At 67.9% G+C, this 55,430-nt stretch carries 55 protein-coding genes and 5 tRNA genes (1 of these 60 cut by a window edge); 39 read left to right on the forward strand and 21 right to left on the reverse strand.

Annotated elements, in window-relative coordinates; translation table 11 throughout:
* Positions 1-584: 584 nt before the first annotated feature.
* On the reverse strand, positions 585-1,124 hold the full coding sequence (locus AC06FD_RS09575; protein ID WP_259204560.1) for a Smr/MutS family protein: 540 nt from the start codon (positions 1,122-1,124) through the stop codon (positions 585-587).
* 187 nt (positions 1,125-1,311) lie between these two features.
* Between AC06FD_RS09575 and surE the strand changes: the two genes are divergently transcribed.
* Genes surE through AC06FD_RS09595 form a run of 4 tightly spaced genes read left to right on the forward strand, consistent with a single transcriptional unit; the run spans position 1,312 to position 4,172 of the window.
* On the forward strand, positions 1,312-2,091 hold the full coding sequence (gene surE, locus AC06FD_RS09580) for a 5'/3'-nucleotidase SurE (RefSeq protein ID WP_478047746.1): 780 nt from the start codon (positions 1,312-1,314) through the stop codon (positions 2,089-2,091).
* Positions 2,088-2,765 (forward strand): protein-L-isoaspartate(D-aspartate) O-methyltransferase, encoded by a 678-nt coding sequence (locus tag AC06FD_RS09585; RefSeq protein ID WP_478077640.1) that lies wholly within the window; start codon positions 2,088-2,090, stop codon positions 2,763-2,765. The genes surE and AC06FD_RS09585 overlap by 4 nt, the downstream gene beginning before the upstream one ends.
* Positions 2,766-2,784: 19 nt before the next feature.
* Complete coding sequence (locus AC06FD_RS09590) at positions 2,785-3,399, forward strand: YqaA family protein (protein WP_394164457.1); 615 nt, start codon at positions 2,785-2,787, stop codon at positions 3,397-3,399.
* Positions 3,396-4,172, forward strand: a complete 777-nt coding sequence (locus AC06FD_RS09595; RefSeq protein WP_478077641.1) for a peptidoglycan DD-metalloendopeptidase family protein — start codon at positions 3,396-3,398, stop codon at positions 4,170-4,172. The genes AC06FD_RS09590 and AC06FD_RS09595 overlap by 4 nt, the downstream gene beginning before the upstream one ends.
* 97 nt (positions 4,173-4,269) lie before the next feature.
* Here the strand turns inward: AC06FD_RS09595 and AC06FD_RS09600 are convergent, their stop codons facing one another.
* Both AC06FD_RS09600 and yhbY read right to left on the reverse strand, forming a co-directional pair.
* Positions 4,270-4,644: an Mth938-like domain-containing protein gene (locus tag AC06FD_RS09600; protein WP_259204580.1), complete on the reverse strand. Its 375-nt coding sequence runs from the start codon at positions 4,642-4,644 to the stop codon at positions 4,270-4,272.
* Between the two features lie 14 nt (positions 4,645-4,658).
* A complete protein-coding gene (gene yhbY, locus AC06FD_RS09605) occupies positions 4,659-4,964 on the reverse strand; it encodes a ribosome assembly RNA-binding protein YhbY (protein ID WP_259204588.1) in 306 nt (101 codons plus the stop codon).
* A gap of 65 nt (positions 4,965-5,029) precedes the next feature.
* Between yhbY and rlmE the strand changes: the two genes are divergently transcribed.
* The 20 genes from rlmE to AC06FD_RS09705 all read left to right on the forward strand — a co-directional run bounded on the left by rlmE (position 5,030) and on the right by AC06FD_RS09705 (position 27,410).
* Positions 5,030-5,662: a 23S rRNA (uridine(2552)-2'-O)-methyltransferase RlmE gene (gene rlmE, locus AC06FD_RS09610; protein WP_259204595.1), complete on the forward strand. Its 633-nt coding sequence runs from the start codon at positions 5,030-5,032 to the stop codon at positions 5,660-5,662.
* A gap of 53 nt (positions 5,663-5,715) precedes the next feature.
* Positions 5,716-7,662, forward strand: coding sequence for an ATP-dependent zinc metalloprotease FtsH (ftsH, locus tag AC06FD_RS09615; RefSeq protein ID WP_394164456.1), 1,947 nt, complete (start codon positions 5,716-5,718; stop codon positions 7,660-7,662).
* A 100-nt stretch (positions 7,663-7,762) separates the two neighbouring features.
* On the forward strand, positions 7,763-7,951 hold the full coding sequence (locus AC06FD_RS09620; RefSeq protein WP_259204604.1) for a hypothetical protein: 189 nt from the start codon (positions 7,763-7,765) through the stop codon (positions 7,949-7,951).
* A gap of 92 nt (positions 7,952-8,043) precedes the next feature.
* Positions 8,044-8,547 carry a hypothetical protein gene (locus AC06FD_RS09625; RefSeq protein WP_394164455.1) on the forward strand — a complete coding sequence of 168 codons (504 nt, stop codon included), beginning with the start codon at positions 8,044-8,046 and terminating at the stop codon, positions 8,545-8,547.
* Positions 8,548-8,604: 57 nt separating this feature from the next.
* A complete protein-coding gene (gene folP, locus AC06FD_RS09630; RefSeq protein ID WP_259204606.1) occupies positions 8,605-9,504 on the forward strand; it encodes a dihydropteroate synthase in 900 nt (299 codons plus the stop codon).
* A complete protein-coding gene (miaA, locus tag AC06FD_RS09635; protein WP_478077642.1) occupies positions 9,504-10,457 on the forward strand; it encodes a tRNA (adenosine(37)-N6)-dimethylallyltransferase MiaA in 954 nt (317 codons plus the stop codon). Before folP ends, miaA begins: the two co-directional genes overlap by 1 nt.
* A 106-nt stretch (positions 10,458-10,563) precedes the next feature.
* Complete coding sequence (gene hfq, locus AC06FD_RS09640; RefSeq protein WP_038689130.1) at positions 10,564-10,848, forward strand: RNA chaperone Hfq; 285 nt, start codon at positions 10,564-10,566, stop codon at positions 10,846-10,848.
* A gap of 26 nt (positions 10,849-10,874) precedes the next feature.
* Complete coding sequence (gene hflX, locus AC06FD_RS09645) at positions 10,875-12,185, forward strand: ribosome rescue GTPase HflX (protein ID WP_478077643.1); 1,311 nt, start codon at positions 10,875-10,877, stop codon at positions 12,183-12,185.
* Between the two features lie 151 nt (positions 12,186-12,336).
* Positions 12,337-12,831 (forward strand): CinA family protein, encoded by a 495-nt coding sequence (locus AC06FD_RS09650; RefSeq protein ID WP_394164451.1) that lies wholly within the window; start codon positions 12,337-12,339, stop codon positions 12,829-12,831.
* Positions 12,832-12,866: 35 nt separating this feature from the next.
* Positions 12,867-14,543 carry a 2-polyprenylphenol 6-hydroxylase gene (gene ubiB / locus AC06FD_RS09655; RefSeq protein WP_259204610.1) on the forward strand — a complete coding sequence of 559 codons (1,677 nt, stop codon included), beginning with the start codon at positions 12,867-12,869 and terminating at the stop codon, positions 14,541-14,543.
* A gap of 1,294 nt (positions 14,544-15,837) precedes the next feature.
* Positions 15,838-16,488 (forward strand): transcriptional repressor LexA, encoded by a 651-nt coding sequence (lexA, locus tag AC06FD_RS09660; RefSeq protein ID WP_259204611.1) that lies wholly within the window; start codon positions 15,838-15,840, stop codon positions 16,486-16,488.
* Between the two features lie 204 nt (positions 16,489-16,692).
* Positions 16,693-17,733, forward strand: coding sequence for a recombinase RecA (gene recA, locus AC06FD_RS09665; protein ID WP_259204618.1), 1,041 nt, complete (start codon positions 16,693-16,695; stop codon positions 17,731-17,733).
* 112 nt (positions 17,734-17,845) lie between these two features.
* Positions 17,846-18,337 carry a recombination regulator RecX gene (gene recX, locus AC06FD_RS09670; RefSeq protein ID WP_478077644.1) on the forward strand — a complete coding sequence of 164 codons (492 nt, stop codon included), beginning with the start codon at positions 17,846-17,848 and terminating at the stop codon, positions 18,335-18,337.
* A gap of 105 nt (positions 18,338-18,442) precedes the next feature.
* On the forward strand, positions 18,443-21,091 hold the full coding sequence (gene alaS, locus AC06FD_RS09675; protein WP_478077645.1) for an alanine--tRNA ligase: 2,649 nt from the start codon (positions 18,443-18,445) through the stop codon (positions 21,089-21,091).
* 142 nt (positions 21,092-21,233) lie between these two features.
* Complete coding sequence (gene csrA, locus AC06FD_RS09680; RefSeq protein ID WP_019183311.1) at positions 21,234-21,437, forward strand: carbon storage regulator CsrA; 204 nt, start codon at positions 21,234-21,236, stop codon at positions 21,435-21,437.
* A gap of 81 nt (positions 21,438-21,518) precedes the next feature.
* Positions 21,519-21,611: transfer RNA gene (locus AC06FD_RS09685), tRNA-Ser, on the forward strand.
* Positions 21,612-22,067: 456 nt separating this feature from the next.
* Positions 22,068-22,748 carry an ankyrin repeat domain-containing protein gene (locus tag AC06FD_RS09690; protein ID WP_478077646.1) on the forward strand — a complete coding sequence of 227 codons (681 nt, stop codon included), beginning with the start codon at positions 22,068-22,070 and terminating at the stop codon, positions 22,746-22,748.
* A 113-nt stretch (positions 22,749-22,861) separates the two neighbouring features.
* Positions 22,862-24,010 (forward strand): aldo/keto reductase, encoded by a 1,149-nt coding sequence (locus AC06FD_RS09695; RefSeq protein ID WP_478047754.1) that lies wholly within the window; start codon positions 22,862-22,864, stop codon positions 24,008-24,010.
* 139 nt (positions 24,011-24,149) lie between these two features.
* Positions 24,150-25,052, forward strand: coding sequence for a hypothetical protein (locus AC06FD_RS09700; RefSeq protein ID WP_394164445.1), 903 nt, complete (start codon positions 24,150-24,152; stop codon positions 25,050-25,052).
* 261 nt (positions 25,053-25,313) lie between these two features.
* Entirely contained in the window at positions 25,314-27,410 is a 2,097-nt protein-coding gene (locus AC06FD_RS09705) for a TonB-dependent siderophore receptor (protein ID WP_478077778.1), read from the forward strand.
* A gap of 57 nt (positions 27,411-27,467) precedes the next feature.
* Here AC06FD_RS09705 and AC06FD_RS09710 read toward each other — a convergent pair whose 3' ends face one another.
* A complete protein-coding gene (locus tag AC06FD_RS09710) occupies positions 27,468-28,169 on the reverse strand; it encodes a pirin family protein (protein ID WP_259204626.1) in 702 nt (233 codons plus the stop codon).
* Between the two features lie 140 nt (positions 28,170-28,309).
* On the opposite strand from AC06FD_RS09710, the gene AC06FD_RS09715 reads away from it, so the two are divergent.
* Entirely contained in the window at positions 28,310-29,236 is a 927-nt protein-coding gene (locus AC06FD_RS09715) for a LysR substrate-binding domain-containing protein (protein ID WP_478077647.1), read from the forward strand.
* A gap of 126 nt (positions 29,237-29,362) precedes the next feature.
* Positions 29,363-30,505 carry an alpha/beta hydrolase gene (locus AC06FD_RS09720; RefSeq protein WP_478077648.1) on the forward strand — a complete coding sequence of 381 codons (1,143 nt, stop codon included), beginning with the start codon at positions 29,363-29,365 and terminating at the stop codon, positions 30,503-30,505.
* 326 nt (positions 30,506-30,831) lie between these two features.
* Here AC06FD_RS09720 and AC06FD_RS09725 read toward each other — a convergent pair.
* From AC06FD_RS09725 to AC06FD_RS09770, 10 genes are all read right to left on the reverse strand, one after another.
* Positions 30,832-30,908: transfer RNA gene (locus AC06FD_RS09725), tRNA-Arg, on the reverse strand.
* Between the two features lie 82 nt (positions 30,909-30,990).
* A tRNA-Arg gene (locus AC06FD_RS09730) sits at positions 30,991-31,067 on the reverse strand.
* A gap of 53 nt (positions 31,068-31,120) precedes the next feature.
* Positions 31,121-31,197 (reverse strand) — tRNA-Arg (locus tag AC06FD_RS09735).
* Positions 31,198-31,258: 61 nt separating this feature from the next.
* Complete coding sequence (locus tag AC06FD_RS09740; RefSeq protein ID WP_478077649.1) at positions 31,259-32,098, reverse strand: alpha/beta hydrolase family protein; 840 nt, start codon at positions 32,096-32,098, stop codon at positions 31,259-31,261.
* Complete coding sequence (gene thiD / locus AC06FD_RS09745) at positions 32,095-32,904, reverse strand: bifunctional hydroxymethylpyrimidine kinase/phosphomethylpyrimidine kinase (RefSeq protein WP_478077650.1); 810 nt, start codon at positions 32,902-32,904, stop codon at positions 32,095-32,097. Before thiD ends, AC06FD_RS09740 begins: the two co-directional genes overlap by 4 nt.
* Before the next feature lie 34 nt (positions 32,905-32,938).
* A complete protein-coding gene (locus AC06FD_RS09750; RefSeq protein WP_259204633.1) occupies positions 32,939-33,610 on the reverse strand; it encodes a YoaK family protein in 672 nt (223 codons plus the stop codon).
* Positions 33,611-33,640: 30 nt separating this feature from the next.
* Complete coding sequence (locus tag AC06FD_RS09755; protein WP_478077651.1) at positions 33,641-34,147, reverse strand: hypothetical protein; 507 nt, start codon at positions 34,145-34,147, stop codon at positions 33,641-33,643.
* Entirely contained in the window at positions 34,144-35,541 is a 1,398-nt protein-coding gene (locus AC06FD_RS09760) for a PhoH family protein (RefSeq protein WP_394164437.1), read from the reverse strand. Before AC06FD_RS09760 ends, AC06FD_RS09755 begins: the two co-directional genes overlap by 4 nt.
* Positions 35,542-35,623: 82 nt before the next feature.
* Entirely contained in the window at positions 35,624-36,103 is a 480-nt protein-coding gene (locus tag AC06FD_RS09765; RefSeq protein ID WP_259204638.1) for a peroxiredoxin, read from the reverse strand.
* Positions 36,104-36,199: 96 nt separating this feature from the next.
* Positions 36,200-36,760: a glycine cleavage system transcriptional repressor gene (locus tag AC06FD_RS09770; protein ID WP_019183297.1), complete on the reverse strand. Its 561-nt coding sequence runs from the start codon at positions 36,758-36,760 to the stop codon at positions 36,200-36,202.
* A 163-nt stretch (positions 36,761-36,923) separates the two neighbouring features.
* Between AC06FD_RS09770 and dapA the strand changes: the two genes are divergently transcribed.
* Together dapA and AC06FD_RS09780 are read left to right on the forward strand one after the other, a co-directional pair.
* Positions 36,924-37,817, forward strand: coding sequence for a 4-hydroxy-tetrahydrodipicolinate synthase (gene dapA / locus AC06FD_RS09775; RefSeq protein ID WP_478077652.1), 894 nt, complete (start codon positions 36,924-36,926; stop codon positions 37,815-37,817).
* A gap of 27 nt (positions 37,818-37,844) precedes the next feature.
* On the forward strand, positions 37,845-38,360 hold the full coding sequence (locus tag AC06FD_RS09780; RefSeq protein ID WP_259204646.1) for a hypothetical protein: 516 nt from the start codon (positions 37,845-37,847) through the stop codon (positions 38,358-38,360).
* A gap of 358 nt (positions 38,361-38,718) precedes the next feature.
* Here the strand turns inward: AC06FD_RS09780 and fdxA are convergent, their stop codons facing one another.
* Together fdxA and AC06FD_RS09790 are read right to left on the reverse strand one after the other, a co-directional pair.
* A complete protein-coding gene (gene fdxA, locus AC06FD_RS09785) occupies positions 38,719-39,042 on the reverse strand; it encodes a ferredoxin FdxA (RefSeq protein WP_259204648.1) in 324 nt (107 codons plus the stop codon).
* A 108-nt stretch (positions 39,043-39,150) separates the two neighbouring features.
* Complete coding sequence (locus AC06FD_RS09790) at positions 39,151-40,056, reverse strand: SMP-30/gluconolactonase/LRE family protein (protein WP_478077653.1); 906 nt, start codon at positions 40,054-40,056, stop codon at positions 39,151-39,153.
* Positions 40,057-40,264: 208 nt separating this feature from the next.
* Here AC06FD_RS09790 and AC06FD_RS09795 point away from each other — a divergent pair, with 208 nt between their 5' ends.
* Positions 40,265-41,686, forward strand: a complete 1,422-nt coding sequence (locus AC06FD_RS09795; RefSeq protein WP_478077654.1) for a sugar porter family MFS transporter — start codon at positions 40,265-40,267, stop codon at positions 41,684-41,686.
* A 65-nt stretch (positions 41,687-41,751) separates the two neighbouring features.
* Here the strand turns inward: AC06FD_RS09795 and AC06FD_RS09800 are convergent.
* A tRNA-Glu gene (locus AC06FD_RS09800) sits at positions 41,752-41,826 on the reverse strand.
* 50 nt (positions 41,827-41,876) lie between these two features.
* On the opposite strand from AC06FD_RS09800, the gene pcnB reads away from it, so the two are divergent.
* The 7 genes from pcnB (at position 41,877) to pgi (ending at position 47,814) form a co-directional block, all read left to right on the forward strand.
* Positions 41,877-43,247: a polynucleotide adenylyltransferase PcnB gene (gene pcnB, locus AC06FD_RS09805; protein ID WP_394164463.1), complete on the forward strand. Its 1,371-nt coding sequence runs from the start codon at positions 41,877-41,879 to the stop codon at positions 43,245-43,247.
* A gap of 3 nt (positions 43,248-43,250) precedes the next feature.
* Positions 43,251-43,739 carry a 2-amino-4-hydroxy-6-hydroxymethyldihydropteridine diphosphokinase gene (gene folK, locus AC06FD_RS09810; RefSeq protein ID WP_478077655.1) on the forward strand — a complete coding sequence of 163 codons (489 nt, stop codon included), beginning with the start codon at positions 43,251-43,253 and terminating at the stop codon, positions 43,737-43,739.
* 31 nt (positions 43,740-43,770) lie between these two features.
* Positions 43,771-44,586, forward strand: coding sequence for a 3-methyl-2-oxobutanoate hydroxymethyltransferase (gene panB, locus AC06FD_RS09815; protein WP_259204664.1), 816 nt, complete (start codon positions 43,771-43,773; stop codon positions 44,584-44,586).
* Positions 44,583-45,425: a pantoate--beta-alanine ligase gene (panC, locus tag AC06FD_RS09820; protein ID WP_478077656.1), complete on the forward strand. Its 843-nt coding sequence runs from the start codon at positions 44,583-44,585 to the stop codon at positions 45,423-45,425. Before panB ends, panC begins: the two co-directional genes overlap by 4 nt.
* 20 nt (positions 45,426-45,445) lie before the next feature.
* Entirely contained in the window at positions 45,446-45,763 is a 318-nt protein-coding gene (locus AC06FD_RS09825; protein WP_478077657.1) for a DUF5076 domain-containing protein, read from the forward strand.
* Between the two features lie 159 nt (positions 45,764-45,922).
* Positions 45,923-46,303: an aspartate 1-decarboxylase gene (gene panD, locus AC06FD_RS09830; protein ID WP_394164432.1), complete on the forward strand. Its 381-nt coding sequence runs from the start codon at positions 45,923-45,925 to the stop codon at positions 46,301-46,303.
* The gene (pgi, locus tag AC06FD_RS09835; RefSeq protein ID WP_394164431.1) at positions 46,300-47,814 is read left to right on the forward strand and encodes a glucose-6-phosphate isomerase; all 1,515 of its coding nucleotides are present in this window, start codon (positions 46,300-46,302) and stop codon (positions 47,812-47,814) included. Before panD ends, pgi begins: the two co-directional genes overlap by 4 nt.
* 516 nt (positions 47,815-48,330) lie before the next feature.
* Here pgi and AC06FD_RS09840 read toward each other — a convergent pair.
* Entirely contained in the window at positions 48,331-48,909 is a 579-nt protein-coding gene (locus AC06FD_RS09840; protein ID WP_259204679.1) for a response regulator transcription factor, read from the reverse strand.
* Entirely contained in the window at positions 48,906-50,132 is a 1,227-nt protein-coding gene (locus tag AC06FD_RS09845) for an ATP-binding protein (RefSeq protein ID WP_259204686.1), read from the reverse strand. Before AC06FD_RS09845 ends, AC06FD_RS09840 begins: the two co-directional genes overlap by 4 nt.
* A gap of 592 nt (positions 50,133-50,724) precedes the next feature.
* Here AC06FD_RS09845 and ispG point away from each other — a divergent pair.
* From ispG to AC06FD_RS09860, 3 genes are all read left to right on the forward strand, one after another.
* Entirely contained in the window at positions 50,725-51,990 is a 1,266-nt protein-coding gene (gene ispG / locus AC06FD_RS09850) for a flavodoxin-dependent (E)-4-hydroxy-3-methylbut-2-enyl-diphosphate synthase (RefSeq protein ID WP_259204687.1), read from the forward strand.
* Positions 51,971-52,678 carry a phosphatase PAP2 family protein gene (locus AC06FD_RS09855; protein WP_259204688.1) on the forward strand — a complete coding sequence of 236 codons (708 nt, stop codon included), beginning with the start codon at positions 51,971-51,973 and terminating at the stop codon, positions 52,676-52,678. The genes ispG and AC06FD_RS09855 overlap by 20 nt, the downstream gene beginning before the upstream one ends.
* A 222-nt stretch (positions 52,679-52,900) precedes the next feature.
* Positions 52,901-53,548 carry a response regulator gene (locus tag AC06FD_RS09860; RefSeq protein ID WP_259204704.1) on the forward strand — a complete coding sequence of 216 codons (648 nt, stop codon included), beginning with the start codon at positions 52,901-52,903 and terminating at the stop codon, positions 53,546-53,548.
* Between the two features lie 103 nt (positions 53,549-53,651).
* Here the strand turns inward: AC06FD_RS09860 and AC06FD_RS09865 are convergent, their stop codons facing one another.
* Complete coding sequence (locus AC06FD_RS09865; RefSeq protein WP_478047764.1) at positions 53,652-54,311, reverse strand: bifunctional 4-hydroxy-2-oxoglutarate aldolase/2-dehydro-3-deoxy-phosphogluconate aldolase; 660 nt, start codon at positions 54,309-54,311, stop codon at positions 53,652-53,654.
* A 272-nt stretch (positions 54,312-54,583) separates the two neighbouring features.
* Positions 54,584-55,430, reverse strand: partial view of a phosphogluconate dehydratase gene (gene edd / locus AC06FD_RS09870; protein ID WP_259204716.1) — the end only. Its footprint extends 1,070 nt past the window's final position; the window shows 847 of its 1,917 coding nt (coding positions 1,071-1,917); its start codon lies off the right edge, out of view — the gene reads right to left on this strand; its stop codon occupies positions 54,584-54,586.

The following is a 55,430-nucleotide window of genomic DNA, read 5'->3' on the forward strand; positions in this document are numbered from 1 at the left end:
ATCCGATCCCGATCCCGATCCGACCCCGATCCGCGATCCGCGATCGGAACCCGGGTAGAGCCGACCGTTGGTCGGCTGCGCGCGGCGCGTGGGTTCTCGGTATCGGGGTGGGATGCAGCCGACCAACGGTCGGCTCTACGCGCGAGATGCGCGTCCCGAGCCACGCCCGATCCGCGTCCGTTCCACGCTCGATCCGCGTCCGATCCACGCCCGATCCGAACCCGATCCGCGATCGGAACCCGGGTAGAGCCGACCGTTGGTCGGCTGCGCGCGGCGCGTGGCTTCTCGGTATCGGAGCGGAATGCAGCCGACCAACGGTCGGCTCTACGCGCGAGATGTGCGTCCCGAGCCACGCCCGATCCGCGTCCGATCCACGCACGATCCGAACCCGATCCACGCACGATCCGAACCCGATCCACGCACGATCCGAACCCGATCCGCGTCCGGTCCGCACCCGATGCGCACCCGATCTGCGTCCCGATCCGCGTCCCGATCCGAACCCGGGTAAACCGACCGTTGGTCGGCTGCGCGCGGTGCGTGGCGTCTTGGTGCCGGAGCGGAATGCAGCCGACCAACGGTCGGCTCTACCGATTGCTCAGCAGCACCAGCACCGCGCCGGTGCCGCCTTGCCCGGCCGGCGCCGAATGGAATGCCAGCACATCGTTGCGCTGGCGCAGCAGGCGATCGACCAGGTTCTTCAACACCGGCGCGCCGCCATCGGACTGCAGGCCCTTGCCGTGGATGATGCGCACGCAGCCGTACTCGTGTGCGTGCGCTTCGAGCAGGAACTGGCGGAGCAGGTTTTCCGCCTGCACTACCGTGGCGCCGTGCAGGTCCAGCTCGTCCTGCACCGAGTACTGACCCCGCTTGAGCCGCTGGAACATCCGCGCCGGCAGGGTGTCGCGCCGGTAGCTGGCGGTGTCGCCGGCCTCCAGCGGCGCGCTGTCGCGCAGCAGTCGCGCGAATTCGCCGCGCGCTTCGTCGTCGTCACGTTCGGCCATGCGCGCGCGCGGTTTCGGCTTCGGCGTGGGCGGCGGCGCGGCCGCCGGCTTGCGCAGCGGCTTGACCTCACCGATCGCCGAACGGAAGAGGGCGGCGGGGTCTTCGTCTTCAGAATGTGACATGCGTACAGCCTACTGCCATGGCACGGCCGCTGCCTACCGTCGCCGGGGTAGGCCGATCTGCCCGCTTGCGGCACAATAGCTGACGCACTTGCGCGGTCGACCCGCCCCATCTGGGGCCGCGCCGGCTCCGCCAACGCTGGAAAGTGATGGAATCGAAGTCTTGAAAAATCAAGCGGTTAAATCGCAGATGCGGATTCTGGTCAGCAACGACGATGGCGTCGACGCGCCGGGGATCAGGATGCTTGCCTCGGTATTGCGTGACGCAGGGCATGAGGTGACGGTGTTCGCGCCGGATCGCGACCGCTCCGGTGCCAGCAACTCGCTCACCCTGGACCTGCCGATCCGGCTCAAGCGCATCGACCACTACACCTGTTCGGTGGCGGGCACCCCGACCGACTGCGTGCACCTGGCACTCACCGGCGTGCTCGAGTACGAACCGGACATCGTGGTCTCCGGCATCAACAACGCGGCCAACCTGGGCGATGACGTCATCTACTCCGGCACCGTGTCGGCGGCGATGGAAGGTCGGTTCCTGGGGTTGCCGGCGGTGGCGATGTCGCTGGTGACGCACAACCACGAGCCGCGCAACTTCGAGACCGCCGCGCGCGCCGCCGTGGAGATCGTGACCCGGCTCAAGGCCGATCCGCTGCCGGCCGACACCATCCTCAACGTCAACGTGCCGGACCTGCCGTGGAGTCAGATCCGCGGCTTCGAGGTGACCCGCCTGGGCAACCGTCACCGCGCCGAAGGCTGCATCGCCCAGCGTGACCCGCGCGGCAACGAGGTGTTCTGGATCGGGCCGGCCGGGCGCGAGCAGGATTCGGGCCCGGGGACCGATTTCCACGCCGTGCGCAGTGGCTACATCTCCATCACCCCGATCCAGGTCGATCTCACCCGTTACCAGGCGCTGGAAAAGGTGGCCAGTTGGGTCGGTGGCCTGACGGCTGCGCTGGACCGACCGGCATGAGCCAGCGTCTGCGCCTGCAACCTGAAGCGGTCGGCATCGGCATGACCTCCCAGCGCGTGCGCGACCGCCTGGTCGAACGCCTGCGCGAGGCCGGCATCGCCGACGAGGACACGCTCAACGCGATCCGCGTGGTGCCGCGGCACCTGTTCATCGACGAGGCACTGGCCTCGCGCGCGTATGAAGACACCGCGCTGCCGATCGGCCACGGGCAGACCATCTCCCAGCCCTGGGTGGTGGCGCGCATGACCGAGGCGGTGCTGCAGTCGGCGCCGAAGAACGTGCTGGAGGTGGGCACCGGCTCCGGTTACCAGGCCGCCATCCTGGGCGCGCTGGGGCTGGAGGTCTACACGGTCGAACGCATCGGCGACCTGCTGCGCCAGGCGCGCAAGCGCTTCCGCGCGCTGGGCATGAATATCCGCACCAAGCACGACGACGGCCGGGTCGGCTGGGCCGAGCATGGCCCGTTCGACGCGATCGTGGTCACCGCCGCCGCCCCGGCGCTGGTGGATGCGCTGGTCGAGCAGTTGGCGGTCGGCGGGCGGCTGGTGGCGCCGGTCGGCGGGCCGGGTGCGCAGTCGCTGGTGCAACTGACCCGCCGCATCGATGGCAGCATCGAACACCAGGTGCTGGCGCCGGTCACGTTCGTGCCGCTGCTGTCTGGCATGCTGGATTGATTCACAGGAGCGTGGCGTCATGAAGATCTTTGGTCCGCTGTACGAGCGGGCGATGAAATGGGCCGCGCACGAGCGCGCGCCCACCTATTTGACGGTGTTGAGCTTCATCGAGGCGATCATCTTCCCGGTGATGCCCGAGGTGATGCTGGCGCCGATGTGCGTGGCCCAGCCCAAGCGCGGCTGGTGGTTCGCCACGCTGAGCCTGGCCGGCTCGATGGCCGGCGCGCTGGTCGGCTACGCATTGGGGCATTTTGCCTTCGAGGCGCTCAAGCCGGTGTTCGCCGCGCTGGGGATGCTGCCGAGCATCGAAGGCGGCATCGCGGTGGTGCAGGCCAAGATGGCCGAGTCGCCGTGGGCGGTGTTCACCTTCCTGGTGCTGGGCGGCTTCATGCCGATCCCGATGAAGGTCTTCACCTGGGCATCGGGTATCGTCGGCGTGCCGCTGCCGCAGTACTTCCTGAGCATGTTGATCGGCCGGGGCAAGCGCGTATTCGTGCTGGCCGCGGTCATCCGTATTGGTGGCCCGCGCGCGGAAGCTGCGCTGCGGCGTTGGATTGAACCGCTGGGCTGGATCGCGACCGTGCTGGTCGTGGCGCTGGTCGCCTGGCTAGTCTGGAGGTCGAAGTTCGCATGAGTGCTGATCGTTTGAGCAGGGGGTTGCGTGCTGGCACGCTGGTGCTGGCCGTGGCCATGCTGAGTGCGTGCGGCACCGCCACCGTGGTGAAACCGGCGCCGGGCGGCCGCAGCGTGCACACCACGCCGCAGACCTCGGTGGCCAAGCCGGGCCAGACCGCCGTGGTACGGCGGGGCGACACGCTGTACGCGCTGGCCCGTATCCACAACATCACCCCGCGCGACCTGGCCGCCTGGAACGGCCTGGCCGAGCCGTACACGATCTACCCGGGGCAGACGCTGAAGCTGTACCCCGGCGGTGCCACGCCGGGTCGCGCGCCCACCACGGTGGTGACCGCGCCGCGTCCAGGCACCGCGCCCACGCCGGCGCCCACGCCGTCGCCGACGACCGCGATCAAGAGCAACATCGCTTGGCGCTGGCCGGCCGATGGCGCGCTGGTCGGCAAGTTCGTCGGCGCCGACGTGACCAAGCAGGGCGTGGACATCGCCGGCAGCAGCGGCCAGCCGGTGCGGGCCACGGCCCCGGGTGTGGTGGTGTACTCCGGTGCCGGCCTGGTCGGCTTCGGCGAGTTGATCATCATCAAGCACAGCGACCAGTGGCTGTCGGCCTATGGCCACAACCGCAAGCGCCTGGTCAACGAAGGCCAGAGCGTGAAGGCGGGCGAGCAGATCGCCGAGATGGGCCGCACCGGGACCACCCGCGACATGCTGCACTTCGAGATCCGCTACAACGGCAAGCCGGTCGACCCGCTGCTGTACCTGCCGCCGCGGTAACCGATCGGCCGGGGCAGCCACCCATCGGTGGCTGGACCCGCGCGGCCCACGAAAAAGGCCGCCATTGGCGGCCTTTTCTGAACAGAATCAGCGCATTTCAACCGGTCAGGATGAAGGCCGCCGCCACCTTGCGGCCTTCGCCGGCCAGGATGTTGAAGGTGCGGGCCGCAGCCGGGTTGTTCATCACTTCCAGGCCGATGCCACGGGTGAGGCAGGCGGCCATCACCGCGGCGGGCGGGAACACCTGGGTCGCTCCGGTACCCAGCACTACCAGCGCGGGGTTCAGGGCCAGCACCGGCTGCAGGTGTTCCGGGGTCAGTGCCGAGATATCGGCCACCGGCCAGGCTTCGATCAGCGTGTCCGGGGTCAGCACGAAGCTGCTGGCCAGGGTGCGGTCATTCACCTTCGCGGTGCGGCCATCGGCAGCGCGCAGCGCGTAAGCGTAATCGGGCAGTTCGTGGCTCAGTTGCATCTCGGATTCCCGGATCAGCCGCGCGGCAGGACGATCTGGCGCTGTTCCTTGCTGGGGCGGTACAGCACGGCCACATGGCCGATGCGCTGCACCAGGGCGCTGCCGGAGGCGGCGGCAAGCTCGGCGATCATGGCGTCCCGGGCATCGCGGTCTTCGGCGGCCACCTTCACCTTGATCAGCTCGTGGCGTTCCAGAACTTCGTCCAGTTCGGCCAGGAAGGCCGGGGTGACCCCCTTGCCGCCGATCTGCAGCAGGGCTTTCAGATCATGGGCATGGCCGCGGAGGAAGCGGGTCTGGGCAGAGGTCAGGGCAATAGACATTCAGGAACAAGCGGTTAACTGGGGCGATCAGGGTATCATGACCACCCGTTCCGGCCCTATTACCAATGGCTTCCCGTAGCAAGAGCAGTCAACGCTGGTTGAAAGAACACTTTTCCGACCCCTTCGTGAAGAAGGCCCAGGCAGAGGGCATGCGCTCGCGCGCGGCCTACAAGCTGGAGGAGCTGCTCGAGCGTGACCGGCTGCTGAAGCCGCACATGGTGGTGGTCGACCTCGGTGCCGCGCCGGGGGGCTGGTCCCAGCAGGTCCGGCGCCAGATCGGCGACACCGGGCGGGTGCTGGCCCTGGACATCTTGGAGATGCCGCCGCTGGCCGGCGTGGAGTTCCTTCACGGTGACTTCAGGGAGCAAACCGTCCTATCGGAGTTCGAGGCGATGCTGGGGGATCAGCCAGTAGACCTTGTGCTGTCGGATATGGCCCCCAATAAAAGTGGTATGGACGCGGTCGACCAACCGCGGATGATGCACCTGGCGGAGTTGGCGTTGGATTTTGCCGACAACCATCTCAAGCCGGGTGGCGCGTTCCTGATCAAGCTGTTCCAGGGCGTGGGCTTTGACGACTACGTGCGCGAGATGCGCCGTCGGTACGACAAGGTGGTCATCCGCAAGCCGGAAGCGTCCCGCAAGCGCTCCCCCGAGGTGTATGCCCTGGGGCGGGGCAAACGCGCGCAGATCAAGTAAGCTCAACCATACGAATCGCGTCAGGAATTAGAGGAACACCGGAGCCAATGAGGATGAACGACTTGACCAAGAACCTCCTGCTATGGGTGGTCGTCGCCGTGGTGCTGATGGTGGTGTTCCAGAGCTTCTCGCCCAAGCCGAACGGCGCGAGTGCCCAGGGCGCTACGTATTCGCAGTTCCTGGACCAGGTGGACAGCGGCAACGTCCAGAAGGTGACCTTCGCCGGGGATGTCCGCGGCGGCACCAGCCAGCTCTCCTACACCACCCGTGGCGGCCAGTCGACCACCATCACTGCGCCCCCCGATCGCGACCTGATCAACATTCTGCGTGGCAAGAACGTGGAAATCGTCCAGGAGGAGCCGTCCAGCGGTATTTCGCTGGGCTCGATCCTGATGAACTTCCTTCCGGTGATCCTGATCATCGGCTTCTGGTTGTTCATCATGCGGCAGATGCAGGGCGGCGGTGGCGGCTCCAAGGGCGCCATGTCCTTCGGCAAGTCGCGCGCCAAGCTGCAGGGCGAAGACCAGATCAAGGTCACCTTCGCCGACGTGGCCGGTTGCGACGAAGCCAAGGAAGAGGTCGGCGAGCTGGTCGACTTCCTGCGCGACCCGACCAAGTTCACCAAGCTGGGCGGCAAGATCCCGCGCGGCGTGCTGATGGTCGGCCCGCCCGGTACCGGCAAGACCCTGCTGGCCCGCGCCATCGCCGGCGAGGCGAAGGTGCCGTTCTTCTCGATCTCCGGTTCGGACTTCGTGGAAATGTTCGTGGGCGTCGGCGCGAGCCGCGTGCGCGACATGTTCGAACAGGCCAAGAAGCAGGCGCCGTGCATCATCTTCATCGACGAAATCGACGCCGTCGGCCGCCATCGCGGTGCCGGCCTGGGTGGCGGCCATGACGAGCGCGAGCAGACCCTGAACCAGCTGCTGGTCGAGATGGATGGCTTCGAGGGAGGCGAGGGCGTGATCGTCATTGCCGCCACCAACCGTCCGGACGTGCTTGACCCGGCGCTGCTGCGCCCGGGCCGTTTCGACCGCCAGGTGGTGGTCGGCCTGGCCGACGTGCGCGGCCGCGAGCAGATCCTCAAGGTGCATATGCGCAAGCTGCCGCTGGCCGACGACGTCGAGCCGATGGTGATCGCGCGTGGTACCCCGGGTTTCTCCGGTGCGGACCTCGCAAATCTGTGCAACGAAGCGGCGCTGTTCGCCGCGCGTGGTGGCGAGAAGGAGGTCCGCATGGACCACTTCGACCGGGCCCGTGACAAGATCCTGATGGGTGCCGAGCGCCGTTCGATGGCGATGAGCGAAGAAGAGAAGACGCTCACCGCCTACCACGAGGCCGGCCATGCCATCGTCGGCCGCCTGGTGCCCGAGCACGATCCGGTCTACAAGGTGACCATCATCCCGCGCGGTCGTGCGCTGGGCGTGACCATGTACCTGCCGGAAGGCGACAAGTACTCGATGAACCGCGTCGCGATCGAATCGCAGCTGTGCTCGCTTTATGGCGGCCGCGTGGCCGAAGAGCTGATCTTCGGCACCGACAAGGTCACCACCGGTGCGTCCAACGACATCGAGCGCGCCACCAAGATGGCCCGCAACATGGTCACCAAGTGGGGCCTGTCCGACGAGCTTGGCCCGATCGCCTACGGCGAAGAGGACGATGAAGTGTTCCTCGGCCGTTCGGTGACCCAGCACAAGAGCGTCTCCGACGACACCGCCCGCCGCATCGACGAAGTGGTGCGCAGCATCCTGGACAAGGCGTACGCCCGTACCACCGAGCTGGTCACGGCCAACCTCGACAAGCTGCACACCATGTCCCAGCTGCTGCTGCAGTACGAAACCATCGACGCGCCGCAGATCGACGCCATCATGGAGGGCCGCGATCCGCCGCCGCCGATGGGCTGGAGCAAGTCGAACAAGGATGGCGGCAGCAGCAACAACAACGACAAGGGCGGCGACGCCCGTCCGGTGCCGCCCATCGCCGGTCCCGCCGAGCAGCTGTAAGCGGGCGCGGATGTGAATGGCAAAGGCCGGGGTGACCCGGCCTTTGTCGTTTCCGCGCGATAATGCGGCGCTCGTTCCTGTCCTTCGTCGCGGAGTTGCCATGTCCACCACGCCCCCCACCCCGGTATCGCATACCGCCGAGATGGTGATTGCCACGGTTGTCGGCGTTGGCATCGGCCTGTTCCGCGACAACTTCCTGCTGGGCGCCGGTATCGGCATCGCGCTGGGCATCCTGCTGAGCATCGCCAAAACCCTGTACGTGGATCGCAAGCGCCGCCAGCAACGCTGAGCGACGCTTGCATGGCGGCGGCGGGCGCGGCAGGATGCAGCCGGCGCCGTTCGCAGCCTGCGCTCGCGCCACCACTTTTCAGGGGGAAGTCCATGCGTCATTCGTCGTGCGCCGCGCTTGCGGTGCTGTTGTGCTGTACCGCGCCCGCGTTGGCGGCCGATATCCACGTGCAGGATCCGGTGCCGTTTTCCGAATCGGCCTACATCGCCGACAACATCAAGGCCGAGTGCCGGATGGGCACGCAGCTGGCCAGCGCGCTCGGCAGCAGTGCGCCCGCGCATGGCAACCGGATCGTGTTCGACAGCGCTCCGGTGAGCCCCGGCAGTGGTCGCGTGCTGCAGCTGGAGTTGGTGGAGGCGCAGAGCGCCGGCAATGCGTTTTCAGGCCATTTCAAATCGGCGACCGCACGTGGCGTGCTGTTCCAGGACGGCCAGAAGGTCGCCGCGGTGACGGCACGACGGACCTCGCGCGGTGGCGCCTTCGGTGGTTTCAAGGGCTCCTGCGACGTGCTGGAGCGCGTGGTCACCGCGATCGGCGGCGACCTGGCCGAATGGCTGGCCAATCCGACCGACAACGCCCGCCTCGGCGACTTCTGACGGGTACCCGGGTACGCCGGCGTAAACTACGCGCTGGCGTACTTCGTGGACCGGCCCATGTTCGACATTTCCCCCCAGCTTGATTGCGGCGGCCGCGTGCTGCGGCTTGATCGCCCGCGCGTGATGGGCGTGGTCAACGTCACCCCGGATTCGTTCTCCGATGGCGGCGCGCATGACACGCTGGCAGCCGCGGTCGCGCATGGCCTGCAACTGGTGGCCGAGGGGGCCGACCTGCTGGACATCGGTGGCGAATCCACCCGCCCGGGCAGTGCGCCCGTGCCCTTGGACGAAGAGCTGCGTCGGGTGATCCCGGTGATCGAGCAGCTGGCCGCGCAGACCACGGTGCCGATCAGCATCGACACCTTCAAGCCGGAGGTGATGCGTGCCGCGGTGGCCGCCGGCGCCGGCATGCTCAACGACATCCACGCACTGCGCCAGCCGGGCGCGCTGGCCGCGGCGGCCGACCTCGGCGTGCCGGTGGTGCTGATGCACATGCAGGGCGAGCCCGGCAGCATGCAGGACACCCCGCATTACGATGACGTGGTCGCCGAGGTGCACCGGTTCCTGGCCGAGCGCCTGTTTGCCGCCGAAATGGCGGGCATCGCGAAGAAGAACCTGGTGATCGACCTGGGCTTCGGCTTCGGCAAGACCACCGAACACAACATGATCCTGCTGGCGCGCTCGGCGCGGTTCCTGGAACTGGGCGTGCCGATGCTGGCCGGGCTGTCGCGCAAGCGCAGCATCGGCGAGCTGACCGGCCGGGCCGCGCCGCGCGAACGCGTGGCCGGTTCGGTCGCCGCGCACCTGATCGCCGCCCAGCGCGGCGCGGCGATCCTGCGCGTCCATGACGTGGCGGCCACCGTCGACGCACTCAAGGTCTGGGCGGCGGTGGATGCGGTGCCGATGCCGCGTGCCGCTGCGGCACCGGCCATGCCGCGTTGGCCGGACGAGGACTGATGGGCATCGACCGCCGCCCGCTGGCGATCGCGGTGATGGGCCCGACCGCCTCGGGCAAGACCGCCACCGCGATCGCGCTCGCCCGCCAGTTGGGCGGGGAGATCGTCAGCGTCGATTCCGCGCTGGTCTATCGCGGACTGGACATCGGGTCGGCCAAGCCCGACGCGGCCGAGCGCGCGCAGGCGCCCCACCACCTGCTGGACCTGCGCGATCCGTGGCAACCCTATTCGGCGGCCGAGTTCGCGGTGGATGCGGCGCGCGCGGTGGCCGACATCGTGGCCCGCGGCCGCATGCCGATCCTGGCCGGCGGCACCGGGCTGTATTTCCGCGCCCTGCTGCAGGGCCTGTCGCCGATGCCGCCGGCCGACCCCGATACCCGTGCCCGCATCGCGGAGGAGGCCAACGCCCACGGCTGGCAGGCGCTGCATGCCGAGCTGGCCAGGGTCGACCCGGCCGCGGCCGCGCGCATCCATGCCACCGATCCGCAGCGCATCCAGCGCGCGCTGGAGGTGTACCGGCTCAGTGGCACGCCGATCAGTGACTGGCAGAAGCTGCCCGGCGTGGACCGGCTGCCGGTGCGCACCCTGAAGCTGGTGCTGGCCCCGCGCGAGCGCAGCGTCCTGCACCAGCGCATCGAAGCCCGTTTCGACGCCATGCTGGCGCAGGGCCTGCTGGACGAGGTGCGGGCGCTGCGTGCGTTGCCGGAAATGGCCGGGGTGGCCGCGCCGCTGGACCTCCCTGCCATCCGCGCCGTCGGCTATCGCCAGGCGTGGGAGTTCCTCGACGGGCAGGGCAGTGCCAGCCAGTTCCGTGAACGCGGCATCCAGGCCACCCGCCAGCTGGCCAAGCGCCAGCTGACCTGGCTGCGGGGGGAGCTTGATGTGCGCTGGTTCGACCCCCATCTGGATCAGGCTTCCCTGGCGGATGCGGTGTCGGCCTTCGTCGCACGCTGACTCCACGCCTTCCCCCCTCCGGCCCGTGTACCATCAAGGATTCCGGTGGGCGGCGGGGGCCGCGGAACTGCCGGAAGACCATAAAAACAATAATCAGGAGTTCGCAATGTCCAAGGGGCAATCGCTGCAGGATCCGTTTCTGAATGCACTTCGGCGCGAACGCGTGCCGGTGTCGGTGTATCTGGTCAATGGCATCAAGCTGCAGGGAACGATTGAATCGTTCGACCAGTTCGTGGTGCTGCTGCGCAATACGGTGAGCCAGATGGTGTACAAGCACGCCATCTCGACCGTGGTGCCGGCGCGCAATGTGCGGGTCGGCCCAGGCGGCGGCTATGTGCAGTCCAATGAAGGTGGCGCCGATGGCGTCCAAGGTGAAGACGACGTTGAGTAACCCGTTCGGTATTACCGGAGAACTGCGTGTTTGACCGTTCAAAGCGAGGCGAACACGCACTCCTGATCCAGCCGCATGCCGGCCGGCTCGAAGAAGACGTGCTGGAAGAATTCACCGACCTGGCGCGCTCGGCCGGGGCCAGCATTGCGGCCACGTTGACCGCGCGCATCGATCGACCCAGTCCATCGATCCTGATCGGCAGCGGCAAGCTGGACGAGGTCAAGGCGGCCGCCGATGCCACCGGCGCCGACCTGATCCTGGTCAACCATTCGCTGTCGCCGGTGCAGGAGCGCAACCTGGAGCGCTTCCTGGAGCGCCGGGTGATCGACCGTACCGGCCTGATCCTGGACATCTTCGCCCAGCGTGCGCACAGCCACGAAGGCAAGCTGCAGGTCGAGCTGGCGCAGTTGCGGCACATGGCCACCCGGCTGGTGCGCGGCTGGACCCATCTGGAGCGCCAGCGCGGTGGTGCCATTGGTCTGCGCGGCCCGGGTGAAACCCAGCTGGAAACCGATCGCCGCCTGTTGCAGAAGCGCGTCGAACAGCTGCAGAAGAAGCTGGAGAAGGTCGAAGTGCAGCGCACCCAGATGCGCCGTGCCCGCGTGCGCAGCGAACTGCCGCGCGTGGCCCTGGTGGGCTACACCAATGCCGGCAAGTCGACCTTGTTCAACGCCCTGACCGGCGCCGAGGCCTATGCCGCCGACAAGCTGTTCGCCACCCTCGACCCGACCGTGCGCCGGATCATCGTGCCGGGCGGCAGCGTGGTGCTCGCGGATACCGTGGGCTTTGTCCGCGACCTGCCGCACGAACTGGTCGCCGCGTTCCGTTCCACCCTGAGCGAGGCGCGCGAAGCCGACTTCCTGCTGCACATCGTCGATGCCGCCGATCCGCACCGTGAGGAGCGCATCGCGCAGGTCGACGAAGTGTTGACCGAGGTGGGGGCGGGCGACCTGCCGCAGTTGCTGGTGTTCAACAAGATCGACCGCATCGACGGCGCCGACGTCCGCCACGACGCGCAGGACGGCATCCCCGACGACGCCCGCCGCGAACGGGTATGGATTTCCGCGCGCGACGGGGCGGGCCTGCCGTTGCTGCAGTCGGTGCTGGGCAAGCGCCTGGGCCTGCAGCACGTCACCGGCGAACTGCGCCTGCCGCCCAGCGCGGGCCGCTTGCGGTCGCGCCTGCACCAGCTGGAAGTGGTGCGCCGCGAACAGGCCGACGAAGACGGCTGGCTGCTGGACGTCGACCTGCCGATCGCCGAGGCCGAGAAGCTGGCCGCAGGCGAGGGCGGTGAACCCATCCGCGCGCTGCTGCCGGAGAAGCTGCCCGAGTGGTAACCCGTGGTGGCCGGCCCCGCGCCGGCTGCCCTGCGCGCCGATCGGCGGCAGCTCCACGGGCGCGACACGTCGTTGCGCCGCGTGGACGGGACATGACGGTCGAATTCGGCTAAAAAAGGGGGCGTCCGTCCCCCGATGAACCAGGATTTCCATGAGCGTCCCCACCGATGCCGACCTCGGCGTCCTTGCCCGAGAGGTCGGCCAGCGCCTGCAGCAGGCCTCGCTGCAACTGGTCAGTGCCGAAAGCTGCAGCGGCGGCTGGATCGCCAAGGCGATGACCGATATCGCCGGTTCGTCGGCATTCTTCGACTGCGGGATGGTGGTGTACAGCTACGAAGCCAAGCAGCGCCTGCTGGGCGTTCGCGCGCAGACGCTGGAGCAGTTCGGGGCGGTCAGCCGCGAGACCGTGCTGGAGATGGTGTCCGGCGCGCTGGTCAATTCCGGCGCCGGCGTTGCCGTGGCGGTCACCGGCATCGCCGGGCCCGGCGGCGGCAGCCCGGACAAGCCGGTCGGAAGCGTCTGGATCGGCTGGAAGCAGCGCGGTGGTTACGCCCGGGCGCAGCTGTTCCAGTTTGCCGGCGACCGTGACGCCATCCGCCGGCAAACCGTGCAGCAGGCCCTGACGGGAATTTTCGCCCCGGTGTGACATCCTCACGGTGTGCGTGGACAGGAGTTGCACCGATGTGGGAAACGCTGGGAACCGTGCGTGACCTGGGGCGATTGCAGGAAATCGCCTCGGTCCTGATCCGCTATGGCTTTGGCGACCTCGTGCGCCGGATCGGCCTGGCCGACGTGCTCGAGCGCGCCGGGCGCCTGCTGCACTGGAATGACACGGAGATGCTGCGCATGACCGCCCCGGTGCGGGTGCGTCGCGCGATGGAAGACCTGGGGCCGACGTTCGTCAAGCTCGGCCAGGTGCTGGCCACCCGCGTGGATCTGTTTCCGCCGGACTGGATCGCCGAATTCTCCGAACTGCAGAACGCGGTGCCGCCACTGCCGTACGCCCAGGTCCGCGACCAGCTGGAGGCCGACCTCGGCGCGCCGGCGACCGAGGTGTTCGCGTGGCTGGATGAAACCCCGATGGCCGCCGCCTCGCTGGCGCAGGCGCACCGCGCCACGCTGCAGGACGGTACCGCGGTGGTGTTGAAGATCCGCCGGCCCGGGATCCGCGAGGTGATCGAGGCCGACCTGCGCCTGCTCGCGCGATTGGCCGAGATCGTCGAGGCGCGCCTGCCGGACCTGCAGCGCTACCGCCCGGCCGAAGTGGTGCAGCAATTCCAGGTCTCCTTGCGCCGTGAGCTGGACTTCGCCGCCGAATGCCGCAATGCCGAGCGCATCGCGCGCAATTTCCAGGGCCGCCAGGACATCCTGATCCCCAACGTGCACTGGCAGTGGACCTGCGAAAGCCTGAACGTGCAGGATTTCGTCGACGGCATTCCCGGGCGCGATCTGCCAGGCGTCGATGCGGCCGGCCTGGACCGCGTCCAACTCGCCCGCCGCGGCGCCCATATCGTGCTCAAGATGGTGCTCGAAGACGGCTGTTTCCACGCCGACCCGCACCCGGGCAACATCATCTACCTGCGCGACGGGCGTATCGGGGTGATCGATTTCGGCATGGTCGGGGCCATCTCCGAACAACGTCGCTTCCAGGTCGCGCAGCTGCTGCACGGGCTGGTCAACCAGGAGCCGGAGTCGGTGGCTGACGTGCTGCTGGACTGGGCCGGCGGCGTGGACGTGGACGAATCGCGCCTCCAGCAGGACATCAGCACCTTCGTCGACCAGTACCGCGGCGTGCCGCTCAAAGACCTGCACATGGGGCTGATGCTGGGCAACATCACCACGCTGCTGCGTCAGTACGCGCTGACCCTTCCGGCCGACCTGGCGCTGATGATCAAGACCTTCCTGACCCTGGAGGGCATGGGGCGCCAGCTCGACCCGCAGTTCGACATGGCCAGCGCCGCGCGCCCCTACCTGGAGCGGGTGATGTGGCAACGCTACGCGCCCGGTGCCGTGCTGAAGCGCGGCAAGCGCAGCCTGGTCGGGGTGATGGACCTGCTTGGCGACCTGCCACGCGACGTGCGCCGCCTGTTGCAGATGGCGCGCCGCGGCCGGCTGCAGTTGAAGGTGGAAACCACCGCGTTGCAGGGGTTTGGCGACCAGGTCAATCGCGCCGCCAACCGCCTTGTCATGGGCATCGTGACGGCCGCGCTGATCATCGGCTCGTCCATCGTGATGCACAGCGTGGGCGGCGTCTCCAGCCGCTGGCTGCTGGCGCTCGGCGTGGCGGGCTTCGTCGGCGCCGGCGTCTGCGGCGTGTGGATCCTGTTCTCGATCTGGCGCAGCGGCAAGAACCCGTAGGGCTCTCGCCGCCGGGATCCGCAGGCCCCCGCGCCGTGCCGCCAGCGCGGCAAAGCACGCGTAGAGCCGACCGTTGGTCGGCTGCTTTTCCCGGGGCGCTCATGACCGCCGGCCTTCCGTCCTTCCGTCCTTCGGCACTCGCGACCCAACCCCGTAGAGCCCACCGTTGGTCGGCTGCCTTGTGCTAGGGCGCCTCATATGAGCGCCGGCCTGATCGCTGCCCTTCGTCCGCCGCCCATGAGCGTCTGACCCATGGGGTTGCATGGGTTAAACCCCGGAGACAAGGCCGAAACCGACACGCGACCGCGCCGTCACGCATTGCCGCGCGTGCGCGCGGTCACCGACCAACGGTCGGTGGCTACGACGGCTTCGGTGGGGGTGGGGATGATCCCATTGCTTCCTGCTCTTCTTCGGTGGGCATTTGCATGCCCACCTCGGTAGAGCCGACCGTTGGTCGGCTGCTTTTCCAGGGGCGCCTCTTATGATCGCTGCCCTTCGTCTGCCGCCCATGAGCGCCTGACCCATGGGGTTGCACGGCTTAAACCCCGGAGACAAGGCCGAATCCGACACGCGACCGCGCCGTCACGCATTGCCGCGCGTGCGCGCGGTCAACGACCAATGGTCGGTGGCTACGAACCGCTGAGGGCTTCGGTGGGGGTGGGACGATCCCATTGCTTCCTGCTCTTCTTCGGTGGGCACTTGCGTGCCCACCTCGGTAGAGCCGACCGTTGGTCGGCTGCTTTTCCCGGCGCGCCTCTTATGATCGCTGCCCTTCGTCTGCCGCCCATGAGCGTCTGACCCATGGGGTTGCATGGGTTAAACCCCGGAGACAAGAGAGAAACCGACACGCAAGCGCACCGCCACGCATTGCCGCGCGTGCGCGCGGCCACCGACCAACGGTCGGTGGCTACGACGGCTTCGGTGGGGGTGGGATGATCCCATTGCTTCCTGCTCTTCCTCGGTGGGCACTTGCGTGCCCACCTCGGTAGAGCCGACCGTTGGTCGGCTGCTTTTCCCGGCCGGCTCATATGATCGCCGGCCCGACGCTGCCCTTCGTCTGCCGCCCATGAGCGTCTGACCCTTGGGGTTGCATAGGCTAAACCCCGGAGACAAGACCGAAACCGAGACACGACCGCACCGTCACGCATTGCCGCGCGTGCGCGCGGTCACCGACCAACGGTCGGTGGCTACGAACTGCTGAGGGCTTTGGTGGGGGTGGGATGATCCCATTGCTTCCTGCTCTTCTTCGGTGGGCACTTGCGTGCCCACCCCGTTAGTAGTAATACTACTAACCATGGAACTGACCGACACCCAGCAGGCGATCCTGCAGTTGATCGCCGAGCGTATCGAGACCGATGGCGCACCGCCGTCGCAGACTGAAATCGCACGCGCCTTTGGCTTCAAGGGCGTGCGCGCCGCCCAGTACCACCTGGAGGCGCTGGAGCAGGCGGGGGCGATCCGCCGCATCCCCGGCCAGGCCCGCGGCATCCGGCTGGTCCAGGCGCCGCCCTTGCAGGACGGCCTGCCGGCCTCGCTGTCGGTACCCGCGCTGCCGGATCATGTGCTGCGCCTGCCGGTGCTGGGCCGGGTCGCAGCGGGTCTGCCCATCGGGGCGGACATCGGCTCGGACGATTTCGTGGTGCTGGACCGGGTGTTCTTCTCGCCCGCGCCGGATTACCTGCTCAAGGTGCAGGGCGACTCGATGATCGACGAAGGCATCTTCGACGGCGATCTCATCGGTGTGCACCGCACCCGCGACGCCCGCTCCGGCCAGATCGTCGTGGCGCGGATCGATGATGAGATCACCGTCAAGCTGCTGAAGATGGGCAAGGACCGCATCCGCCTGCTGCCGCGCAATCCGGACTACAAGCCGATCGAAGTCCTGCCCGACCAGGATTTCGCGATCGAAGGCCTGTACTGCGGCCTGCTGCGCCCCAACCGCTGATCCTTCCATTACGCACTACCTGCACGGTCTTTTGTGGCGATTCTCTGGTTCCGCTGAGGTTGGTACGGATGTCCGATAATTTTTTTCCGAACGCCGGGCAGAATCTCAGCCTGTGCGATACGCCAGCCTTAAAGTGACCCCATGGCCAAGAAGACTTCCAAAGACAGCACCTCCACCGATACGACCTCTGCAAGGACCACTCCGATGGACGAGAACAAAAAGCGCGCCCTTACCGCTGCCCTGGGCCAGATCGAAAAGCAGTTCGGCAAGGGCGCCGTGATGCGCATGGGCGACCGCGTCGTCGAAGCGGTCGAGGTCATTCCGACCGGTTCGCTGATGCTGGACATCGCACTCGGCATCGGCGGCCTGCCCAAGGGCCGTGTCGTGGAAATCTACGGCCCGGAGTCCTCGGGCAAGACCACCCTGACCCTGCAGGCGATCGCCGAATGCCAGAAGAAGGGCGGCACCGCCGCCTTCATCGATGCCGAGCACGCCCTGGATCCGATCTACGCGGCCAAGCTGGGTGTCAATGTCGATGACCTGCTGCTGTCCCAGCCGGATACCGGTGAGCAGGCGCTGGAAATCGCCGACATGCTGGTCCGCTCCGGCTCGGTGGACATCGTGGTGGTCGACTCGGTCGCCGCGCTGACCCCCAAGGCCGAAATCGAAGGCGAAATGGGCGACCAGCTGCCGGGCCTGCAGGCCCGCCTGATGAGCCAAGCGCTGCGCAAGCTGACCGGCAACATCAAGCGTTCCAACACGCTGGTGGTGTTCATCAACCAGCTGCGCCACAAGATCGGCGTCATGATGCCGGGCCAGAGCCCGGAAGTGACCACCGGCGGCAATGCGCTGAAGTTCTATGCCTCGGTGCGCCTGGACATCCGCCGCATCGGCGCGATCAAGAAGGGCGATGAGATCATTGGCAACCAGACCAAGATCAAGGTCGTCAAGAACAAGCTGGCGCCCCCGTTCAAGCAGGTCATCACCGAGATCCTGTACGGCGAAGGCATCAGCCGCGAAGGCGAACTGATCGACATGGGCGTGGACGCCAAGCTGGTCGAGAAGGCCGGCGCCTGGTACAGCTACGGTGAAGAGCGCATTGGTCAGGGCAAGGACAACGCCCGCGGCTACCTGCGCGACAACCCGCAGATCGCCCAGCGCCTGGAAGCCGAACTGCGCGAGAAGTTCCAGCCGGCGGAAGCCTCACGCGAAGGCGGCGACGACGCCGAGGACGCCGACGAGTAAGTTTCCTGCGGGGCAGGGCGGCGCCGTCAGTGACGCCAGCCCTGTCCCGCGGTTTCCGTATTCCCCCGACGGGGGGAGCGCCAGGGACGGCGCATCTGATTGAAAGGTTGCCATGCAGGACTCCGACGCCCCGGCACCGCGCCGTAAACGCCGCGTCATCGAACAGACCCCGGTCCAGCGGGCGCTGGGCCTGCTGGTGCGGCGCGAGCACTCCCGCAAGGAGCTGACCCGCAAGCTGCAGGCCCGGGGCATCGAAACCGAGGCTGCGGTGGCGGCGGTGGACAAACTGAGCGAGGCCGGCTGGCAGGACGACACCCGGTTCGCCGAGAACCTGGTGCGCGTCCGCGCCAATACCGGCTACGGCCCCCTCCATATCCGCGCCGAACTGGGGACCCACGGGCTGGACAGCGAGCAGATCGCCCTGGCCATGGACACCTTCGAGGGCGATTGGGGCGAGAATGCGCGTGATCTGGTCTGCCGCCGCTTCGGCGACGGCGGCCCGCAGGAGCTGGCCCAGCGCCGGAAAGCGGCCGATCTGCTGGCCCGGCGGGGCTTCGACGGGGATACCATCCGCCGCGCCACCCGTTACGACCCTGACGACTGAGGGCTCCGGGCCTGATACCCTTTGTGGTTTCGGCGGTCCTGCAGCGACACCCGGCCATTGGGGCTGTGTGCCAAGGACCGGCCGGCCCGCACAAAGCCAGCCCCCATGAACGCATCCGTCAAATTCACTACCTCCCAGATCCGCAGCGATTTCCTTGAATTCTTCAAGGGAAAGGGCCACACCATCGTGCCGTCGGCGCCGCTGGTGCCGGGCAATGATCCGACCCTGCTGTTCACCAACTCCGGCATGGTGCAGTTCAAGGACGTATTCCTTGGCGCCGAGAAGCGCAGCTACGTGCGCGCCGCGGACGTCCAGCGCTGCCTGCGCGCCGGTGGCAAGCACAACGATCTGGACCAGGTCGGCTATACCGCGCGCCACCACACCTTCTTCGAAATGCTGGGCAACTGGTCGTTCGGCGACTACTTCAAGAAGGATGCCATCGCCTGGGCGTGGGAGCTGTTGACCCAGGTCTGGAAGTTGCCCGCCGAGCGTCTGCTGGTCACCGTCTACCAGACCGATGACGAGGCCTACGCGCTGTGGCGCGACATGATCGGCATTCCGGAAGACCGGATCGTGCGCATCGGCGACAACAAGGGCGCGCCGTTTGCCTCGGACAACTTCTGGCAGATGGCCGAAACCGGCCCGTGCGGCCCGTGCACCGAGATCTTCTACGACCATGGCGACCACATCGCCGGTGGCCCGCCGGGCTCGCCGGATGAAGACGGCGACCGCTTCATCGAGATCTGGAACCTGGTCTTCATGCAGTTCGACCGCCAGCCCGACGGCACCCTGGTACCGCTGCCGGCCCCGTGCGTGGATACCGGCATGGGCCTGGAGCGTCTGGCCGCGATCCTGCAGCACGTCCACACCAACTATGAAATCGACCTGTTCCAGGCGCTGATCCGCAAGGCCAGCGAACTGACCGGCATGGCCGATCTGGAGAACAAGTCGCTGCGCGTGATCGCCGATCACATCCGCGCCTGCTCGTTCCTGATCGTCGATGGCGTGCTGCCGTCCAACGAAGGTCGCGGCTACGTGCTGCGCCGGATCATCCGCCGCGCCCTGCGCCATGGCTGGATGCTGGGCGTGCGCCAGCCGTTCTTCAGCAAGCTGGTGCCGACCCTGGTCGAGCAGATGGGCGAGGCCTATCCGGAACTGCCGGCGCAGGCCGACACCGTCGTGCGCGCCCTGCAGGCCGAAGAAGAGCGCTTCGCTGAAACGCTCGACTCGGGCATGAAGATCTTCGACGACGTGGCGGCCAAGGTCGGCAATGGCGTGATCCCGGGCGCGGATGCGTTCCGCCTGTACGACACCTACGGCTTCCCGCTCGATCTCACCCAGGACATCGCGCGCGAGCGCAACCTGACCGTGGACATCGACGGCTTCAATGCCGCGATGGACACCCAGCGCGAGACCGCGCGCGCGGCCGGCAAGTTTGGCGGCGGCGTGACCCTGTCGGCCGATCTGGTCGCCACGCTCAAGCCGACCGTGTTCCTCGGGTACGACCGTCTGCAGGCCGACGACCTCACCGTGGTCGCCATCCTCAAGGACGGCCGCCCGGTGGAGCGTGCCCAGGCCGGTGACGACGTCATCGTGCTGACCCAGCAGACCCCGTTCTACGCCGAGTCCGGTGGCCAGGTCGGCGACAACGGCACCCTGTCCGGCGCCGGCGTGCAGGTGGACGTCAGCGACACCCAGAAGTTCGCGGGCCAGTTCCATGGGCACGTGGGCAAGCTCACCGAGGGAACCCTCAAGGTCGGCGACGTGCTGTCCGGCCAGGTGGATGGCCAGCGCCGCGGCGCGACCATTCTCAACCACTCGGCGACCCACCTGCTGCATGCCGCCCTGCGCGAAGTGCTGGGTACCCACGTGCAGCAGAAGGGCTCGCTGGTCGCGCCCGATCGCCTCCGCTTCGACTTCTCGCACTTCGCGCCGATCAGCGCCGGGGACCTGGCGGTCATCGAGCGCAAGGTCAACGAGCAGGTGCGTGCCAACAACGCCGCTGAAGTCCACACCATGGGCATGCAGGAAGCGCTCGACTTCGGCGCGATGGCGCTGTTCGGCGAGAAGTACGGCGAGCATGTGCGCGTGCTGAAGATGGGCGACTACTCCACCGAACTGTGTGGCGGTACGCATGTCTCGCGCACGGGCGACATCGGCCTGTTCAAGATCACCTCCGAAGGCGGCGTGTCCTCGGGCGTGCGCCGCATCGAAGCGGTGACCGGGCAGGGCGCCCTGGATTACGTGGCCCATGAGGAAGCGCAGCTGAGTGAAGCGGCCGCACTGCTCGGCGGCAATGCTGGCGACGTGGTCGACAAGATCCGCCAGCTCGGTGAGCGCCAGAAGAAGCTCGAACGCGAACTGGACGCACTCAAGGCCAAGCAGGCCGCCGGTGCCACCGCCGATCTCGGTGCGGCGGCGGTGGAGGTCAATGGCGTCAAGATCCTGGCCTCGCGCCTGGAAGGCTTCGATGCCAAGGCGCTGCGCGACGCGATGGACCGCCTCAAGCAGCAGCTGGGCGATGCGGTGATCGTGCTGGCCGGCACCCAGGACGGCAAGGCCGCGCTGGTTGCGGGCGTGAACGGCAGTGCAATGGGCAAGGTCAAGGCGGGGGAACTGTTGTCCCACATCGCCAGTCAGATCGGGGGCAAGGGCGGCGGCCGCCCGGATCTCGCCCAGGGTGGTGGCGAGGACGGGCCCGCCCTTGCTTCTGCGCTTGCCGCAGTCGTGGGTTGGGTCACCCCCCGTATCTGAACACCCTGAAGCCTCCTGCTCCTTGAAGGCGCGGGAGGCCTGACGGTACTATGGCGAATCCTTTCCCTTTGTCGTGTGGCGTTCCTTGGCTGGGCGCCGAGCCGGTGGGGAAGATCCACCGGTTCCCTGGAGACTTGCAAAAATGTTGATCCTGACTCGCCGCGTAGGCGAAACCCTGATGATCGGTGACTCGGTCAGCGTGACCGTGCTCGGCGTCAAGGGCAACCAGGTGCGTATCGGTATCACCGCTCCGAAGGACGTGGCCGTGCACCGCGAAGAGATTTACCAGCGGATCCAGCGCGGCGATGAGCCGAATGCATCCGGAAGTGAAAATTCTTCGGATTAAGGCTTTACCTTCGGGCGCGGAAAACGTTATTATTCGCGCCCCCGCTGAGATGAAACACGGCAGCGGCGGAACCAGAACACTGGAGCGGTGCCCGAGTGGCTGAAGGGGCTCCCCTGCTAAGGGAGTATAGGGCTTAAAACTCTATCGAGGGTTCGAATCCCTCCCGCTCCGCCAGTAGTAGAAGAGGCCTTCGTGCGCGAGCACGGAGGCCTTTTTCTTTGGCTCGCGCCGGGCGCGCTCGCGCTGCCGGGCGACTGGATCGGTGCGTGGATCACCGCCTTGATCCTGTGCCCATCCGGGTCGATCAGGCAGGCGGTGTAGCAGTGATCGCCGTAGTCCTCGCGCAGACCCGCCGCCCCGCTGCAGGTGCCGCCGCTGCCAGCCCGGCGCGGTGGAACGCCGCCGCCTGGCGCGAGATCACGCACGCCACATGAGGCGTGATGCAGCAGGGGATGCGTTTTCGTAGTGACTACAGCGCAGCCTCGCATGACGTCGGGAGGGGGGCTCGGCGGGACTATTCGAACGGCACATGACCTCGATCCGCATTCTTCATTGGTGCTGCAACGGCGACTCGGCTACGTTCTTGTCGAGCGCCGACATCCCCTGGCGCTGCCGGCGTAAGGAGCAAGAATGTCGATTCAACGGATGTCGCTACGTGGCTGGGTGGTCCTGGGCATGCTGATGGGCATGGTCATGCCGGTCAGTGCTGCATCGTTGGACGAGCGCCTGCATCGGGCGGCGGAAAAGGGCGATGACGCGGCCGTGCGGACGCTGCTGGGGCAGGGCGCGGCGGTGGACGCACGCGATGCAGCCAAGGCGACGCCGCTGCTGGTGGCCACCCGCCACAACCACGTGGATGCAGCGCGTGCGCTGATCCAGGCCGGTGCCGACGTGAATGCCAAGGATGCGATCCAGGACAGCCCGTACCTGTACGCCGGGGCGCGAGGGCATCTGGAGATCCTGCAGGCGACCCTGGCGGCCGGGGCGGATCTGAAGAGCACCAACCGCTACGGGGGCACCGCACTCATTCCGGCTGCCGAACGCGGGCATGTGCAGGCGGTGGCGATGCTCATCGCGGCCGGCGTCAATGTGGATCACGTCAACAACCTGCAATGGACTGCACTGCTGGAGGCGATCATCCTGAGTGATGGCGGTCCCCGGCACGTGCAGATCGTCCGTCAGCTGATCGACGCGAAGGCGGATGTGAACCTGGCCGACGGTGACGGCGTCACCCCCTTGCAGCATGCGCGCCGGCGCGGCTACCGCGAGATCGAGTCGATGCTGCTCGCCGCCGGCGCGGACCAGGGCTGAGCAACGGCAAGACGGGAAGGCGAACTGTTGCCGCTGCCTTGACGCGGCGCAGGCATGCTCTGCACCGCCGCTCTGCGAAGCTGTCTGCTTCCCCCGCAGAAACAGGAGTCGCCGTGAACACACGTCGCCACTTCCTCTCCGTTGCCGCTGCCGGTACCGCGGCGCTCGCCGCCTCGCCGTTGATGGCGCAGTCCGCCGGCCCGGGCAGCGTGCTGCCCACCCGGGGCCGAACGGCGGCGACGCCATTGCGGGGCAACCCCGCGCAGCCGGGCGGGCGTTACCGTCCGCTGACCCGCCTGGGGCTAGGTGGGGTGGCGATCGGCAACGGATTCGCGGCCAGCACCGATGCGCAGAGCGAGCAGACGCTGGCAGCCGCGTATGCGGCAGGCGTGCGCTGTTTCGATACCTCGCCGTGGTACGGGCTGGGTCTGAGCGAGCGGCGGTATGGTCATCATCTGCATACCCACCCGGCGCGCGATTACACCTTGTCCACCAAGGTGGGGCGGTTGCTGACCGCAACCCGTGGCGAACTGCAGGACACGATGTGGCAGGACCCGTCGCCGTTCCACTACCGCTACGACTATTCCGCCGATGGTGTTCGCCGTTCGGTCGAGGACAGCCTCAACCGGCTCGGTGTCTCGCAGCTGGACGTGGTGTTCATCCACGACCTGTCGCCGGACAACGAAAAAGATCTCGGGATGCCGTGGGAGCAGCGTTTCGCCGAGGCTGCGAAGGGCGCGATGCCGGCGTTGACCCGGATGCGCGAGGAGGGGCTGATCAAGGCCTGGGGGTTCGGCGTCAATCGCCCCGAGCCCGCCCTGCGCGCGATCGCCGAAGCGGACCCGGACATCTTCCTGCTGGCCTGCCAGTACTCGCTGCTGGACCATGACGAGGCCCTGCATGCGACCTTTCCGAAGATCGCGGCACACGGCGCGTCGGTGGTGGTCGGTTCGCCGCTGTTGGCGGGTTATCTGGCCGGTCGCGACCGGTATCTCTATGACGGCACGGTGCCGTCGTGGGCACCGGAAAAGCGCGCGAAGGTGCAGGCCGTCTGCGACCGTCACGGCGTGGACCTGCGCACGGTGGCGCTGCAGTTCGCCGACGCGCCCGAGGTGGTTTCGGCGATCATTCCCGGTGCCCGCACTGCCGAACAGGTGCAGGCCAACGTGGCCTCGATGGCGATCGCGGTGCCGTCCGGGCTGTGGGCCGAGCTCAAGCAGGAGCGACTGATCGCCGAAGATGCGCCCGTTCCCGCAGGGTGAGTTGCGTCGGCGCTGGGCAGGCCGGGCACCCTTTCCGGTGCCCGGCCTTCTTCATGGTGTCGTGCCGCCGGGCTGACTTAAGATCAGGCCCTCGGGCAGGAAAGGAATCCCTTCCACGCCATCCACAGGGAGCATGTGCATGCCGAATTACAGGATCCGCCTTCTTGCCATCGCGCTGCTGGCCTCGACGTCGGCGGCACACGCCGCCAGCTGCGACGCCGGGTTCCAGATCGTGGGCGATGCGCGCAATGGGCAGGTCTACATCGCGCAGGTGACGGTCCCGGGCCTGGCGGTGGACAGCGCCCTGGGCCAGGTCCGCGCGGGCGCGGTGCGGGAAAAGTTCGTGGTCGGCAACGACCTGATCACGCCGAAGAAGGGCACGCTGTACCTGGTGGCGAACAGTGCCAATCCGCCGCTGGTGGTGCTGACCACGGCCGAGGCGGGCGGTCAGGTCTCGCTGCGGACACGGTTGGCGCCGGGCCAGACCATGACGCCGGAAAACGCGCGGACGGCAATGTGTGGCCTGCTGAACTCGCTCAAGCCCGGCAAGGAGGGCGCCGCCATCGCCGCGGCGGCCCGCAGCGCCAGCGGCACGGACAAGGTGATCGATATCGATGCGGTCTCGTTGTCGGTCGCGCTGGAGAAGGAGAGCGAGGCGACGCAGCGCTCGCTCAATGCCAGCGGGCTGAAGGGCGCGTTCACCGGGAAGATGGCGCCGCATGCCGGGTACCAGCCGATGCAGATCCGCTTTCTCGGGCAGCGCCTGCGCATCGATGGGCAGGTCTATACGGTCACGGTCGATCCGCTGGACAGGAAGACGGTGGAGGTGGCGTATCTGGTGACCCGCAAGAAGGGGGTGCTGCGCCTGCGCGAGGGCCGGGACAGCAACCGGGCCAACTACGCGGTCGAGTGCACCCTGGCGGACGATCAATCTGCCCTGGCCGGGACGTTGCGCCCGAATGACTGGGTGACCTTGGCCGGCACCGTGGATGACGTCGGGCCGTCTCGGGTCCATCTGCGCGACTGCCGCCAGGCCAATTGAGTTCGTGCACGCGGCGGGTGGAGGGTCGCGCAATCGCGCGCCCCAGCATCCAGCGATAGCCGGTGCCTTTCGCCGCAGCCGCAGATGCGGCATCATGCGGCCCATCGTTACCTCCAGCCGCCGCCAGAGGATTCCCATCCTGCCTCTGGAGGCGTTGCCGTGTCCGTTGCTCCGTTGCGTGTTGTCCCGACCCTTGCCGGTCGCCGTCCCGTCACCCCGTCGTCCTCCGTCCTGACACTGGCGCTGTCCGCCGCGCTTGGCCTGGCCACGGCGCCCGGCAGCGTGCGCGCGGAAGATGCGCCCCCCGCCGACAGTGCGCAGACGTTGCAGACCGTGCAGGTCACCGCCAATCAGCTCGGCACCGTGACGGAAGGCAGTGATTCCTACACGCCCGGCACGATCGCCACCGCGACCCGTCTGGTGCTCAGCCCGCGCCAGACCCCGCAGTCGATCAGCGTGATTACGCGGCAGGAAATGAACGACTTCGCCCTCAACGGCATCGATGACGTCATGAAGGTCACGCCGGGCGTGAGCATCGTCACCTACGACAGCGAGCGCACCGAGTACTACGCGCGCGGCTTCGCGGTGCAGAACTTCCAGTACGACGGCATCCCGATGGCGCGCGATTCGGCGTATTCGGCCGGCAACACGCTCAGCGACATGGCCATCTACGATCGCGTGGAAGTGCTCAAGGGCGCCACCGGCCTGCTCACCGGCATGGGCGACCCGGGCGCGACCATCAACCTGGTTCGCAAGAAGCCCACCCGCGAGCTGGCCGGCAGTGCCACGCTGGGCGTCGGTTCCTGGGACAGCTACCGCGCCGAGGTCGATGTCGGTGGCCCGCTCACCGGGAGCGGGCGCGTGCGCGGCCGCGTCGTGGGCGCTTACCAGGACAAGCATTCCAACGTCGACCACTACCAGCGCAGCAATGAGGTGTTCTACGGCATCCTCGAAGCCGACCTCGGCGAGAGCACGCTGCTGACCGTCGGTGCCGATTACCAGGACAGCGATCCGGAAGGCTCCAGCTGGGGCGGTATTCCCCTGCTGGACAGTGCAGGCAACTTCAACGACATGCCGCGCGCGTTCAACAACGGCGCGCGCTGGAGCCGCTGGGGCCAGTACGCCCGCACCGGCTTCGCCACGCTGGAACACACCTTCGGCAATGACTGGGTCGCCAAGCTGCAGCTCAACCACCAGGTCAACGGCTATGACGCCTCGCTGGGCGCCGCGGCCGGTGGCAACCCGGATCCGGTCACCGGGGAGGGCGTGAGCATGTGGCTGGGCCAGTACATCGGCAAGACCACCAGCAACGCGGCCGATCTGTACGTCAGCGGAAAGTTCGAGTGGTTCGGCCGGCAGCATGAGCTGGTCGTCGGTGGCAGCGTGTCGCGCAAGCGCTGGGTCAACAACGGCTACTCGCCGCAGCCGGGCTACGTGAGTGACGTCGCCGACTACTACGCCTGGACCGGCGATGTACCCGAGCCGGATTGGCAGTGGGGCTACGGTGACAACCAGGTCACCCGCGAAAGCGGTGCCTATGTGGTGGGCCGTTTCGACCTGGCCGATCCGCTCAAGCTGATCGTCGGCAGCCGCATCGCCAACTACACATCCCCGGACACCGACGAGAGCGGCGTGGTCGTGCCATACGCCGGCCTGGTGTACGACCTCAACCGCAACTTCTCGGTGTTCGCCAGCTACAGCACCATCTTCAAGCCGCAGGGCAACCAGGACGAGCAGGGCCGGGTGCTGGATCCGCTGGAAGGGCGCAGCTACGAAGCCGGCCTGAAGGCGGAGTTCTACGAGGGTCGCCTCAACGCCAGTGCGGCGGTGTTCCAGCTGGAGCAGGACAACTACGCGCAGCCGACCGGCGGCAGGACGCCGAGTGGCGGGATCGCCTATGAAGGCCTGATGGGCGTGCGCACCAAGGGCTATGAGCTGGAGGTATCGGGCCAGTTGGCGCCAGGTTGGCAGATCCAGGGCGGTTACGCGCACAAGATCGCGCGCCAGCAGTCCACCAAGGTCTCCACGCTGGAGCCGGAAGATCAGTTCAGCGTGCACACCAGCTACCGCCTCACCGGTGCGGCCGATGGCTGGAGCCTCGGCGGCGGCGCGCGCTGGCAGGGCAGCACGTTCGGCACGATCACCAACCCGGCCACCGGCGGAAGCCAGGTCCACCGCACCGAGCCCTACTGGCTGCTCGATGCGATGGCGCGGTACCAGTTCAACGACCAGCTCTCGGCGACGCTCAACGTCAACAACCTGCTGGACAAGCACTACTACACGATCTTCAGCTGGTACAGCACCTACACCTGGGGTGAGCCGCGCAACGTGCGCCTGACCCTGAACTACAGGTTCTGACCCAGGCCACCAACGACACCCCGGGCAACCGGGGTGTCGGCGTCTGCGGCCGGGTGGTTACAGGGCCAGCTCGAACACGATCACTTCCGCGTCGTTGGCGTTCTCCAGCGTCAGCTGCGCCTCGTCGGTGACCTGCAGTGCGTCGCCGGTGTCCAACGTGATGCCGTTGACCTGCAGCTGCCCGCGGGCAACCTGCACATAGGCACCACGGCGCGGGGCCAGCGGCAGGTGGACGCGGTCGTCGCCGTCCAGGATCGTGGCGTAGATGTTCGCGTCCTGGTGGATCAGCAGTGAGCCCTCACGACCATCGCGCGAGGCGATCAGGCGCAGCTGGCCGCGCTTGGTGTCCGGCGCGAAATGCGTTTCCTGGTAGCTCGGGGTGATGTTCTCCTGGTCGGGGAACAGCCAGATCTGCAGGAAGTGCACCGCCTCGTCGGCGGAGTGGTTGAACTCGCTGTGGCTGACCCCGCTGCCCGCGCTCATGCGCTGCACGTCGCCATACCGCAGCACCGAGCCGGTGCCCATCGAATCCTTGTGCTCCAGCGCCCCGCCCAGCACGTAGGAGATGATCTCCATGTTGCTGTGGCTGTGCGTGCCGAAGCCCTGGCCACCCTGGACGCGGTCTTCATTGATCACCCGCAGCGGGCCGAAGCTGGTGTAGCGCGGGTCGTAGTAGTTGGCGAAGGAGAAGGTGTGCATGGAGTTCAGCCAGCCATGGTCGGCCTTGCCACGGGTGTTGCTCTTGCGGATCTGCAGCATGGTGAATCTCCTCGGTGTTCGATGGTTTCGATGGTGTTCCGGGCGGCGTATGCCGGTCCCGTTCCTGTTGCGGCCAGTATCCGCTTGCTCCGGTGCGTTGAAAAACGGATAGTTTCGCAAGCCATCATCGAAAAATTCGAATGCTCAAGCTCAGCCTCGACGCCCTGCAGATCCTGGACGCCATCGACCGCCGCGGCTCGTTCGCCGCCGCCGGCAAGGCCCTGCACAAGGTGCCCTCGACCATCTCCTATACCGTCTCCAAGCTGGAGGAGGACCTGGGCGTACAGCTGTTCGACCGGGTGGGCCCGCGCGCGCACCTGACCCCGGCGGGCGAGGCGCTGCTGGAGGAGGGGCGCCATCTGCTGCGGGCAGCCCGTGAATTGGAGATGCGGGTGCGGCGGGTGGCGTCCGGCTGGGAGGCCGAGCTGACGGTGGCGGTCGACACGATGTTCGTGCCGGCGCTGCTGGCCGAGGGCGTGCGTGCCTTCAATGCGGTGGCGGAACAGACCCGGATGCGGCTGATCAGTGAATCACTGTCGGGCACCTGGGAAGCGCTGCTGGACCGACGTGCGGATCTGCTGGTCGGTGCGGCGGGTGAGGGGCCCAGTGGCGGGGGCTATGTCGTCGAGCCGATGGGCGCGGTGCAGTTCGTGTTCGCCGTGTCGCCCTCCCATCCATTGGCAGCCGCGCCCGAACCGCTGGGCCGCGACCAGCTGGCCGCCCACTGCGCGATCGCCGTGGCCGATTCGGCACGGCGGCTGCTGCCGCGCACGGTCGGGCTGCTGATGGGGCAGGAGACGGTCACCGTGCCGGACATGGTCAGCAAATTCCGTTTGCAGTGCGCGGGGCTGGGCTTCGGTTTCCTGCCCGAGCCGTACGTCCGGCAGGCGGTGCGGGATGGCAGGCTGGTGATCAAACAGGTGGAGGAGCCCAAGCCGGACGAGACGTTCTGGCTGGCCTGGCGCACCGGCGAGGAGGGGGCCGCACTGACGTGGTGGCGCGAGCGCATGCAGCGGCCGGCGGTGTTGGCAGGCTGGTGGCCGACCATGGAGGGCTGGCTGGGCTGAGCCACCGCAGCGGGAGGTGGCTGAATGCCTCCTGCGCTGTCATTGAATGGTCATCCGGATGCGATAGAGCGCCGCCGGCATCATCGGTAACCTGTCGGACTCGTCTGGTTTTTCGCCCCTATCCCCATGAAGCGCTTGCTGCTGTTGCTGCTGGCCGGGGCCGGCCTGTGGCTGGCTGCCTGCTCCTCCCTGACCTCCACCGCTGCCTCCACCTCGCTGAGCGATCGGCTGATCGCGCCCGGTGGCGTGTCCACGCTGCTGGACATGCCGCGCATCGCCGAAGCAGTGGACAGCGTCCCCAATCGCCATGGTCGGGTCACCGGCCGCGCCGGCGTGCCGATCTTCTGGCGTGCGTTCGATCCCGGTCAGTACGGGGTGCGGTATGAGTATCTGCCCCAGCAGCACGACAACGGCGAGGCGCTGCGTACCGGCATGGCGTTGGACCTGCCGCACCCGTTCCGGCCGCAGGCGCCGCGCGGCACGGTGGTGCTGCTGCACGGCTGGATGATGAACGGTGATGCGATGCTGCCGTGGTCGCTGCAGCTGGCGCAGTCCGGCTACCGGGTGGTCACCATCGACCTGCGCAACCATGGCCATTCCGGTGCGGGCCCGTCCGGTTACGGGACCTTCGAATCGGATGACGTGGTCGACGTCATCGCCGCGCTGAAGGCGCGCGGGGAGGTGGTCGGGCCGCTGTATCTGTTCGGCGTCTCCTACGGTGCGGCCACCGCGCTGTTCACCGCCGACAAGCTCGGCGACCAGGTTGCCGGCGTGGTGGCGATGGAGTCCTTCGCCAATGCCGGTGATGCGATCCGCAGCATGATCCCGCACCTCATGTCGCTGCAGCCGACCGCCTGGAAGGCGCAGGCGATGGCTGCCTACGGCCGCTGGCGCTACGGCGGCCAGGACATCAACCAGGTCATCGTGGCTGCCAGCCAGCGGCTGGACCTGGACCTGGATCGTGTCGATGTGACGCGCGCGCTGGCCGACACGCGCGCCTGCGTGCTGCTGCTGCATGGCCAGGACGACCAGCATGTGCAGGTGAGCCAGGGGCGACGGCTGGCGGCGGCGAGTCCGCGGGTGCATTACATCGAGATGCGCGGCGAAGACCACATCACCCTGCCGTTGCGGGTGGATCTGCTGGGCGGGGTGGTCGACGACTGGCTCGCGCAGGAAACGCATGCCGGCGCGCACTGCGCGGCGCCGGAGATCCCCGAGGAGGCCGATCGAATGGCGATGGCGCAGGTGGCGGCCACGCCGCGCGGGTGATGCGCCGTTCCGTCGTCGGGTAGTGCCGGCCGTTGGCCGGCTCCAGGCACACTGCCCGCATGCATCGAGCGGTGTCTTCGCTCCGGGTGTGTCGCGAGTGTATGGCCCCGTAGCGGCCACTACGGGGGGCGGCTTGCGGTACGCATGCCGAAGCCAGGCTCTTCCTGTGTCAGTCGGTGGGTCGGGCCCGGCGGCCGGCGCCCGGCCCACCGGCTCGCCAAACGGCCGCGCGGGAAAAGATCCGAGGGGCGCTTCGTGCTTGCCCCGCATGGGAGCGAAGAAGCAAAAAAAACAGCAGCCGATGGCTGCCGTCTTCGTCGATGCAATGGTGCGCCCGGAGAGATTCGAACTCCCGACCGCCTGGTTCGTAGCCAGGTACTCTATCCAACTGAGCTACGGGCGCATTTGCATTGTCTGGTTGTATTTCCCGTCGGTGTGTCGCCACATTCGACAAGAGGGCAGGGCAGGCCTGCCGCGCGATGTAATGGTGCGCCCGGAGAGATTCGAACTCCCGACCGCCTGGTTCGTAGCCAGGTACTCTATCCAACTGAGCTACGGGCGCATTTACATCACGTTGTACTGCTGATGCCGGCGGCGGAGCCGGCAACCTGTTGATGGTGCGCCCGGAGAGATTCGAACTCCCGACCGCCTGGTTCGTAGCCAGGTACTCTATCCAACTGAGCTACGGGCGCGTCAACAGGAGCGGAATTATGCGGATGCAGGCCGCATTCGTCAACGCTTTTGTGAAGGTCTTCATTCCAATGAATGAAACAGCAGCGCGGCCACGGCCTGCGGGGCGGTCATCCAGGCGAAGTGATCCGCACGCACGCCAAGCGCGGCGGGCGACACCACGCTGAGCGTGGCGGTCGTCTGCGGCATCTTGGCCAGCAGGCCGTGCATGGAGGTGGCCGGGGCCAGCCAGTCCTGTTCCATCACCACGGCGGTGGCGCGCGCGCGCACCCCACGCAGCCCGGCCTCAAGATCGTCGCCAATGCCCGCGCCGGCATAGCGGTTGTTCAGCCCCACCTTGGCCCAGTCGGTGATCAGGCCGCGCGCCTCGGTGCCGCCGAAGCCGAGCCGACGACCGGGCAGCACGCCCTGGCGGTGTGCCAGCCACGGCAGGAACCGGTAGATCAGCGGCAGGGTCCAGCCGCGCGGGGCCGGGAAGGTGCGCCAGTAGGGCGTGCCACTGGCGACCAGCCACAGGCGTTGGAAAACACCGGGATGCTGCCCGGCGAAGCAGCAGGCCAGCTGTCCGCCGAGGCTGTGACCGCCAATGACGCCTTGGGTGGGGGCGCCCGCAGCGAGCTGGGCCAGGCTGGCGGGCAGGTCGAGCGTGAGCAGCTCGCGATAGCCCCAATCCTGCGTGCGTGAGGGGCGCAGGCTGCTGCTGCCGTTGCCGCGCCACTCGTGCAGGTACACCGCCACGCCATGTGCGGCCAAGGCATCGGCCAGCGGCAGGTAATGGCGCGCGGCCACGCCCAGCGCGGGCAACCACAACAGGTGTGCGCGCGGCTGCGCGGGTACCCGGGCGAGCAGTTCGAAACGGTGGCCGTCGGCGGCGGTGATCGGTACGGCGAGCGCGTCGATCATGCCGGTCGCGCTGCGCCGAAGTGGTCGATCACCAGGACCTCGCTGCGGCCCGGGTAGTAGCCCCCCTGCAGGCCGCGCGCGACGTAGTCGATCGCCGCCTCGCAGGCATTGGGCAGCGACAGGCCCTGGCACAGCTGCGCGGCGATGGCCGAGGCCAGCGTGCAACCGGTGCCATGTGCATCGACCGGCAAGCGCGCATGGATGAACTCTTCGTGGCTGACACCATCGAAATAGCGGTCGATCACGCGCGGGCCTTCATACAGGTGGCCGCCCTTGAGCAGCACCGCGCCAGCGCCAAGGTCGAGCAGCGCGGCGGCGGCGTTCTCGGCATCGTCGGCGCTGCTGATCGTGCGCCCGAGCAGCAGCTCGGCTTCGGGGATGTTCGGGGTCAGCAGCGTGGCCAGCGGCAGCAGTCGCTCACGCATGGCCCGCAGCGCGCTGTCCTCCAGCAGCCTGGCGCCGCTGGTGGCGACCATGACCGGGTCGAGCACGACGTGGGTGGGGCGATGGCGCTCCAGCGCGCTGGCAACGAGCTCGATCACCTCCGCATTGGCGAGCATGCCCAGCTTCACCGCATGGATGTCGAAGTCGGCGAAGCAGGCCTCGATCTGCGCGTGCAGGAAATCCAGCGGCGGCACGTGCACGGCCGTCACCCCCCGCGTGTTCTGCGCGGTCAGGGCGGCAATCGCCGACAGGCCATGGACGCGGTGCGCGGCGAAGGCCTTGAGGTCGGCCTGGATGCCGGCACCGCCGCCGGAATCGGAACCGGCGATGGTCAGGGCGGAAACAGGGGCGGGCGGGGTCATGCGCTGATTGTGCAATGTTTGCCGCGGCATTGCTTCAGGGCCGGCGCAGCAGCACCCATTGCCGGTACAGCACGTAGCCCAGGCCGGTGCAGCCGGTCAGCAGCGCCGGGGCGAGCAGGGCGTCGTAGCCGAAGCGGAGGAACAACGCTGCGCCGATCACGCCGCCGGCGAGGAAGCCGCTGACGATCAGCCCGCTCAGGGTGAGGCGCCGGATCGGCAGGGGCAGGCCACGCAGCAGGTGGCCCAGGCCGATGCCCAGGTCGGTGAACATGCCGCTGAGGTGGGTGGTGCGCACCACCGCGCCGCTGAAGGTGGTGGCCATGGCGTTCTGCAGGCCGCAGGCCATGGCGGCGGCCAATGCGCCCCAGATCTGCTGCTGCTTGAACAGGGGAATGGCCGCCAGCAGCAACAGCGATTCCAGGGTGAGGACCACGCCGTAGCGCCGGCCCAACTGCAGCGCGCTGTCCTGGATGATCATGCCGCTGAGCATCGCGCCCAGGCAGAACGCGATGAGCAGGCCCCACAGGTGCCCGACCACGCGCCAGTCGCCCTGCGCCAGCGCCATGCCGAGCTGGCTGGTGGTGCCGGTCATGTGGCTGACCGCCTGGTGTTCGAACCCCAGGAAGCCGACCACGTTGACCATGCCGGCCACGCACGACAACGCGACCGCGCCGATCCATACCCAGGTGGGCAGCCGGATGCTCATCGAGCCTGGATGGGCGTGGCCACGGCAGGCTCAGGGGGTGTCGAGCGCGCCGTTGAAGCGGACGTCGGTGAACTGCGCGCTGGCCGGATCGAATACGGCGCCCCAGAACTGGCGGCCCCCGTCGCAGACCCGGATCGCCTCGCGCGCCGGATCGATGTCGGCATCGTCGGGCAGGTGGAAGGCATTGAGGTAGATCAGCTTGCGTCCGTTCATTTCGATGCCGACGTACTGGCGATCGAAATCAACGGCCTTGGGCACCTGTGCCTCCAGGGTCGGCAGGGCTGCCTCCAGCTGTTCGACTTCCTTGCGGCTGGGCGCCCAGTAGCCGGTGACCCGCCCGGCCTCGCGGCCGGGACTGTCGCGCGAGCAGGTATCGAGCACCTGGGCGGCGACGACCGGTCGCGTCACCACCCAGGACTGGCCGGTCTTGACCGCGGTCGGGACGCTGGCGCCCGGCCGCGTGTTGGCGGGCGTGCACGCGGCCACCAGCGCGGCAAGCGCCAGTGGCAGGACGGCACGGGACAGGGACTGGTTCACAACACCTCCGAAGCGTAGTCGGCCAGGCGCGAACGCTCGCCACGGCGCAGCGTGACATGGGCGCTGTGCGGCCAGTTCTTGAAGCGGTCCACCGCGTAGGTCAGGCCCGAGGTGGTCTCGGTCAGGTACGGGGTGTCGATCTGTTCGACGTTGCCCAGGCAGACGATCTTGGTGCCGGGGCCGGCACGGGTGATCAGGGTCTTCATCTGCTTGGGGGTGAGGTTCTGTGCTTCGTCCAGGATCAGGTAACGCGACAGGAAGGTACGCCCGCGCATGAAATTGAGCGAGCGGATCTTGATCCGGCTGGCGATCAGGTCGTTGGTTGCCGCACGGCCCCACGCGCCGCCTTCCTGGGTGTGGGTGAGCACTTCCAGGTTGTCGGTGAGCGCGCCCATCCACGGGGTCATCTTCTCTTCCTCGGTGCCGGGCAGGAAGCCGATGTCCTCGCCGACGCTGACCGTGGCGCGGGTCATGATGATCTCGCGGTAGCGCTGCTGGTCCATGGTCTGGGCCAGGCCGGCGGCCAGTGCCAGCAGGGTCTTGCCGGTACCGGCGGTGCCGAGCAGGGTGACGAAATCGATCTCCGGGTCCATCAGTGCGTTGAGCGCGAAATTCTGCTCGCGGTTGCGCGCGCTGATCCCCCACACCGCATGGCTGCCATGGCGGAAATCATTGACCAGCGACAGGGTGACCTTGTCGCCGTCGACCTTGGCCACGCGCAGTTCGACTTCATCGTCGCCGGGCAGGTAGGCGTACTGGTTGGGATGCCAGCTCTCGTCTTCGCTGGCGATGATCTCGTAACTGGTGCGGCCCTTGTCGCTCCAGCTGCGCAGGCTGTCGGTGTGCTTCTTCCAGAAGTCGTCGGGCAGCTCGGTGGCGCCGGTGTAGAGCAGGCTGAAATCGTCGAGCGCGCGGTCGTTTTCGTAGTCCTCGGACACGATGCCGGCGATCGCCGCCTTGATCCGCAGGTTGATGTCCTTGGAGACGAACACCACCGGGATCTCGGGGATCTGCTCCTTCAGCGCCAGGATCGCGCCGAGGATGGCGTTGTCCGGGATGACCGCGCCGAAACTCTTGCCCGCGTCGAAGTGGCTGGTCTGGAAGCGCAGCAGGCCCACGCTCTGCTTGCCGCGCAGCTGTAGTCCGTTGGGGCGCTGCAGCGGGATGCCATCGGCCAGGTTGTCCAGGCCCGACGCCTGTACCAGCTCGTTGAGGAAACGGCTGACCTGGCGTGCGTTGCGGCTCGCTTCGGTGGTGCCCTTCTTGCCGTTGTCCAGCTCTTCGATCACCTGCATCGGCAGGTAGACATCATGCTCCTCGAACTTGAACAGCGCGGTCGGATCGTGCATGAGCACGTTGGTATCCAGAACGTAGATGCGCTTGCCTCGGGTCATCGTCATTTCCTGGTGGCAGAACAGGGACAAGCCATCACGACCTGCGGGGCAGGGTGATGGCCATTGGGGGGTGCCGGGTTGGTCACTGGGTTTTCGCGGCCTTCAGGGCGTCAAGCACGGTATCCGCGTGGCCGGCCACCTTCACCTTGCGCCACGCCTGCACGATACGACTGTCGGGTGAGATCAGGAAGGTGCTGCGTTCGATGCCACGCACCTGCTTGCCGTACATGTTCTTCAGCTTGATCACATCGAAGGCGGTGCACAGCGCTTCGTCGCCATCGCTGATCAGCGGGAAGGCGAAGCCCTGCTTGGCGCAGAAGGTGTCGTGGGATTTGACCGAATCGCGGGAGACGCCGAACACGCGGGCGCCGGCCTGGGTGAACTGCGGGAGCAGGGCGTTGAAGTCGATGCCTTCGGTCGTGCAGCCGGGCGTGCTGTCCTTGGGATAGAAGTACAGGACAAGCCACTGGCCGGCGAGCGTGCCGAGGGTGGTGGTGTCACCGCCGGACAGTGCCAGCGGGAGATCGAGGGTGGATCTGTCCAGGGTGTCGCCGATGTTCATGAGGTCCTTTTTCCGGAGCCTGGGGCAAAGCTGTTACAGCGGTGCGTCACTGCACTTGCATGAAACATCGCGCGCCCGTGACGAACGCGCGAAAGATCAGAACTTCATCGGATCCATGATCGCGTCCAGGTTCAGGTGGTCGCAGAACTCGAGGAAATCGTCGCGCAGCGCCGCGATATGCATGTTGGCCGGCACGCCGATCGTGACCTGCGCGGAGAACATTTCCGCACCGGTCTGCATCGCGCGATAGCGGGTGCTCTGCAGGTTCTCGATGGTGATGCCCTGGCGGTCGAAGAAATCGGCCAGCTGGAACAGGATCCCCGGCTTGTCGGCGGCGATCACTTCCACGATGTAGGGCAGCAGGTTGGACTGCGCCTGCTTGGCGCCGGTGCGGTACCACACCAGCTTCAGGCCCTCTTCGCGCTCGAGGCGGGTGAGCATGGCTTCCAGCTTGGCCACCGAATCCCACGAGCCGGTGGCCAGTGCCGTCACCGAGACATCGCGGCCGACGGTGGCCAGGCGGGCATCGACCAGGTTGCAGCCGCTGTCGGCGATACGCCGGGTGACGGGCAGCAGGGGGGACTCCGGATGCGTCGTGTAGGCGTTGATCAGGAGATGGTTTTCGGTCGGCGCAGGCCGCGGCGTGGTGTCGGTCAAGGTGGTTCCGGGTGATACAAGGTGAGTCTGAACGGCCGACGACGGCACGTTCGCCGGAGTCCAGCATACTTGCCCGTGCTTTCGACCCGCAAGTAACATGCAACCTGCATCCGGCCGGCGTTTACGCCCACCGGGTGCCCCCTTTCTTCCGAGCAACGTTTCCTTGTCCCTTTCCGGTCTCATCACCGCGCTGGCCACGCCTTTCCAGGCCGATGGCGCATTGGATCCCGACGGTTGGCAGCGCCTGCTGCACCTGCAACTGGAGGGTGGTGTTCACGGGGTGGTGGTGGCCGGTTCGACCGGCGAGGCCGCGACCCTGTCCGACGACGAGTACGACCAGCTGCTGCGCAGCGCGGTGAAAACCGTGGCCGGACGCGTGCCGGTGCTGGCCGGGACCGGCCTGTCGGGCACGGCGAAAACCATCGAGCAGACCCGCCGCGCGGCCGCCAGTGGCGCGACCCATGCACTGGTGGTGACCCCGCCGTATGTCCGCCCGACCCAGGCAGGCCTGATCGCGCACTACCGCGCGGTGGCCGACCAGGGCGGCCTGCCGGTCATCCTGTACAACGTGCCCGGCCGTACCGGCTGCGACATGCTGCCGGAGACCGTGGCCGCGCTCGCCGCCCATCCGAACATCGTGGGCATCAAGGAAGCGGTGGGCGATGTCGGTCGCGTGCAGGCGTTGCTGGCGCTGCGTTCGACGGACTTTGCCATCCTCAGTGGCGATGACGGCACCGCGGCGCGCTCGATCCTGTCCGGCGTCGACGGCCTGATTTCGGTCGGCTCCAACGCCCTGCCGGGCGCATACCGGCGCATGTGCGCGCTGGCCGCGGCCGGCGAGCGCGACGCCGCCGAGGCTTGGGATGCCCGCCTGGAACCATTCCATGCATTCTGCGGCGTGGAGCCCAACCCGATCCCGGTCAAGGACCTGCTGCGCCGGATCGGCATCGGCCACGGCCTGCGCCTGCCGCTGCTGTCCCTTTCCGCGGCCCACCATGCCGCTGCCGAACACCTGGCCACCGACATCGGTGCGCTGGAAGCACTATCCAACCACTGATCGACAGTGGTCACCCAGGAGATTCACATGCGTCAATCCGTTTCCGCCCTCCGCGTGCTGTCCTTCGCGATTCTGGCCACCGCCACCCTGGTGGGCACCACCGGCTGCTTCAAGCGTGGCGCCAAGGGCGACTATGCGCTGGCCCCGGAAATGCGTCCGCTGGAAGTCCCGCCGGATCTGAACGTGCCCGGCAGCAGCGCGGCCGCCCAGGTCCCGGCGCTGGCCTCGCAGGCCCGCCCCGCGGCACCGGCGGCTGCTGCGTCGCAGGCCAACGCGGCCGGCTTCACCGTGCCGGGCAGCAAGGACGAGGTGTTCGGCAAGGTCGGCACCGCGCTGGAAGGCGTGGCCGGCGTGAAGATCGCCAGCAAGGCCCAGCTGCTGGGCTCCTACGACGTGGCTTATGAAGGCAGCGACTTCCTGGTCCGCGTCGTCGGCGTGGAAGCGGGCGCCTACGTCTCGGCGGTCGATCCGCGTGGCCTGCCGGCTACCGGCGCCGCCCCGACCAAGCTGCTGGCCGAGCTGAAGGCGAAGCTGGCGCCGTAAGAGGGCTTGCGGACCTGGTTGTTGTCCGGGTCCGTGGCCGCGATCCGGGGTGCAGCGCGCCGCGATCGGGCCCCCTGGTAGAGCCGAGCCATGCTCGCAGCGCGCCGCGATCAGGCCCGTTGGTAGAGCCGAGCCATGCTCGGCTGCTTCAGGACCGGCCACCCGAACGGATTGGGGCAGCCGAGCATGGCTCGGCTCTACCGGATTTGGGTGGCCGAGCATGGCTCGGTGCTACCGGATCGGCCAGCCGAGCATGGCTCGGCTCTACCGGATTGGGGTAGTGGAGCGTGGTTCGGCGCTACCGGACATGAAAAAGGGCGCCCATGGCGCCCTTTTTCAGTGCCGCACGCTGCGTCGCTCAGCGCTCCAGCAGCGGCAGCTTGTCCGGCTTGCCGTCCCAGTCGCCGGCGTCGGCGGGCGGGTCCTTGCGCACGGTCAGTACCGGCCAGGCCTTGGCCAGTTCGGCATTGAGCCCCACGAACACTTCCTGCCCGGCGGGCACGTCGTCTTCGGGGAAGATCGCGTTGACCGGGCATTCCGGTTCGCACAGGGTGCAGTCGATGCACTCGTCCGGGTCGATCACCAGGAAGTTCGGGCCTTCATGGAAGCAATCCACGGGGCACACTTCCACGCAATCGGTGTGTTTGCACTTGATGCAGTTTTCGGTGACGACAAAAGGCATGGCTGGATCTGAATCCGACAGTAAGCCGGACAATTCTAGAACAGGTTGGGCGTCGGCGCGGGATTGGATCTCACTTGGCGCTGCAACGGAGGGGGTGGCCGGCCGCGATCACCAGCGGAACGGGGCATCGGGCAGGCCGGCGAGGCCGGTTTCGATGGCGAACACGCCGCCGGCATGCGGGCTGGCCGCCAGCGCTTCGGCGCTGTGGTCCAGGCGCGAGCTGGTCACCATGAGCGTGGTCAGGTCGGCTCCGCCCAGGGCGACACAGGTGGGGTTGGTCACCGGCATCGGCACGATCCGCTCGATCCGGCCGTCGCCGCCGTAGCGCACCACGCGCGAAGCGCGCCACTGCGCATTCCACAGGCTGCCCTCGGCATCGATGATGGCGCCGTCCGGTTCCCAGCTGCGGTCCTCCAGCCGCGCGAACAGGCGCGGGCGGTGGCAACGCGCCAGCGCGGGGTCGTAGTCGCAGCACCAGATTTCCGGGCGCACCGAGTCGCAGTAGTACATCGTGCCGCCATCGGGACTGAAACAGATGGCGTTGGGGATCACCACGCCGGGCAGGTCGAGCGGGCGCAGGCCGTGGCGCGCGCTGTACTGGTAGAAGCGCCCCAGCGGTTCGCGCGCGGGATCTTCGTTCATGGTGCCGAACACCAGGTTGCCGGCGCGGTCGGTGCGGCCATCGTTGCTGCGCGTGTCCGGGTGCTCCGGCTGCACATCGGCCAGCCACTGCAGCGCCAGGGTGCCGTCCGCGGCATCGATGTCGGCGCGTTGCAGCGAGCCGGCCAGGGCGAGCAGCAGCGTCCCGTCTTCACCCTCGGCCAGGCAGCCGGGGCGGTCGGGCAGGTCCCAGTGGCGGCGGCTGCCATCGGCGGCCAGGTACTGCCACAGGCGTCGCTCGCTGATGTCCACCCAGAACAGGCACTGGCGGCGCGGCGACCACAGCGCGCCTTCGCCATGGGTACAACGGCTGTCGACCAGCAGGGAGGGGGTGGCGGAAATGGCAGGCGTCATCAGGGCGGGGCAGGCGGCGGCGGGTCGGGCATTCTGCCAGCGTTGATGGCAACGGATCGTGGGGATCGGGCGCGGCGCGACAGCGAGCGTCGTTCCCGGGCCATGCTGGCTGGGCGGCATGGTGTTGCGGGGCGGACCTGTGCGACGCTGCGGCCATCCCGTGGTCGCGCGGTTGGCGGCCGTCCCCCTTCCCCGGCAAGGTGCGTCCATGTCCACAGCGCTTCCCCGATCCGTCGCCCGCGGCGAGAACACCGGCTTCATCGTCCTGATCAGCTGCGTGGCCACCATTGGCGGCTTCCTGTTCGGCTTCGACAGCGGCGTGATCAATGGCACCGTGGACGGGCTCAAGCAGACCTTCCAGTCCAGCCAGGCCGGGATCGGCTTCGAAGTGGCATCGATGCTGCTCGGCTGCGCGTTCGGCGCGTTCTTCGCCGGGCGGCTCGGCGATCAGCTCGGCCGGCGCGGGGTGCTCATCATCGCCGCAGTGATGTTCCTGCTGTCCGCGCTGGGGGCCGGCGCGGCGCACAGTTCGGCGGTATTCGTGCTGGCGCGGGTGATCGGGGGCTTCGCGGTCGGCGCGGCCAGCGTGATGTCGCCGGCCTATATCGCCGAGGTCGCCTCGGCGCGCTATCGCGGGCGCCTGGCCACGGTGCAGCAGATGGCGATCATCAGCGGGCTGTTCTGCGCCTTCCTCAGCAACTTCCTGTTGGCGCGCGCCGCCGGGGCTTCGACCGAGCCGCTGTGGCTGGGGCAGGAAGCCTGGCGCTGGATGTTCTGGATGCAGGCGCTGCCCTCGGGCCTGTTCCTGGTGTTGCTGCTGCGCATTCCCGAGAGTCCGCGCTATCTGGTGGTGAAGGGCCGGCAGGACGAGGCGATGGCGGTCTTGACTCGGTTGTACGGACCGGACGAGGCGAGGGCCAAACTGGCCGAGATCGACGGGTCGCTGGCCGGCGAGGCGCACCGCCCGCGGCTCTCGGACCTGCTCGACACGGCCAGCGGGCGGCTGCGCCGGATTGTCTGGATCGGCATCGGCCTGGCCGTGTTCCAGCAGCTGGTCGGGATCAACGTGGTCTTCTACTACGGTGCGGTGCTTTGGCAGGCGGTCGGCTTCTCGGAGAACGACGCGCTGTTGATCAACGTGCTGTCCGGGGCGCTGAGCATCGGGGCGTGCCTGCTGACCATCGTGCTGATCGACCGCATCGGGCGGCGGCCGTTGTTGTGGATCGGCTCGCTGGGCATGGCCGTGTCGCTTGCCCTGGTCACCGTGGCCTTCGCCAGCGGCACCCTGGACGGCGGGCGGCTGCAGCTGTCCGATGGGATGGGCCGACTGGCGCTGGTCGCGGCCAACGTCTACGTGGTGTTCTTCAACATGTCCTGGGGGCCGGTGATGTGGGTGATGCTGGGCGAGATGTTCCCCAACCAGATCCGCGGCTCGGGCCTGGCGGTGGCCGGCGCGGCGCAGTGGACGTCCAACTTCGCCATTACCGTCAGCTTCCCGGTGCTGCTGACCGGGATCGGCCTGGCCGGGGCGTATGGCATCTATACGGCGGCAGCGGCGGTCTCGATCGTCTTCGTGCTGCGGTACGTGCGCGAGACCAAGGGCAAGGAGCTGGAGCAGATGGAGGGATGAGCCGGGCCCGGCCTGCAACGCAAAAACCCCGCCGGGGCGGGGTTTTTGGCTTTCTGCACCGCGACTGGTGCTCCCTAGGGGACTCGAACCCCTGTTTTAGCCTTGAGAGGGCCACGTCCTAACCTCTAGACGAAGGGAGCAGGCTTTGTCGCGAACTGCGCAGCGCGCTAGTATATGGACCTAGATGCCATTGGGCAATCCCGAAAACTCAACCGGAAGCGCCAACATCAATTCTTCTGCTACATCACCGTTCAGCCTGCGCGTGATTCCGCGCGACCAGCACACCATCTCCCGCAAGGACATCAGCCCCAACGCCCTGCGCGTGTTGTACCGGCTGCGTGATTCCGGGTTCGCCGGTTACCTCGTCGGGGGCGCCGTGCGCGACCTGCTGGTCGGCGGCAACCCCAAGGACTTCGACGTGGCCACCGATGCCACGCCCGAGCAGGTCAAGGCGCTGTTCCGCAACTGCCGCCTGATCGGCCGCCGCTTCCGCCTGGCCCATGTCGTGTTCGGTCGCGAGATCATCGAAGTGGCCACCTTCCGCGCCAACATAGATGACGGCAGCGGCGACCGCGAGATGGAAAACGGCATGCTGGTCCGCGACAACGTCTATGGCAGCATCGAGGACGACGCGATCCGCCGCGACTTCACCTGCAATGCCCTGTATTACGCGATCGAGGACTTCTCGGTGCGCGACTACACCGGCGGCTTCGAAGACGTGCAGGCGCGCCTGATGAAACTCATCGGCGATCCTGAAAAGCGCTACCAGGAAGACCCGGTGCGGATGCTGCGCGCGGTGCGCCTGGCCGCCAAGCTCGGTTTCCAGATCGACGACGCCAGTGCCGAGCCGCTGCCGCGGCTGGCCAACCTGCTCGGCGAAGCCGCACCGGCGCGCCTGTTCGAGGAAGTGCTCAAGCTGTTCCTGTCCGGGCACGGCGTGGCCAGCTTCGAAGGGCTGGAGCGTTACGGCCTGCTCGACGTGATGTTCCCCGAGAGCGCCGCGGCGCTGCGCAGCAACCGCAGCGGTGCGCTGCGCCGGATGGTCATCGAGGGCCTGCACAACACCGACCTGCGCGTGGCCAACGACGAACCGGTGTCGCCGTCGTTCCTGTTCGCGTTGCTGCTGTGGCCGGCATTCTGCCGCGCCCTGGCCAGCCTGCAGAAGCAGGGCGTGGCGCTGGAAGAGGCGCAGCGACGCGCGGCCGACCGCGTCACCCTGCACCAGCTGACCACCATCGCGCTGCCGCGCCGCTTCTCGCTGCCCATGCAGGAGATCTGGCTGCTGCAGGGTCGCTTCGGCTCGCGCCAGCGCAAGCGCGTGATCCGCACGCTGACCCACCCGCGTTTCCGCGCGGCCTATGACTTCCTGGTGCTGCGCCAGGTCGCCTCCAGCGAGCACACCGCCGACGTGGAGTTCTGGCGCGAGGCCCAGCTGCAGTCCGGCCCGGAGCTGGATTCGGCGCTGGATGCCGCGCAGGCCGATGGCGAAGGCGAAGACGGCGCGCCGCGCAAGCGTCGCCGCCGCCGCCGCCGGCCGGGCGGGGCTGCTGCAGGCGAGTAAGCGGTGACCACGGCCTGCATCGGGTTGGGCGCCAACCTCGGCGACGCCGCGCAGACCCTGCGCGATGCCTTCGAGGCGCTGGCCGCGCTGCCGCATACCACCTTGCGGGCGCGCTCGCAGCTGTACAGCACGCCGGCCTGGGGCAACCTCGACCAGCCGGCGTTCGTCAATGCCGCCGCGCTGCTGGAGACCACGCTGTCCGGTGCGGACCTGCTGGACGCACTGCTGGCGATCGAGCGCGGCTTCGGCCGCGTCCGCGCGCCCGGCGTGCACTGGGGCCCCCGCACGCTGGACCTGGACCTGCTGCTGTATGGCGAACAGGTGATCGACCTGCCGCAGTTGCAGGTGCCGCATCCCTACCTGCATGAGCGCGCGTTTGCGTTGTTGCCACTGGCCGAGATCGCCCCGGAGGCGGTGATTCCGGGACGGGGTCGCGTGCGGGATGCTGTGATGCGGGTCGAGGCCTGCGGGATCGCGCCAATAGGGGGATAATGCGGGGCTTATCGCCACCGGTTATCAGCTCATGAGTACCCACGCAGACAGCAAGCCCTGGACCGTCCCGGCGTTGGCCGAGGCCAAGCGCAACGGGCAGAAGCTGGTGATGTTGACCGCCTACGACGCGGGATTCGCGCGGGCGTTCGATGCCAACGGGGTGGACCTGATCCTGATCGGCGACTCGCTGGGCATGGTGGTGCAGGGGCATGATTCGACCCTGCCGGTGACCACCGACGACATGGTCTACCACACCCGCGCGGTCGCCCGCGTGCTGCAACGCGCGCTGCTGGTGGCCGACCTGCCGTTCGGCGCCGACGCCACCCCCGAACGCGCGCTGGATGCGTCGCTGCGCCTGCTCCAGGCCGGCGCGGAGATGGTCAAGATCGAGGGCGCCGGCTTCAAGCTGGACATCATCCGCTACCTGGTCGAGCGCGAGATCCCGGTCTGCTCGCACCTCGGGCTGACCCCGCAGTCTGTGCTGCGCCTGGGGGGTTACCGCGTGCAGGGGCGTGGCGATGCCGCCCAGCAGCTGCGCGAGGACGCCAAGGCCGCGGTCGCCGCCGGCGCCACCCTGATCGTCCTCGAGTGCGTGCCCACGCCGGTCGCCGCGCAGGTCACCGCCGAGGTGAGCGTGCCCACCATCGGTATCGGTGCCGGCCCGCAGTGCGATGGCCAGGTGCTGGTGCTGCATGATTTCCTCGGCCTGGACAGCGGCCACCGTCGACCCAAGTTCGTCAAGGATTTCCTTGCCGAAGGCGGTTCGGTGGCCGGTGCCGTCCGTGCCTACGCCGACGCCGTGCGCGACGGCTCCTTCCCCGACGCAGAACACGCCTACGCCTCATGATCGACACCGTCACCGAACTGTCCCGCCTGCGCGCCATCGTCAACGGCTGGAAGCGCGAGGGCCTGCGCGTCGCGCTGGTCCCCACCATGGGCAACCTGCATGCGGGCCACTATTCGCTGGTCACGCTGGCGCGGCAGTACGCCGACCGCGTGGTCTCCAGTGTCTTCGTCAACCCGACCCAGTTCGGCCCGAACGAAGACTTCACCCGTTACCCGCGTACGCCCGAGGCCGACACCACCGGCCTGGAGCAGGCCGGCTGCGACGTCCTGTGGCTGCCGACGGTGGAGTCGATGTACCCGTTCGGGGTGGCGCTGGCCGCCAGCGTCAACGTGCCGGGCATCAGCGGCCTGCTTGAGGGCGCACACCGGCCGGGCCATTTCGATGGCGTGTGCACGGTGGTCTCGCGCCTGTTCAACCAGGTCCAGCCGGACGTGGCCGCCTTCGGCAAGAAGGACTACCAGCAGCTGGCGGTGATCCGCCAGATGGTGGAGGACCTGGCCTTCCCGATCCAGATCGTCGGCGGCGACATCGTGCGTGAAACCGACGGCCTGGCGATGAGCTCGCGCAACCAGTACCTCAACGCCGAGCAGCGCCTGGTCGCCACCCGCATCCACCAGGTGCTGCTGGGCATGCGCGAGGGCTTCATCGCCGGCAAGACCCGCAGCGTGATCGAGGCCGATGCCACGGCGGCGCTGCAGGCCGCCGGCTTCCAGGTGGACTACGCCGTGCTGCGCCTGCCGGACCTGTCCGAGCCGGCCGATGCCAATGATGGCACCCGGGTGGCGCTGATCGCCGCGCGCATCGGCACCACCCGCCTGATCGACAACCTGGAGTTCTGAGGGCCCGCCCCGGAAACCCGATGAACGAACGCCCCATTCCCGCGGCCGCGCTCGCCGACGACCACGCCGTGGAGATGCTGCGGGTGTGGATCGCCGCGCGCGGCCTGCAGTGTTCGATGAAGATCGGCCTGCACGAGGCCTCGCTGGGCATTGCGGAAGAGCGGGCCTGGGGGATGATCCTGGCCGATACCGCCCGACAGCTGGCCGAAGGCATCGCCGGCCTGCGCGGCAGCGCCGACCCGGCCGACGCGCTGGAGGCGATCATCGGCCATTTCCTGGCCGAGGTCGGCCAGCCGGCCTCGCCGGAGAACGGCGCACCGGTGGCCGGCGACGGGTGAGGCCGGGTGGTCCGACGGGCGCAGCGCAGGCCCTGCAAGGGCGGGGAGCCCCCGCCTGGCTGAATGAACGGCAGCGCCCGCACCGGGCCGGGCGGTCAGGACCTGCCGCCGATCCGGCGGGTGCTAGAATTTCCCTTTCCTTTACCGTTGTCCCGTGCCATGCACCTTTCCCTGCTCAAGACCAAGATCCACCGCGCCACCGTCACTCACTCCGAGCTGAACTACGAGGGTTCCATCGCCATCGATGACAACCTGCTGCTGGCCACCGGCATCCGTGAGTTCGAACAGGTGCACATCTGGGACGTCACCAACGGTGCGCGTTTCTCCACCTATGCCATTCGTGCCGAAGCCGGCAGCGGCGTGGTCTCGCTCAACGGTGGCGCCGCGCGCCACGTGCAGGTGGGCGACATCATCATCATCGCCGCCTTCGCCAGCATGAGCGAAGAAGAAGCTGACAGCTTCAAGCCGAAGTTGGTATATGTGGACGGCAACAACCAGATCTCCCACACCAACGACAGCATCCCGACCCAGGCCGCATGACACAGCACAACGGATTCGACCCGCTTCATCCTCATGCCCAGCGCCTGCGTGGCGCGAGCATCCCTTCGCTGCTCGCCGCCGAACCGGAGCGGGCACGAACGTTGGGCGTGCGGGTCGGTCCGTTGTACGTCAATTTCGCGCGGCAGAAGTACGACCGCGCGGCGTTGGACGCACTGCTGCAACTGGCCGCCGAGCGCGATGTCGCCGGCGGCGTCCAGCGCCTGTTCCGCGGTGAGACGGTCAACGTGACCGAGGGTCGCGCCGCGCTGCACACGGCGTTGCGCGGCGACCTCAGCGGCGCACCGGTCGCGGGCGAGGCATTCGCCACCGCCGCCACGGTGCGTGCGCAGATGGGCGAGTTGATCGCCGCGCTGGAAAAAACCGGCGTCACCGATATCGTCAGCGTCGGCATCGGCGGCTCCGACCTCGGTCCGCGCCTGGTCGCCGATGCGCTGCGCCCGGTCACCGGCGCGCGCTTCCGCGTGCATTTCGTCTCCAACGTGGACGGCGCCGCCATGCAGCGCACGCTGGCCACGCTGGACCCGGCCACGACCGCCGGCATCCTGATTTCCAAGACCTTCGGTACCCAGGAAACCCTGCTCAACGGGCAGATCCTGCATGACTGGCTGGGCGGCAGCGAGCGCCTGTACGCGGTCAGTGCCAACCCGGAGCGTGCGGCCAAGGCGTTCTCGATCGCCGCCGGCCGCGTGCTGCCGATGTGGGACTGGGTGGGCGGGCGCTATTCGCTGTGGTCGGCGGTCGGTTTCCCGATCGCGCTGGCGATCGGTTTCGAGCGCTTCGAGCAGCTGCTGGCCGGTGCCGCGCAGATGGACGAGCACGCGCTGACCGCGCCACTGGACCAGAACCTGCCGGTGCTGCATGCGCTGACCGACATCTGGAACCGCAACCTGCTCGGCCACGCCACCCATGCGGTGATGACCTACGACCAGCGCCTGGCGCTGCTGCCGGCCTACCTGCAGCAGCTGGTGATGGAAAGCCTGGGCAAGCGCGTGCAGCTCGATGGCCGCCCGGTCGCCAGCGACACCGTGCCGGTGTGGTGGGGCGGGGCGGGCACCGACGTGCAGCACAGCTTCTTCCAGGCATTGCACCAGGGCACCAGCGTGATCCCGGCCGATTTCATCGGCTGCGTGCGCAACGATGATCCCTACGTGGTCAACCACCAGGCGCTGATGGCCAACCTGCTGGCGCAGACCGAAGCGCTGGCCAACGGCCAGGGCAGCGACGATCCGCACCGCGAGTATCCCGGTGGCCGCCCGAGCACGCTGATCCTGCTCGACGCGCTCACCCCGCAGGCCCTGGGCGCGTTGATCGCGATGTACGAACACGCGGTGTACGTGCAGTCGCTGATCTGGAACATCAACGCCTTCGACCAGTTCGGCGTGGAGCTGGGCAAGCAGCTGGCCAGCCAGCTGCTGCCGGCGCTGCAGGGCGAGGCGCACGCGATCACCGACCCGGTGACGCTGGAGCTCCTGGGACGCCTGACCGCCTGACCGCGCGTAGAGCCGACCGCTGGTCGGCTGCAGGGATGTAGAGCCGACCGTTGGTCGGCTATCGCGCGCAGCGCGCAGGGGTTCATGGTTGCGGTGAAGAGCAGCCGACCAACGGTCGGCTCTACCGGTGTTCGCGCAGCGGACCGACGGTCGGCATTACCGGTGTTCACGCAGCCAACCAATGGTCGGCATCACCGATGTTTGCGCAGCCGACTGTTGATCGGCTGCAGGGATGTAGAGCCGACCGTTGGTCGGCTATCGCGCGCAGCGCGCGGGGTTGATCGTTGCCGTGAAGAGCAGCCGACCAACGGTCGGCTCTACCGGTGTTCGCGCAGCGGACCGACGGTTGGCATTACCGGTGTTTGCGCGCGGACCGTTGGTCGGCATTACCGATGTTTCCGCAGCCGACCGTTGGTCGGCTATCGCGCGCAGCGCGCGGGGTTGAACGTTGCGGTGAGGAGCAGCCGACCAACGGTCGGCATTACCGGTGTTTCCGCAGCCAACCAACGGCCGGCATCACCGGGTCGGGTCGCGTTCCGGGCTGGGGCGTTTGGCCAGCTTGCGCTGCAGCGAGCGGCGGTGCATGCCCAGCAGCCGCGCCGCGGCCGACACATTGCCGCCGGTTTCATGCATTGCCTGCTGGATGTGTTCCCACTGCAGGCGACTGATCGGGGTCATCGCATCCGGTGGCTCGAGTTCGCCATCATCGGCCGGGCCATCGTCTTCCTCGCCGAGCGCGCGCAGGATCATCGGCACCGTGGCCGGCTTGGGCAGGTAGTCGTCGGCCCCCAGCTTGATCGCTTCCACCGCGGTGGCGATGCTGGCGTAGCCGGTCACCAGCAGGATCCGCATGTCTTCGCGCAGGGCGCGCAGCGGCTGGATCAACGACAGGCCCGATTCGGCGCCCAGTTTCAGGTCGATGAGCGCATAGGCGGGCGGTTGCTGGCGGGCCAGCATCAGCGCCGAGGCGATGTCGCTGGCCGTTACCGTTTCCAGGCCCTTGCGGGCCAGGCTGCGCTGCAGGGTGCGCAGGTACAGTTCGTCGTCATCAACCAGCAGGCCATGGCTGGCGGCGGGCAGGGGGGGCGTGGTCATGCGGAGGTCTCCTGGGAGGCCAGGGGCAGGCGGAAGCCGACGCGGGTACCGGCACCATTGGCCGGGCGCATCCACAGCTCGCCGTCCAGGCGTTCGATGGTGGCATGGGACAGGGCCAGGCCGACGCCCATGCCCTGGGTCTTCCCACTGTTGAACAGGGTGCCGGGCAGGACGGCCTGGCGTGCGTCGAAGCCGTGGCCGTAGTCGCGCACTTCACCGATGAGGTCATCGCCTTCGATGCGCAGGGTGAGGTCGACCTGCGGGCGCTCGGCCTTCTCGCCGGCGTCGGCGGCGTTGTTGAGCAGCACCATCAGCAGGTGGCCGATGCCCGGGTCCAGCGGCAGCTTCAGCGGGGCGTCGTCGTTGCGCTTGAGGGTGATGGTCGGGCGCACCAGCCGCCATTGCTCGAGCACCTGCGGCAGGGTCACGACCTCGCGACCGGGCGCATCGCCGGCGGCGGGGCGTGCCAGCGCCAGTACCCGTTCGCGGCACTGCACCAGCAGCTCGCGCAGGGTGTCCACGTCTTCGCGCACTTCCGGGCTGTCGGCCTGGTCGGCGATGTCGTCGGCGAGCAGGGTCATGGTCGCCAGCGGGGTGTTGAGTTCATGGGCGACGGAGGCGGCATGGGTGGCCAGCGCGACGATGCCTTCGTTGCGGACGAAGCGTTCGCGCAGCATGGCCAGTTCGTGCTCGCGCTGGCGCAGGGCGATCGCCAGGCGGGTGGCGAACACCAGCACGACGGTGGCCGATAGCAGGAAATTGCACACCACGCCCCACTGGTGCATCTGCATGGCCGTGAAGTAGCCGGCCGGCAGTGGCAGGCCGAAGATGCCGCTGGCGGCGTAGCCGACGAGGCAGGTGGCGGCGACTGCGAGGGTCCAGCGCAGCGGCAGGGCCAGCGCGGCCAGGGCGATCAGGATGAGGAAGAGCGAGCCGAACGGGTTGCCGATGCCGCCGCTCCAGCCGACCATCCAGGTGAGGATGATGACGTCGACGAGGATGTGGCCGAACGCGGTGACCGGGGCGGTGTCGGCGTGGTGTACGCGCAGTTGGGCGTAGAGGTTGAACAGGGCCAGTGCGGCGACGCCGGCCCAGAGGGGGCGTTGCGGGAGTTCGAGGCCGAGTACGGAGGTGGCGACGAGGATGGTGGCCGCCTGGCCGGCCACGGCGAGCCAGCGCAGGCTGCACAGGGTACGGAGGAAGGGGGCGTCGGTACCGGTCATGACGCACATGCTATGCGCTCGGCGCGCGACCTGCCTGCGACAATCGGCCGCATCGGGGGGGATTTGGTTTTTTTAAAGGCTTCTGCGGGCTTTGGGGTTTGGGGGTTTTGGAGCTTGAGAGCCGAAGCCGCGAGTGCGGGCCTGCGCTGGCTGGGGTGGGCGCGGGTGGCGTTGCGGGACACGCCGTGAACCCTTCCCTGGGGGCTCTTTTTGCGCCATCCATGGCGCAAAACGGTCCCGCAACGCCACCCGCACCCACCCCCTTCAGTGGGTCGGTGCGCAAGGGGGGGGAGCAACGGCAACGGCAACGGCAACGGCAGTGGGATTGGGAAGGGCACGGGGAAGGAGAAGGGGAAGGAGAAGGGGAAGGGCAGGGTGAATTAGAAGGAGAAGGGGAAGGATGGGGGGAAGGATGGGGGGAAGGAGGGGCGGCATGGGGAGGGCTGGGCAGGCTCGGCGCTGCCGTCGGTTTTGAGGGCGCCCGTCTGCGCCGCGTGTGAGGTCGGGCGACGACGGGTGACGGGGAAAACCGCAGATGAGTCGTGCTTCAAGGCAGTCACCACCGGCGCGCCCGGCGCGGTAAAATGCCGGGATGCACGACGCCGTCAGCCAACCGACCCAACCCTCCGACACCACCGTGTGGGCCCGCCGCCAGACCCAGGCCGTCCGCATTGGCGGGGTGGTGGTGGGGGGAGGCCAGCCCGTGGTGGTGCAGTCGATGACCAACACCGACACCGCCGACGTGGCCGCCAGCGTCAAGCAGGTCGCCGAGTTGTGGCGGGCCGGGTCGGAGATGGTGCGGTTGACCGTCAACAACCCCGAGTCGGCCGCGGCGATCCCGCGCATCGTGGAAAAGCTGCGGATGATGGGGATCGAGGTCCCGCTGATCGGCGACTTCCACTACAACGGCCACCAACTGCTGACCCAGGAGCCGGCCTGCGCCGAGGCATTGGCCAAGTATCGGATCAACCCCGGCAACGTCGGCTTCGGCAAGAAGAAGGACACCCAGTTCGCGCAGTTGATCGAGTTCGCGATCCGCTACGACAAGCCGGTGCGCATCGGCGCCAACTGGGGGTCGCTGGACCAGTCGCTGGCTGCGCGCCTGATGGACGAGAACAGCCAGCGGGCGCAGCCCTGGGATGCTGGCCGGGTGCTGCGCGAGGCGCTGATCCGTTCGGCGCTGGACTCGGCGCATACCGCCGTCGAACTGGGCCTGCCGCGCGATCGCATCGTGCTCTCGGCCAAGGTCAGTGGCGTGCAGGAGCTGATCGCGGTCTACCGCGACCTGGCCCAGCGCTCGGACTTCGCCCTGCACCTGGGCCTGACCGAAGCCGGTATCGGCAGCAAGGGCATCGTCGCCTCCTCGGCGGCGCTGGCGGTGCTGCTGCAGGAAGGCATCGGCGACACCATCCGCATTTCGCTCACCCCGGAACCCGGGCAGTCGCGCACCGCCGAGGTGATCGTGGCCCAGGAACTGCTGCAGACCACCGGGCAGCGTGCCTTCACGCCGCTGGTCACGGCCTGCCCGGGCTGTGGCCGCACCACCTCCGAGTTCTTCCAGGAGTTGGCCAAGGTGGTGCAGAACCACGTGCGCGGGAAGATGCCGGAATGGAAGGTGAGCCACCCGGGCGCGGAGAACATGACCCTGGCGGTGATGGGCTGCATCGTCAACGGCCCGGGCGAATCGCGCCACGCCAACATCGGCATTTCGCTGCCGGGCACCGGCGAAACGCCGGCCGCGCCGGTCTTCGTGGACGGCGAAAAGACCGTGACGCTGCGCGGCGACAACATCGCCCAGGAGTTCGTGGCGCTGATCGACGATTACGTCGAACGCAAGTATGTCCGCAGCGTCGGATAAGCCCGCGCCGCTGGCCGCACCCGAGCCGGCCGCCGGCTTCCGCCACTGGATGGCCCAGAACGCCTGGCGTTTCGTGCTGCTGTTCGTCGGCGTGCTGCTGCCGCTGGCCGCCTTCGTGGCCCTGGCCGATGAAGTGCATGAGCTGGAGTCGTTCTATTTCGACGCGCCGCTTCTGTGGACCCTGCACGGGTTGCATTCGCCGGGGCTGGACCGCTTTTTCGTGCTGCTGTCCAAGCTGGGCTATGAGTGGTTCCTGATCCCGGTCGACGTGCTGATCGTCGCCGTGCTGCTGGCGCTCAAGCGCTGGCGCGAGGCCAGTTTCGTGGCGATCTGCTTCGTCGGCTCGGCCTTGTTGAACATGGGCAGCAAGCAGTTCTTCCAGCGCGACCGGCCCAGCCTGTGGGAATCGATCGCCCCGGAAAGCACATTCAGTTTCCCCAGCGGCCACGCGATGGGCTCGATGACCCTGGCGGTCACGGTGGTGCTGCTGGCCTGGAACACCCGCTGGCGCTGGCCAGTGCTGGTGCTGGCGCCTGCGTTCAGCCTGCTGGTCAGCGTGTCGCGGGTCTACCTGGGCGTGCACTACCCGTCGGACATCCTGGCCGGGTGGTGTGCGGCGCTGGTTTGGGTGGTAGGGTGCTTCCTGGTCATGTTTCGACGCGGGGGCCCCTGGCGGCACCTGCGCTGAGCCAGGCGGACGCGGGCGCGCCGATTGCGCCACTCCCCGCAGGCGTACACTGATAGGTGTAGTAAACCGATAAAGCCTGGGGTGAAAGGCTTAGGGGAAGGGCAGGCAAGCATGGGTGTGATGCGGGCACCAGAACGCGCCGACAGGGGGGACATGTCCTTGTTATCACGCACCCCCGCGGCTAGGCTTGCCCCCGTTCGCAGCGTTTGAAGAGGTGCGTGGATGACGATTCGAGTGTATCTGGTGGACGATCATGCGCTGGTGAGAACCGGCATGAAGATGATCCTGTCCAACGAGACCGATATCGAGGTAGTCGGTGAAGCGGACTCCGGTGAAGATGCGTTGCCTGACATCCGTCAGCTGCGACCGGACGTGGTGTTGTGCGACCTGCACCTGCCGGGCGTCAGCGGGATGGAAGTCACCGAACGGGTGGTGCGGGGCGACCACGGCACCCGCGTGGTGATCGTATCGGTGCTGGAAGATGGCCCCATGCCCAAGCGGCTGCTCGAGGCCGGTGCGTCCGGCTATATCGGCAAAGGCTGCGATGCGCAGGAACTGCTGCGTGCCGTGCGCGACGCGGCGATGGGCCGACGCTACCTGGGCAGCAGCATCGCGCAGAACCTGGCGCTGTCCAATGTGGAAGGCAGCCAGTCGCCGTTCGACACCCTGTCCCCGCGCGAGCTGGAAGTGGCGCTGCTGCTCACCCAGGGCCTGCGCCAGGAAGACATCGCCAAGCGCCTGAGCCTGAGCGCCAAGACCGTCAACACGCACAAGGCGCGCCTGTTCGAGAAGATGGGCATCCACGACAACATCGCACTGGCGCGCATGGCCAGCCAGTACGGCCTGGTGGATCCGGCGCGCCCGATGTAACCGCCGACGACAGGTGCACTCAAAAAAACGCCCGGGCATGCCCGGGCGTTTTTTATGTCATGGGTGGAGCCACGCCCTGCGTGGCCGCGCCCCGATGCAGGCCTCAGTGCGAGCGCACCCGCGCAACGATCCTGGCCGCCTGCGCCGCACTCTCGCGCACCTTGTCCCACTGGCCCTGTTCGATCCAGTTGCCCGGCACCATCCACGAGCCGCCGATGCAGACCACGTTCTTCTGCTCCAGGTACTCGGCCGCGGTGTCCTCGGTGATGCCGCCGGTCGGGCACAGCTTCAGGTCCGGGATCGGCCCGGCCAGGCCCTTGATCATCGCCAGCCCGCCCACGGCCGAGGCCGGGAACAGCTTGCACACCCGGAAACCACGCGCATACAGCGCCAGCATCTCGGTGGGCGAGGCCGCACCGGGCACCACCGGCAGCGGCGCCTGCGCCAGCGCATCGGCCATGTGCGCCGGCGTGCCCGGCGTCACCAGGAAGTCTGCGCCGGCATCGATCGACTGCTGCATCTGCTCCACCGTCAGTACCGTGCCCGCACCCACCACCACATCGGGCAGCTCGCGCTTGAGCATCGCCAACGCCTCCATCGCCACCGGCGTGCGCAGCGTCAACTCGATGGCCGGCAGCCCACCTTCCAGCAGCGCGGCACTGACCGCACGGGCCTGATCGAGGGTATGCACCGTCACTACCGGCAGGATGCCAGCGGCAAGCAGCAGGGATTCGGCGCGTTTCTGGTGTTCGGCGATGCTCATGTGTTCGTTCTCTCTTTTCAGTGACTGCAGCGCAAACGACGCGCCGGAATGTGTCCGAGGGCCGCGGATCGCCCTGGTCGGGACCGTCAAGCGGCATGGGCCCGACGCAGGCGTCGGGCCGGTTGGTCAGGACACCCAACCCTGGCCGTGCCGTGCGCGCAGGATCGCGTACACGCGCAAGCCGCTTGCGAGCCCCCATGGAGGGGGTGACGACGTGTCCTGATCAGGGCCAACCGCTGCCTCGGCCAGGACAACCCACCGCTGCGTTTGCCTCAGGCGTCCTTGCTCTCATGGGGCGCCGCCGCAGCAGCAGCATCACGGCCCAGGTCGTACTCGGCGTCGTAATTCCAGATATCGCCGTCAGCCGTCGCCGGCCCGCACGAAATCGAAATCGCGCCCTGGTCGGCCGGGCCCACCACGCGCCGGTTCAGCGCGAACAGGTTGCGGCCCAGGTCGTTGGCCGCCGGTGCCGTGTTCGGTGCCGGCGCGCGTGCGGCGAATTCCGCCGCATCCACCAGCAGCTCCAGCGTGCCTGCTTCACCATCCAGGCGGATGATGTCGCCTTCGCGCACCCGTGCCAGCGGCCCGCCGCGCGAGGCTTCCGGCGTCATGTGGATCGCCGCCGGGAACTTGCCCGACGCGCCCGACAGACGCCCATCGGTCACCAGCGCCACCCGGCGCCCCTGGTTCTGCAGCAGCCCCAGCAGCGGCGCCAGCGAATGCAGTTCCGGCATGCCGTTCGCACGCGGTCCCTGGTAACGCACCACCGCCACGAAATCGTGCGGCAACACACCGGCGGCATGCAGCTTGTTGAGCACCTGCGGCGCATCGACCACCACGGCCGGCGCCTCGATCGTGCGGAACTCCGGCTTCACCGCCGACAGCTTGATCAGCGACCGGCCCAGGTTGCCGCGCAGCAGGCGCAGACCGCCCTGCGCTTCAAACGGCTCGGCCACGCCACGCACCACGCCGGGATCGGCGCTTTCGCGCACACCGTCGACATAGGTCAGGGTGCCCTCGCGCAGGGCCGGCTCCTGGCCGTACTGGCGCATCCCGCCTTCGGCCACGGTCTGCAGGTCGGCGTGCATCAGCCCGGCGTCCATCAGTTCGCGGAACACG

It is taken from the genome of Stenotrophomonas sp. Steno-Z1, assembly GCF_056393175.1.

What these genes read in the sequence shown, in the direction of transcription:
- AC06FD_RS09575 (WP_259204560.1), bottom strand. Translation starts at nt 1,124, where the DNA reads ATGTCACATTCTGAAGACGAAGACCCCGCCGCCCTCTTCCGTTCGGCG.
- surE (WP_478047746.1), top strand. Translation starts at nt 1,312, where the DNA reads ATGCGGATTCTGGTCAGCAACGACGATGGCGTCGACGCGCCGGGGATC.
- AC06FD_RS09585 (WP_478077640.1), top strand. Translation starts at nt 2,088, where the DNA reads ATGAGCCAGCGTCTGCGCCTGCAACCTGAAGCGGTCGGCATCGGCATG.
- AC06FD_RS09590 (WP_394164457.1), top strand. Translation starts at nt 2,785, where the DNA reads ATGAAGATCTTTGGTCCGCTGTACGAGCGGGCGATGAAATGGGCCGCG.
- AC06FD_RS09595 (WP_478077641.1), top strand. Translation starts at nt 3,396, where the DNA reads ATGAGTGCTGATCGTTTGAGCAGGGGGTTGCGTGCTGGCACGCTGGTG.
- AC06FD_RS09600 (WP_259204580.1), bottom strand. Translation starts at nt 4,644, where the DNA reads ATGCAACTGAGCCACGAACTGCCCGATTACGCTTACGCGCTGCGCGCT.
- yhbY (WP_259204588.1), bottom strand. Translation starts at nt 4,964, where the DNA reads ATGTCTATTGCCCTGACCTCTGCCCAGACCCGCTTCCTCCGCGGCCAT.
- rlmE (WP_259204595.1), top strand. Translation starts at nt 5,030, where the DNA reads ATGGCTTCCCGTAGCAAGAGCAGTCAACGCTGGTTGAAAGAACACTTT.
- ftsH (WP_394164456.1), top strand. Translation starts at nt 5,716, where the DNA reads ATGAACGACTTGACCAAGAACCTCCTGCTATGGGTGGTCGTCGCCGTG.
- AC06FD_RS09620 (WP_259204604.1), top strand. Translation starts at nt 7,763, where the DNA reads ATGTCCACCACGCCCCCCACCCCGGTATCGCATACCGCCGAGATGGTG.
- AC06FD_RS09625 (WP_394164455.1), top strand. Translation starts at nt 8,044, where the DNA reads ATGCGTCATTCGTCGTGCGCCGCGCTTGCGGTGCTGTTGTGCTGTACC.
- folP (WP_259204606.1), top strand. Translation starts at nt 8,605, where the DNA reads ATGTTCGACATTTCCCCCCAGCTTGATTGCGGCGGCCGCGTGCTGCGG.
- miaA (WP_478077642.1), top strand. Translation starts at nt 9,504, where the DNA reads ATGGGCATCGACCGCCGCCCGCTGGCGATCGCGGTGATGGGCCCGACC.
- hfq (WP_038689130.1), top strand. Translation starts at nt 10,564, where the DNA reads ATGTCCAAGGGGCAATCGCTGCAGGATCCGTTTCTGAATGCACTTCGG.
- AC06FD_RS09650 (WP_394164451.1), top strand. Translation starts at nt 12,337, where the DNA reads ATGAGCGTCCCCACCGATGCCGACCTCGGCGTCCTTGCCCGAGAGGTC.
- ubiB (WP_259204610.1), top strand. Translation starts at nt 12,867, where the DNA reads ATGTGGGAAACGCTGGGAACCGTGCGTGACCTGGGGCGATTGCAGGAA.
- lexA (WP_259204611.1), top strand. Translation starts at nt 15,838, where the DNA reads ATGGAACTGACCGACACCCAGCAGGCGATCCTGCAGTTGATCGCCGAG.
- recA (WP_259204618.1), top strand. Translation starts at nt 16,693, where the DNA reads ATGGACGAGAACAAAAAGCGCGCCCTTACCGCTGCCCTGGGCCAGATC.
- recX (WP_478077644.1), top strand. Translation starts at nt 17,846, where the DNA reads ATGCAGGACTCCGACGCCCCGGCACCGCGCCGTAAACGCCGCGTCATC.
- alaS (WP_478077645.1), top strand. Translation starts at nt 18,443, where the DNA reads ATGAACGCATCCGTCAAATTCACTACCTCCCAGATCCGCAGCGATTTC.
- csrA (WP_019183311.1), top strand. Translation starts at nt 21,234, where the DNA reads ATGTTGATCCTGACTCGCCGCGTAGGCGAAACCCTGATGATCGGTGAC.
- AC06FD_RS09690 (WP_478077646.1), top strand. Translation starts at nt 22,068, where the DNA reads ATGTCGATTCAACGGATGTCGCTACGTGGCTGGGTGGTCCTGGGCATG.
- AC06FD_RS09700 (WP_394164445.1), top strand. Translation starts at nt 24,150, where the DNA reads ATGCCGAATTACAGGATCCGCCTTCTTGCCATCGCGCTGCTGGCCTCG.
- AC06FD_RS09710 (WP_259204626.1), bottom strand. Translation starts at nt 28,169, where the DNA reads ATGCTGCAGATCCGCAAGAGCAACACCCGTGGCAAGGCCGACCATGGC.
- AC06FD_RS09715 (WP_478077647.1), top strand. Translation starts at nt 28,310, where the DNA reads ATGCTCAAGCTCAGCCTCGACGCCCTGCAGATCCTGGACGCCATCGAC.
- AC06FD_RS09720 (WP_478077648.1), top strand. Translation starts at nt 29,363, where the DNA reads ATGAAGCGCTTGCTGCTGTTGCTGCTGGCCGGGGCCGGCCTGTGGCTG.
- AC06FD_RS09740 (WP_478077649.1), bottom strand. Translation starts at nt 32,098, where the DNA reads ATGATCGACGCGCTCGCCGTACCGATCACCGCCGCCGACGGCCACCGT.
- thiD (WP_478077650.1), bottom strand. Translation starts at nt 32,904, where the DNA reads ATGACCCCGCCCGCCCCTGTTTCCGCCCTGACCATCGCCGGTTCCGAT.
- AC06FD_RS09750 (WP_259204633.1), bottom strand. Translation starts at nt 33,610, where the DNA reads ATGAGCATCCGGCTGCCCACCTGGGTATGGATCGGCGCGGTCGCGTTG.
- AC06FD_RS09760 (WP_394164437.1), bottom strand. Translation starts at nt 35,541, where the DNA reads ATGACCCGAGGCAAGCGCATCTACGTTCTGGATACCAACGTGCTCATG.
- AC06FD_RS09765 (WP_259204638.1), bottom strand. Translation starts at nt 36,103, where the DNA reads ATGAACATCGGCGACACCCTGGACAGATCCACCCTCGATCTCCCGCTG.
- AC06FD_RS09780 (WP_259204646.1), top strand. Translation starts at nt 37,845, where the DNA reads ATGCGTCAATCCGTTTCCGCCCTCCGCGTGCTGTCCTTCGCGATTCTG.
- fdxA (WP_259204648.1), bottom strand. Translation starts at nt 39,042, where the DNA reads ATGCCTTTTGTCGTCACCGAAAACTGCATCAAGTGCAAACACACCGAT.
- AC06FD_RS09790 (WP_478077653.1), bottom strand. Translation starts at nt 40,056, where the DNA reads ATGACGCCTGCCATTTCCGCCACCCCCTCCCTGCTGGTCGACAGCCGT.
- AC06FD_RS09795 (WP_478077654.1), top strand. Translation starts at nt 40,265, where the DNA reads ATGTCCACAGCGCTTCCCCGATCCGTCGCCCGCGGCGAGAACACCGGC.
- panB (WP_259204664.1), top strand. Translation starts at nt 43,771, where the DNA reads ATGAGTACCCACGCAGACAGCAAGCCCTGGACCGTCCCGGCGTTGGCC.
- panC (WP_478077656.1), top strand. Translation starts at nt 44,583, where the DNA reads ATGATCGACACCGTCACCGAACTGTCCCGCCTGCGCGCCATCGTCAAC.
- AC06FD_RS09825 (WP_478077657.1), top strand. Translation starts at nt 45,446, where the DNA reads ATGAACGAACGCCCCATTCCCGCGGCCGCGCTCGCCGACGACCACGCC.
- panD (WP_394164432.1), top strand. Translation starts at nt 45,923, where the DNA reads ATGCACCTTTCCCTGCTCAAGACCAAGATCCACCGCGCCACCGTCACT.
- pgi (WP_394164431.1), top strand. Translation starts at nt 46,300, where the DNA reads ATGACACAGCACAACGGATTCGACCCGCTTCATCCTCATGCCCAGCGC.
- AC06FD_RS09840 (WP_259204679.1), bottom strand. Translation starts at nt 48,909, where the DNA reads ATGACCACGCCCCCCCTGCCCGCCGCCAGCCATGGCCTGCTGGTTGAT.
- AC06FD_RS09845 (WP_259204686.1), bottom strand. Translation starts at nt 50,132, where the DNA reads ATGACCGGTACCGACGCCCCCTTCCTCCGTACCCTGTGCAGCCTGCGC.
- ispG (WP_259204687.1), top strand. Translation starts at nt 50,725, where the DNA reads ATGCACGACGCCGTCAGCCAACCGACCCAACCCTCCGACACCACCGTG.
- AC06FD_RS09855 (WP_259204688.1), top strand. Translation starts at nt 51,971, where the DNA reads ATGTCCGCAGCGTCGGATAAGCCCGCGCCGCTGGCCGCACCCGAGCCG.
- AC06FD_RS09860 (WP_259204704.1), top strand. Translation starts at nt 52,901, where the DNA reads ATGACGATTCGAGTGTATCTGGTGGACGATCATGCGCTGGTGAGAACC.
- AC06FD_RS09865 (WP_478047764.1), bottom strand. Translation starts at nt 54,311, where the DNA reads ATGAGCATCGCCGAACACCAGAAACGCGCCGAATCCCTGCTGCTTGCC.